Annotated in this window: 48 protein-coding genes and 1 riboswitch; of the genes, 30 read left to right on the forward strand and 18 right to left on the reverse strand. The window is 65.3% G+C overall.

Annotated elements, in window-relative coordinates; all coding sequences use genetic code 11:
- Positions 1-3: 3 nt before the first annotated feature.
- Entirely contained in the window at positions 4-1,125 is a 1,122-nt protein-coding gene (chvE, locus tag CJ028_RS02725; protein ID WP_105033745.1) for a multiple monosaccharide ABC transporter substrate-binding protein, read from the reverse strand.
- A 479-nt stretch (positions 1,126-1,604) separates the two neighbouring features.
- On the opposite strand from chvE, the gene xylA reads away from it, so the two are divergent.
- On the forward strand, positions 1,605-2,810 hold the full coding sequence (xylA, locus tag CJ028_RS02730; RefSeq protein WP_105033746.1) for a xylose isomerase: 1,206 nt from the start codon (positions 1,605-1,607) through the stop codon (positions 2,808-2,810).
- A 295-nt stretch (positions 2,811-3,105) separates the two neighbouring features.
- Positions 3,106-3,270, forward strand: coding sequence for a hypothetical protein (locus tag CJ028_RS20875; RefSeq protein ID WP_161498875.1), 165 nt, complete (start codon positions 3,106-3,108; stop codon positions 3,268-3,270).
- A gap of 190 nt (positions 3,271-3,460) precedes the next feature.
- On the opposite strand, the gene CJ028_RS02735 is transcribed toward CJ028_RS20875, so the two are convergent.
- Complete coding sequence (locus CJ028_RS02735) at positions 3,461-4,606, reverse strand: ROK family transcriptional regulator (protein WP_105033747.1); 1,146 nt, start codon at positions 4,604-4,606, stop codon at positions 3,461-3,463.
- Positions 4,607-4,754: 148 nt separating this feature from the next.
- Between CJ028_RS02735 and CJ028_RS02740 the strand changes: the two genes are divergently transcribed.
- From CJ028_RS02740 to CJ028_RS02780, 9 genes are all read left to right on the forward strand, one after another.
- Positions 4,755-5,591, forward strand: coding sequence for a sugar phosphate isomerase/epimerase family protein (locus tag CJ028_RS02740; protein WP_105033748.1), 837 nt, complete (start codon positions 4,755-4,757; stop codon positions 5,589-5,591).
- A gap of 38 nt (positions 5,592-5,629) precedes the next feature.
- Complete coding sequence (locus CJ028_RS02745; protein ID WP_105033749.1) at positions 5,630-6,790, forward strand: substrate-binding domain-containing protein; 1,161 nt, start codon at positions 5,630-5,632, stop codon at positions 6,788-6,790.
- A 109-nt stretch (positions 6,791-6,899) separates the two neighbouring features.
- The gene (locus CJ028_RS02750) at positions 6,900-8,090 is read left to right on the forward strand and encodes a levoglucosan dehydrogenase (RefSeq protein WP_105033750.1); all 1,191 of its coding nucleotides are present in this window, start codon (positions 6,900-6,902) and stop codon (positions 8,088-8,090) included.
- Positions 8,083-9,603, forward strand: coding sequence for a sugar ABC transporter ATP-binding protein (locus tag CJ028_RS02755; protein WP_205683922.1), 1,521 nt, complete (start codon positions 8,083-8,085; stop codon positions 9,601-9,603). The genes CJ028_RS02750 and CJ028_RS02755 overlap by 8 nt, the downstream gene beginning before the upstream one ends.
- Complete coding sequence (locus CJ028_RS02760; protein ID WP_105033752.1) at positions 9,600-10,571, forward strand: ABC transporter permease; 972 nt, start codon at positions 9,600-9,602, stop codon at positions 10,569-10,571. The genes CJ028_RS02755 and CJ028_RS02760 overlap by 4 nt, the downstream gene beginning before the upstream one ends.
- Positions 10,568-11,680, forward strand: coding sequence for a Gfo/Idh/MocA family protein (locus tag CJ028_RS02765; protein WP_276309362.1), 1,113 nt, complete (start codon positions 10,568-10,570; stop codon positions 11,678-11,680). The genes CJ028_RS02760 and CJ028_RS02765 overlap by 4 nt, the downstream gene beginning before the upstream one ends.
- On the forward strand, positions 11,677-12,690 hold the full coding sequence (locus tag CJ028_RS02770) for a sugar phosphate isomerase/epimerase family protein (RefSeq protein ID WP_105033753.1): 1,014 nt from the start codon (positions 11,677-11,679) through the stop codon (positions 12,688-12,690). The genes CJ028_RS02765 and CJ028_RS02770 overlap by 4 nt, the downstream gene beginning before the upstream one ends.
- Positions 12,687-13,013 (forward strand): putative quinol monooxygenase, encoded by a 327-nt coding sequence (locus CJ028_RS02775; RefSeq protein ID WP_105033754.1) that lies wholly within the window; start codon positions 12,687-12,689, stop codon positions 13,011-13,013. Before CJ028_RS02770 ends, CJ028_RS02775 begins: the two co-directional genes overlap by 4 nt.
- Positions 13,014-13,563: 550 nt before the next feature.
- Positions 13,564-14,451 carry a DsbA family protein gene (locus CJ028_RS02780; RefSeq protein ID WP_161498876.1) on the forward strand — a complete coding sequence of 296 codons (888 nt, stop codon included), beginning with the start codon at positions 13,564-13,566 and terminating at the stop codon, positions 14,449-14,451.
- 304 nt (positions 14,452-14,755) lie between these two features.
- On the opposite strand, the gene crcB is transcribed toward CJ028_RS02780, so the two are convergent.
- The 3 genes from crcB to CJ028_RS02795 form a co-directional block, all read right to left on the reverse strand.
- A complete protein-coding gene (gene crcB, locus CJ028_RS02785; protein WP_105033756.1) occupies positions 14,756-15,136 on the reverse strand; it encodes a fluoride efflux transporter CrcB in 381 nt (126 codons plus the stop codon).
- Complete coding sequence (locus CJ028_RS02790; protein ID WP_105033757.1) at positions 15,133-15,582, reverse strand: CrcB family protein; 450 nt, start codon at positions 15,580-15,582, stop codon at positions 15,133-15,135. Before CJ028_RS02790 ends, crcB begins: the two co-directional genes overlap by 4 nt.
- A 41-nt stretch (positions 15,583-15,623) precedes the next feature.
- A riboswitch (Fluoride riboswitch) is annotated at positions 15,624-15,693 on the reverse strand.
- Between the two features lie 97 nt (positions 15,694-15,790).
- The gene (locus tag CJ028_RS02795) at positions 15,791-16,150 is read right to left on the reverse strand and encodes an ArsR/SmtB family transcription factor (RefSeq protein WP_105033758.1); all 360 of its coding nucleotides are present in this window, start codon (positions 16,148-16,150) and stop codon (positions 15,791-15,793) included.
- A gap of 68 nt (positions 16,151-16,218) precedes the next feature.
- On the opposite strand from CJ028_RS02795, the gene arsB reads away from it, so the two are divergent.
- The 3 genes from arsB to CJ028_RS02810 are packed head-to-tail and all read left to right on the forward strand — an operon-like array spanning position 16,219 to position 18,411.
- A complete protein-coding gene (gene arsB / locus CJ028_RS02800) occupies positions 16,219-17,352 on the forward strand; it encodes an ACR3 family arsenite efflux transporter (protein ID WP_105033759.1) in 1,134 nt (377 codons plus the stop codon).
- Between the two features lie 13 nt (positions 17,353-17,365).
- On the forward strand, positions 17,366-17,770 hold the full coding sequence (locus CJ028_RS02805; RefSeq protein ID WP_105033760.1) for an arsenate reductase ArsC: 405 nt from the start codon (positions 17,366-17,368) through the stop codon (positions 17,768-17,770).
- Positions 17,771-17,772: 2 nt separating this feature from the next.
- Complete coding sequence (locus CJ028_RS02810) at positions 17,773-18,411, forward strand: arsenate reductase ArsC (protein WP_105033761.1); 639 nt, start codon at positions 17,773-17,775, stop codon at positions 18,409-18,411.
- 303 nt (positions 18,412-18,714) lie between these two features.
- Here CJ028_RS02810 and CJ028_RS02815 read toward each other — a convergent pair whose 3' ends face one another.
- The 5 genes from CJ028_RS02815 to CJ028_RS02835 all read right to left on the reverse strand — a co-directional run bounded on the left by CJ028_RS02815 (position 18,715) and on the right by CJ028_RS02835 (position 23,563).
- Complete coding sequence (locus CJ028_RS02815) at positions 18,715-18,981, reverse strand: metal-sensitive transcriptional regulator (RefSeq protein ID WP_105033762.1); 267 nt, start codon at positions 18,979-18,981, stop codon at positions 18,715-18,717.
- Position 18,982: 1 nt separating this feature from the next.
- A complete protein-coding gene (locus CJ028_RS02820) occupies positions 18,983-19,285 on the reverse strand; it encodes a rhodanese-like domain-containing protein (protein WP_105033763.1) in 303 nt (100 codons plus the stop codon).
- Complete coding sequence (locus CJ028_RS02825; RefSeq protein ID WP_105033764.1) at positions 19,282-20,946, reverse strand: FAD-dependent oxidoreductase; 1,665 nt, start codon at positions 20,944-20,946, stop codon at positions 19,282-19,284. Before CJ028_RS02825 ends, CJ028_RS02820 begins: the two co-directional genes overlap by 4 nt.
- A gap of 173 nt (positions 20,947-21,119) precedes the next feature.
- Positions 21,120-23,339 carry a heavy metal translocating P-type ATPase gene (locus CJ028_RS02830; protein WP_105033765.1) on the reverse strand — a complete coding sequence of 740 codons (2,220 nt, stop codon included), beginning with the start codon at positions 23,337-23,339 and terminating at the stop codon, positions 21,120-21,122.
- Positions 23,339-23,563, reverse strand: a complete 225-nt coding sequence (locus tag CJ028_RS02835) for a heavy-metal-associated domain-containing protein (protein WP_105033766.1) — start codon at positions 23,561-23,563, stop codon at positions 23,339-23,341. Before CJ028_RS02835 ends, CJ028_RS02830 begins: the two co-directional genes overlap by 1 nt.
- A gap of 103 nt (positions 23,564-23,666) precedes the next feature.
- Here CJ028_RS02835 and CJ028_RS02840 point away from each other — a divergent pair, with 103 nt between their 5' ends.
- Positions 23,667-23,975, forward strand: a complete 309-nt coding sequence (locus CJ028_RS02840) for a metal-sensitive transcriptional regulator (RefSeq protein WP_129590361.1) — start codon at positions 23,667-23,669, stop codon at positions 23,973-23,975.
- A gap of 92 nt (positions 23,976-24,067) precedes the next feature.
- Positions 24,068-24,754: a response regulator gene (locus tag CJ028_RS02845; protein ID WP_105033768.1), complete on the forward strand. Its 687-nt coding sequence runs from the start codon at positions 24,068-24,070 to the stop codon at positions 24,752-24,754.
- Here the strand turns inward: CJ028_RS02845 and CJ028_RS02850 are convergent.
- Together CJ028_RS02850 and CJ028_RS02855 are read right to left on the reverse strand one after the other, a co-directional pair.
- Positions 24,654-26,411: a GAF domain-containing sensor histidine kinase gene (locus tag CJ028_RS02850; protein WP_105033769.1), complete on the reverse strand. Its 1,758-nt coding sequence runs from the start codon at positions 26,409-26,411 to the stop codon at positions 24,654-24,656. The genes CJ028_RS02845 and CJ028_RS02850 overlap by 101 nt on opposite strands.
- Before the next feature lie 63 nt (positions 26,412-26,474).
- Positions 26,475-27,329, reverse strand: coding sequence for a universal stress protein (locus CJ028_RS02855; protein WP_105033770.1), 855 nt, complete (start codon positions 27,327-27,329; stop codon positions 26,475-26,477).
- Between the two features lie 256 nt (positions 27,330-27,585).
- Here CJ028_RS02855 and CJ028_RS02860 point away from each other — a divergent pair, with 256 nt between their 5' ends.
- From CJ028_RS02860 to CJ028_RS02870, 3 genes are all read left to right on the forward strand, one after another.
- A complete protein-coding gene (locus CJ028_RS02860) occupies positions 27,586-28,641 on the forward strand; it encodes a zinc-dependent alcohol dehydrogenase family protein (RefSeq protein ID WP_105033771.1) in 1,056 nt (351 codons plus the stop codon).
- A gap of 24 nt (positions 28,642-28,665) precedes the next feature.
- Positions 28,666-29,226 (forward strand): flavodoxin family protein, encoded by a 561-nt coding sequence (locus CJ028_RS02865; protein ID WP_105033772.1) that lies wholly within the window; start codon positions 28,666-28,668, stop codon positions 29,224-29,226.
- Between the two features lie 125 nt (positions 29,227-29,351).
- Positions 29,352-30,215, forward strand: coding sequence for a universal stress protein (locus CJ028_RS02870; RefSeq protein ID WP_105033773.1), 864 nt, complete (start codon positions 29,352-29,354; stop codon positions 30,213-30,215).
- A 114-nt stretch (positions 30,216-30,329) separates the two neighbouring features.
- Here CJ028_RS02870 and CJ028_RS21685 read toward each other — a convergent pair whose 3' ends face one another.
- Positions 30,330-30,464, reverse strand: a complete 135-nt coding sequence (locus tag CJ028_RS21685; protein WP_276309364.1) for a hypothetical protein — start codon at positions 30,462-30,464, stop codon at positions 30,330-30,332.
- Between the two features lie 400 nt (positions 30,465-30,864).
- Here CJ028_RS21685 and CJ028_RS02880 point away from each other — a divergent pair, with 400 nt between their 5' ends.
- Complete coding sequence (locus CJ028_RS02880; RefSeq protein ID WP_105033774.1) at positions 30,865-31,833, forward strand: hypothetical protein; 969 nt, start codon at positions 30,865-30,867, stop codon at positions 31,831-31,833.
- Between the two features lie 44 nt (positions 31,834-31,877).
- Positions 31,878-33,053 carry a coiled-coil domain-containing protein gene (locus CJ028_RS21130; RefSeq protein WP_205683923.1) on the forward strand — a complete coding sequence of 392 codons (1,176 nt, stop codon included), beginning with the start codon at positions 31,878-31,880 and terminating at the stop codon, positions 33,051-33,053.
- A gap of 5 nt (positions 33,054-33,058) precedes the next feature.
- Here CJ028_RS21130 and CJ028_RS02890 read toward each other — a convergent pair whose 3' ends face one another.
- The gene (locus CJ028_RS02890; protein WP_129590362.1) at positions 33,059-33,844 is read right to left on the reverse strand and encodes an NUDIX hydrolase; all 786 of its coding nucleotides are present in this window, start codon (positions 33,842-33,844) and stop codon (positions 33,059-33,061) included.
- A 154-nt stretch (positions 33,845-33,998) separates the two neighbouring features.
- On the opposite strand from CJ028_RS02890, the gene CJ028_RS02895 reads away from it, so the two are divergent.
- Both CJ028_RS02895 and CJ028_RS02900 read left to right on the forward strand, forming a co-directional pair.
- Positions 33,999-35,054, forward strand: coding sequence for a 2,3-butanediol dehydrogenase (locus CJ028_RS02895; protein ID WP_105033776.1), 1,056 nt, complete (start codon positions 33,999-34,001; stop codon positions 35,052-35,054).
- 64 nt (positions 35,055-35,118) lie between these two features.
- Entirely contained in the window at positions 35,119-35,883 is a 765-nt protein-coding gene (locus tag CJ028_RS02900; protein ID WP_105033777.1) for an MBL fold metallo-hydrolase, read from the forward strand.
- 9 nt (positions 35,884-35,892) lie between these two features.
- On the opposite strand, the gene CJ028_RS20880 is transcribed toward CJ028_RS02900, so the two are convergent.
- Entirely contained in the window at positions 35,893-36,048 is a 156-nt protein-coding gene (locus tag CJ028_RS20880; protein WP_161498877.1) for a hypothetical protein, read from the reverse strand.
- A 370-nt stretch (positions 36,049-36,418) separates the two neighbouring features.
- On the opposite strand from CJ028_RS20880, the gene CJ028_RS02905 reads away from it, so the two are divergent.
- The 6 genes from CJ028_RS02905 (at position 36,419) to CJ028_RS02930 (ending at position 43,175) form a co-directional block, all read left to right on the forward strand.
- Positions 36,419-37,375, forward strand: a complete 957-nt coding sequence (locus CJ028_RS02905) for a hypothetical protein (protein WP_105033778.1) — start codon at positions 36,419-36,421, stop codon at positions 37,373-37,375.
- Complete coding sequence (locus tag CJ028_RS02910; RefSeq protein WP_240607051.1) at positions 37,376-38,965, forward strand: hypothetical protein; 1,590 nt, start codon at positions 37,376-37,378, stop codon at positions 38,963-38,965.
- Entirely contained in the window at positions 38,962-39,642 is a 681-nt protein-coding gene (locus tag CJ028_RS02915; protein WP_105033779.1) for an ABC transporter ATP-binding protein, read from the forward strand. The genes CJ028_RS02910 and CJ028_RS02915 overlap by 4 nt, the downstream gene beginning before the upstream one ends.
- Positions 39,639-40,973: an ABC transporter permease gene (locus tag CJ028_RS02920; RefSeq protein WP_439099021.1), complete on the forward strand. Its 1,335-nt coding sequence runs from the start codon at positions 39,639-39,641 to the stop codon at positions 40,971-40,973. Before CJ028_RS02915 ends, CJ028_RS02920 begins: the two co-directional genes overlap by 4 nt.
- Positions 40,974-41,044: 71 nt before the next feature.
- Entirely contained in the window at positions 41,045-42,520 is a 1,476-nt protein-coding gene (locus tag CJ028_RS02925) for an MFS transporter (protein ID WP_105033780.1), read from the forward strand.
- 157 nt (positions 42,521-42,677) lie between these two features.
- Positions 42,678-43,175 (forward strand): universal stress protein, encoded by a 498-nt coding sequence (locus tag CJ028_RS02930; RefSeq protein ID WP_105033781.1) that lies wholly within the window; start codon positions 42,678-42,680, stop codon positions 43,173-43,175.
- A 142-nt stretch (positions 43,176-43,317) separates the two neighbouring features.
- On the opposite strand, the gene CJ028_RS02935 is transcribed toward CJ028_RS02930, so the two are convergent.
- Together CJ028_RS02935 and CJ028_RS02940 are read right to left on the reverse strand one after the other, a co-directional pair.
- Positions 43,318-44,640 (reverse strand): class I SAM-dependent methyltransferase, encoded by a 1,323-nt coding sequence (locus tag CJ028_RS02935; protein ID WP_105033782.1) that lies wholly within the window; start codon positions 44,638-44,640, stop codon positions 43,318-43,320.
- A complete protein-coding gene (locus tag CJ028_RS02940; RefSeq protein ID WP_105033783.1) occupies positions 44,637-46,025 on the reverse strand; it encodes an FAD-binding oxidoreductase in 1,389 nt (462 codons plus the stop codon). The genes CJ028_RS02935 and CJ028_RS02940 overlap by 4 nt, the downstream gene beginning before the upstream one ends.
- A gap of 119 nt (positions 46,026-46,144) precedes the next feature.
- Between CJ028_RS02940 and CJ028_RS02945 the strand changes: the two genes are divergently transcribed.
- Complete coding sequence (locus CJ028_RS02945) at positions 46,145-46,816, forward strand: YdeI/OmpD-associated family protein (RefSeq protein WP_105033784.1); 672 nt, start codon at positions 46,145-46,147, stop codon at positions 46,814-46,816.
- Between the two features lie 35 nt (positions 46,817-46,851).
- On the opposite strand, the gene CJ028_RS02950 is transcribed toward CJ028_RS02945, so the two are convergent.
- Positions 46,852-47,394: a bifunctional nuclease family protein gene (locus CJ028_RS02950; protein ID WP_240607052.1), complete on the reverse strand. Its 543-nt coding sequence runs from the start codon at positions 47,392-47,394 to the stop codon at positions 46,852-46,854.
- Between the last annotated feature and the right edge of the window lie 198 nt (positions 47,395-47,592).

Raw genomic sequence — 47,592 nt, forward strand, 5'->3', positions numbered from 1 at the left:
TCGTTAGAGTCCGACGTCCGCTGCCTTGGTGAAGCCGGAATCGATGAGCTTGGCCTGCACATCATCCTTCACGACGACCTCGGGGTCGAGCAGGAACGATGGAACGACCTTTTCGCCGTTGTCGTAGGTCTCGGTGTCGTTGACGGTTACGTCTTCGCCAGCCGCGATCTGCTGGATCATGTCGAAGACCTGCTTGCCGAGCGTGCGGGTGTCCTTCCACACGGTCATGGACTGCTCGCCGTCAAGAATGGCGAGCACGTTGGCCTTGTCGGCGTCCTGACCGCTGATGATCGGGTAGCTCTCGCCCGGCGTGTAGCCGGCGCTCTTCAGTGAAGCGATGATGCCGATGGCGAGGCTGTCATTGGGCGAAAGCACAACGTCAACCTTTTCGTCGCCGGAGTAGAACGACGACAGGCGGTTGTCCATTTCGGACTGCGCTGAGGCCGAGATCCAGCCTTGGATTCCAATGGAAGCCCAGTCGTCGTTCGAGGACGGCGACTTACCGCTCGGAACGACCAGCTGGCCGCTCTCGACGTAGGGCAGCAGAACGTCCCAGGCGCCGGAGAAGAAGAACTTGGCGTTGTTGTCGTCTGGACTACCGGCGAAGGGCTCGAGGTTGAACGGGCCGGCGCCGTCGGCGAGGCCGAGCTGCTCCTCGATGTACTGGCCCTGCAGGGTTCCCACCTTGTAGTTGTCGAACGTTGCGTAGTAATCAACGTTCTCGGTGCCGTTGATCAGGCGGTCATAGGCGATGACCTTGGCGTCCTGGCCGGCGGCCTCGGCGAGCACCGGGGCGAGTACTTTTCCATCCACTGCTGCGACGACGAGAATCTTGGCGCCGCCGGCGACCTGGTTCTGAATCTGGCTGATCTGTAGGTCGGTCTTGTTGTCGGCGTACTGCAGGTCGGCGGTGCAACCAGCTTCTTCGAGCAGAGACTTGAGCTGCTCGCCGTCGTTGATCCACCGTTCGAGGCTGCGGGTCGGCATAGAGATTCCGACGTTGCAGTCAGCGCTGGCCGCTGCGCCATCGCCGGCTGGGGAGGTCGTTCCGGAACAAGCCGCGAGCGACAAGGCCACGGCTCCGGTCGCCGCTACGGCGAGGATCCTCTTGGTCAGGGTCTTCATTGGTGCTTTCCTCTCTGAATGCTGCCAGGTGCAGGTGCGGAGATCCGCTCCTGCTGCAACGAGGTGCACTCCAGAAATTCGCCGCGCTAAACGCGTCCGAAGACCGGAAAGTTACCTCGTTGTAAGGGTGCTGTGTTGTGGGCTCACGCGGTGTGAGTCCGGCGCAGGGTCAAGCGGTGCTGCTCACTCTGCTGGGTGGTTCTAATCATCATTCTAAACAGGCCGTGGGCGACTTTGTTCACGGACAGAACATATCTAATTCCCCGGTTGTTTGCCAACTGTTTTTTTGAAAAAACCGGAAATTACGTGGGATCGAGAGGCATTCGTTACCAAGTCTCGCCTTCTATCCCTCAATCGAGGGTCGAGAAAAGACTCGATAGTTCGGGCCGCAGGCAAATCGGGTCCGCCCTACGTTTTCCGCCGCATCTGCTATATGTTTGAGTAATCAACAAATCATCGACGAAGCTGAAGGTAGCGCAATGACACCCAATGATGTGAGCCTGACCCCCACCCGCGACGACAAGTTCTCCTTTGGACTCTGGACCGTCGGCTACAACGGCAGCGACCCGTTCGGCGGCCCGACCCGACCGCACCTCGACGTCGTCGACGCCGTGACCAACCTGGCCGAGCTCGGCGCCTACGGACTCACCTTCCACGATGACGATTTGTTCGACTTCGGTTCGTCCGATGCTGCACGCCAACTCCAGATCGACCGCCTCAAGCAGGCGCTCACCGACACCGGCCTCATCGTGCCGATGGTCACCACCAACCTGTTCAGCGCCCCGGTCTTCAAGGACGGCGGCTTCACCTCCAACGACCGGGCCGTGCGCCGGTTCGCGCTCCGCAAGGTGCTGCGCAACATCGACCTCGCCGCAGAGCTCGGCGCCAAGACCTTCGTCATGTGGGGCGGCCGCGAGGGCGCCGAGTATGACGCGGCCAAGGACATCCGTTCGGCGCTCGAGCGCTACCGCGAGGCCGTGAACCTGCTCGGTGACTACGTCACCGACAAGGGCTACGACATCCGCTTCGCCATTGAGCCCAAGCCCAACGAACCGCGCGGCGACATCCTGCTGCCGACCGTTGGACACGCGATGGCCTTCATCGAAACCCTCGAGCGCCCCGAGATGGTGGGCGTCAACCCCGAGGTCGGGCACGAGCAGATGGCCGGGCTCAACTTCGCCGCCGGCATCGCGCAGGCCTTGTACCAGGGCAAGCTATTCCACATTGACCTCAACGGTCAGCGCGGCATCAAGTACGACCAGGACCTGGTGTTCGGCCATGGCGACCTGCAGAACGCGTTCGCGCTGGTGGACCTGCTCGAAAACGGCGGCCCGAACGGAGGCCAGACCTACACCGGTCCGCGCCACTTCGACTACAAGCCGAGCCGCACCGAAGACGTCGCCGGAGTGTGGACCAGCGCCGCAGCCAACATGCGCACCTACCTGCTGCTCAAGCAGCGGGCCGCGGCATTCCGCGCCGACCCCGAGGTACAGGCAGCCCTCGCCGCGTCGAAGGTACCTGACCTGTCGAACAACACCCTGGCCGTCGGCGAAAGCTACGACGATCTGCTGGCCGACCGCGGCTCCTACGAGGACTTCGACACCGACGCCTACTTCGGCGGCAAGGGCTTCGGCTTCGTGCACCTGCAGCAGCTGGCCCTCGAGCACCTGCTCGGCGCCCGCTAGCCCCTGTTGCCCTGGTGGCTAATGCAGGAATTTCGCCCGTGTTCTTGCCCTGCAATCGCGGGGCCGAGGACGAGTCCGCGCCCCCGATATCCTGAATTTGCCCCCACTACTGCGCATAACTCCTGCAAATTGTCGGCCGGCCGCATCGGTGCCCGCGTCTTTACGCCTAAGTCGGTGGCGGGCCGCACAGATTGCAGGAGTTATGCCCCGGCACTGCCTACTGGTCGCCGAGCACCGGCGAGTACGACTTCGACCTGTTCGAACTCGCCGTCGGACACTCCGCCGGGCTCCCCGCGTGCTTGGTGCCGCCGAGCGGGCCGGCATCACCGCACAACTCGTCGACAGCTCCAACCGCGCCTGGCTGCCGGCCGGTATCGTCATCGCGCTGGTGCCGGCGGCCCCCGACTTTCGGTCCGTCATTCGGGAACAGTGCGCCGCGCATACCGTGGAAGGCGTCTGACCTCGGTTGCCGAGTCACGCGAACAGAACGACGGTCTGCGCACGTGCTAGCGGATAAGTGCATGCGTTTCTGCGCCTCGGATGGTGTCGCTCAAACTGCAACTCCCGAAGTCGACAGCTGTCGCAGATGGTTAGAACTGTGGAGGCAGGCATCTCCAACGACCCCACCTGGCCTATGTATCCGACTGCATTCAGTCGAGCTGCCCGATCATCTCATCGACGGCGGCCGCGCCCAAGCGCTCGTTGAGCACCATGAGCCCAGCTCCTCGGATGCCCGCATCGGAACCGCCTCGAGCTGGCACAATACTGAGGTGCTGATTGGCCAGGGGAATCGATCGCCGGTACACCACTTCGCGTATGCCAGCGATGATCTCCTGCACGTTGACACCCAACTGACCACCAACGACAACGACAGACGGGTTCAGGACGCTCACGCACATCGCGGTAACCTCGCCGATCGCTCGCCCCGCCTCGCGCGCAGCGGCAATCGCCGTGGCGTCGCCCATTCTGATGCGGTTGGTGACGTCACCGGGTTCGATAATTGCAGCCCCATCTCGACTTAGGTACGCGGCTATCGCCGGGGCGCTGGCCGTCGCCTCAAGGTCACGGTCATCGGCCGTGCCGGGCACCAGCACATGTCCGATATCGCCTGCGGAGCCCCGGGAGCCGCGCTGCAGTACTCCGCCCAGGATGATGCCCGCGCCAATTCCCGTGGACACCTTAATGAATACCAAATCGTCGACCGCGGGCCACTGGGTGGCTCGCTCGCCGAGTGCGAGGAGGTTCACGTCGTTGTCGACCAGAACCGTGGCCATCAGGCGCTGACGCACAAAAGCGGGGATGTCAAAGCCGTCCCAGCCGGGCATAATCGGGGGACGGATGGGCCGGCCAGTGGAATGCTCTACAGGGCCTGGCACCCCCACACCTATCCCCAACAAATCTCGCTGCTGACGACCGCTGGCGGCGAGTAGGCGCTCCGCCGTAGTGACGGCCCATGTCAGGATCTCAGTCGGGCCCTTGGCGATATCAATTACCCGGCTCTCCTGACGGAGCACGCTGCCGGAAAGGTTGAGCACGCCTACAGTACCGTGGGTGGCGCCAAGGTCGATTCCTATGCAGACCCTCGAGGCTTGATCGAACATTAGGCGCGCGGCGGGACGGCCGCCGGACGCCGCCGCAGTGCCTGTCGGGGTAACCAAGCCGATCGCTGTGAGCGCAGCCAGCCTGTTTACCACGCTGGTTCTCGCCAACCCTGTCTCGTCGACAAGCTCGGATCGCGTTCGCGGCCGTCCGTCACGGAGCAGTTGGAAGAGGTCGCCGGCACCGGATGAAAACATCTCTCGTATCCCAAATCGTGAAAAGACCAATGAGTAAAAAGAACTCTACCGGACCGATTGACAGCCTAAAAAGGCTATCTATTGACTATGAGATGTCATAAGTGTTACTTTCAATCCAGCAAGGACAAACTACAAGGAGGTAGAAGTGATGAAGTTCGCCTACGAAGCCAACGCATGGGGCGGTGTAGTGGGTACGCCCGGTGCAGTGACTGATCTCGGATCGGGTTTCTATGTAACGCCCGGAGACGTGCATCACACCATCGAGGCGATCGCTGCCGCTGGCTACACCGGAATCGAGTTGTTCGACGGCAACCTCCTTCCCTTCGAGGAATCGATCGACAGCTTCGTATCTGCCGTACACGCCAACGGCCTTGAAATCGCTGGGGTCTACACCGGCGGACAGTTCATCTATTCCGATGCCCAGGAGGACGAACTCGCCCGCTTTGATCGGTCCATTCGATTAGCCGCCTTGGCGGGCGCGCGCCACTACGTAATCGGCGGCGGCGCAGTGCGCTCCACCGGCCGCCGAGCACAGGACTACGAGACGGCCGGCGCCTTCCTCGACACCGTCGCCGAACGAGCACAGGCAGCTGGCCTCATTCCCAGCTACCACCCGCACCTTGGGAGCATTGCCCAAGCGCCGGATCAGATTGATGCCCTTTTCGCCGCCACCTCAATCGGTCTCTGTGCCGACGTCGCACACATCGCGGCAGGCGGTGGCGATCCCATAGCCGTCATCCGAAAATACGCCGACCGTCTGGCATATGTACACCTGAAAGACCTCGATCACCAGACCAACGCGTTCCTTCCTCTTGGTGCTGGCGACCTGGACCTGAATGCCATCATCGCTGAGATCGTCGACGCGGGGTATCACGACTGGATCACCGTCGAACTCGACGGTTACGAGGGCGACGAGGATGAAGCCGCCAAGAGAAGTCTCACATTTCTGCAAAATATAACGTTTACCGACCCAGCACGACCCTGAACACAATCACGATATTTCCGAGCAAAGGAGCATGGAGCATGAAAGTTACGTCAACACTTGTCGCTGTAGTGGCAGCCGCGGGTTTATTTGCACTGACGGGGTGCACCCCGTCAGCGCAATCCACCGCACCCGAGGTTGCACCCGAGGTCACCGCTCAGATCGATGCGGCCCTCGCGAACATTACCGGCAAGGTTTTTAGTACCGGTCCGAACGGCGAAGAGCCCGCCGCCGTCGACACCACGACAGTGACCGACGAACAGGCAAGCCAGATCGCGAGCATGGGTCTAACTGCCGCGATCGTGATGCACTACGGCGGAAACGACTGGGCGAACGCCCAAATCGCCGGCCTGAACGCGGAGTTCGACCGCCTCGGTATCGAAGTCATCGCAACCACGGATGCTAACTTCAACCCGGCCACGCAAGTCGCCAATATCGAGACGGTTCTAGCTCAGAATCCCGATATCATCGTTTCCATTCCCACCGACCCTGTGGCAACGGCTAGCGCCTACCGCAAGGCCAGTGAACAGGGCGTCAAACTGGTCTTTATGGACAATGTGCCCCAGGACTTCGTTGCCGGTCAGGATTATGTCTCGATGGTGTCAGCCGACAACTACGGTAATGGGGTCACCTCGGCATACCTCCTCGCCCGCTCACTCGGTGGCCAAGGAACGATCGGTGTGATCTATCACGAAGCCGACTTCTTCGTCACACAGCAGCGCTACGCTGGCTTCACGAAAACGATCGCCGACGAGTTCCCCGATATCAAAATCGTTCAGGAGCAGGGAATAGCCGGGCCTGATTTCGCCGGCGATGCCCAAGGCGTGGCCAACGCCATGCTCACCAAAAACCCCAACCTCGACGGTATCTGGGCTGTTTGGGACGTACCCGCGGAGGGCGTGATGGCCGCTGCCCGAGAGACCGGTCGCACCGATATCAAGATCGCCACCGAAGACCTCGGCACGAACGTCGCCATCGCTCTGGCCAAGAATCAGATGATCGTTGGCCTCGGAGCCCAGCTTCCCTATGACCAGGGAACCGCCGAAGCCGACCTCGCCGCGCTCAGCATGCTCGGGCTGGAGGTTCCGGCTTACGTCGCTCTTAGCTCGCTGCCCGTCGACCACAAGAACGTGCTTGAGGCTTGGGAGACCGTTTACCACTCGGCTCCGCCCGCTGCCATCAAGGATGCCTACGTCGACTAGTAACCGATGATCGCCTCGTGGGGCGGCCGAAAACGGTCGCCCCACGAGGCCTATTGAAAATTGATGATCCATAGAACTGTCGAGCCCCGGTGGCTCACGAAAGGTAGTCATGCAAGAGATTAATATCGCCATGATTGGTGGCGGATTCATGGGTAAGGCCCATTCCCTCGCCTATGCGGCGATGCCCATGTTCTTCTGGCCGTCTCCGGCGCGACCAATCAAGAAGATCATCGTCGACGTCACCGACGATCTGGCGCGCACTGCCGCCGAGCGGTACTCGTGGGACGGTTATTCGTCATCGTGGCGCGACGTCGTCAATGATCCCGGGATTGATGTCATCGATATCGCCACCCCGAATAACCTGCACGCCGAGATTGCCATCGCCGCGGCCGAGGCCGGCAAACACATCATTTGCGAAAAGCCTCTGGCCCCGACGGCCAGCGAAGCCCGCCGGATGTACGAGGCGGCCCAGAAGGCCGGCGTGGTAACGGCAGTTGCCTTCAACTACCGCCGCACCCCGGCTGTAGCGCTCGCTAAGAAGTACATCGACGAGGGCGCTATCGGCACCATTCTGAACTTTCGCGGCACCTACTTGCAGGATTGGAGCGCCGATCCGAACTCGCCGCTCAGCTGGCGTTTCCAGAAAGACATCGCCGGTTCGGGCGCCGTGGGCGACATCGGCTCGCACGTGGTCGACCTCGCCCGCTATCTGGTCGGCGAGATTTCCGAAGTTACCTCGCTGGTCTCGAACTTTATCCCCGACCGTCCGCTGCAGTCCGGTGGTTTTGACGCACTCGGCGGTTCCTCCACGTCTGACGGCCCGCGTGGCGCGGTCGACGTCGACGACGAGGCGATGTCGTTGATCAAGTTCCGGAATGGCGCGGTCGGCTCCCTCGAGGCAACGCGCAACGCCTGGGGCCGCAACAACTACATCACCTTCGAAATCCATGGCACTGAAGGCTCTATTTTCTTCAATTACGAGAACCGTGACGAGCTCCAGGTAGCGTTCAAGAATGACCGCGCCGATCGTCGAGGGTTTCGAACGGTATATACCGGCCCGAACACGCCGTATGGCGAGTCGCTCTGGCCTATCCCGGCGCTGGGTATCGGCTACAGCGAAACGAAGATCATCGAAGCCCACGACTTCCTCAAGGCAGTCGCTGAAGGCGGAACTGTCGAACCCAACTTCGCCGACGGCTACCAAGCCGCGCTCGTCGACGACGCCATACTTGAATCCGGCCGAACCGGTGAATGGGTGCGGGTTCCGGATGTGACCGACCCGAATGCCACCGATGACTGAGACTGCTGGCGCCCCTCCAGCGGTAAGAATGCGGGGCATCGTCAAGAGCTTCGGCCCGGTCGAGGTCCTGAAATCCGTCGACATGGACATCGTCGCCGGTGAGGTGCACGCCCTTGCCGGAGAGAACGGCGCGGGCAAGTCCACCCTGATGAAGGTCCTGCAAGGCGTACATCCGATTACCTCTGGCACCATCGAGGTCGCGGGCCAGCCGGTCGCCATTCGAACCACCGCCGACGCCGAACGGGCCGGCATCGGCATGGTCTTCCAGGAATTCAGCCTCATTCCCTCGATGACGGTGGCGCAAAACATCTTTCTCAATCGGGAGGTTCGCGGTAAATCGGGACTGGTTGACGACCGCGCTGCGGAAAAGGCGGCGCGCGAGATCTTTGATGGTCTGGGTGTCACGATCGATCCCAAGGCGCGGGTGGAGACACTCGGCACCGCATACTGGCAGCTGGTGGAGATCGCTAAAGCTCTGGCCAAGAACGCCAGCGTGCTGGTGATGGACGAACCCACGGCCAGCCTCGCCAAACACGAGGTCGAGAACCTCTTCGAACTGATTGACAAGCTCAAGAGCCGCGGCATCGCCATCGTCTATATCTCTCATCGGATGGACGAGATCCGCCGGGTCGCCGACCGCATCACGGTGCTGCGGGACGGCCGCGTCGTGCTCGCCGCCGGGGTCGCGCAACTGACCGCGGCTGAGATCATCGAAGCGATCATCGGCCGGAGGCTCGCCTCTGACCTGGTGTATCGCGACCGGCAACTGCCGGCCGATGCTCCGATCCTGCTGGAAGCCACCAACATCGGGAGCGGCCGCGTACTCAAATCAGTAAGCCTCACGATTCGGGCCGGAGAGATCGTCGGTCTCGCCGGGCTGATGGGCAGCGGACGCACTGAGTTCGCGCGCGTGGTCGCCGGCATGGACCGTCCCACCCGGGGAACGCTGAGTATCGATGGCAAACTCGTTCGCTTTAATACCCCGATCGCGGCCCAGCAGGCGGGCATCGCGCTCATTCCCGAGGACCGTCGCGATCAGGGGCTGGTGCTTGACCACTCCGTCTCCGACAATCTCGCTCTTCCCGTGCTTGACCGCGTGAAGTCAGGAGCCTTCCTCTCCATGACCAAGTTGCGCGAGCTGACCAATCAGCTCGTCACCCGCTTCGGCGTCAAGGTCGCCGACCCCTATGCGCCGGTCAGTCGGCTGTCCGGCGGCAACCAGCAGAAGGTCGTCGTGGCGAAATGGATCAACACACGCCCCCGGTTATTAGTGATGGACGAGCCCACCTCCGGTGTCGACATTGGCACGAAGACGGAGATCCTCGACATCGTGCGTGAATTCGCCTCCGAAGGTAACGCTGTGCTGTTCATTTCATCCGAATTACCAGAACTCCTCGCGGTCGCCGACCGCATCATCGTATTCCGCGAAGGACGCTCCGACCGCGAACTCCCCCGCGACGAGGTCACGAGTGAGGAACAGCTTCAACTCATAATCCAAGGAGAGGCAGCATGAGCAGCCCCACAACGGCCACCAGGCCATCCCTCATCTCACAAGCTCTAACTCGATTTGACTGGCGTAGCAACGTCATCTACATCGCCTTCGTGGTCGTGTTCATCCTGTTCGCCATCTTCCTCAGCAGCGACGGATTCCTGTCCACTAACAACATGCTGAACATCGTGCGGCAGACAGCAACAATTTCGATAATGGCTGTCGCGATGACCTTCGTGATCGCCACAGCTGAAATCGACCTCAGCGTCGGCTCGATCGCCGGCCTCGCCTCCGTCGTCACCGCCATGGCAACGACCCAATGGGGTCTCGTTCCCGGCATAATCGCCGGGTTACTCTCCGGGGCCGCTATCGGAGCAATTAACGGCGGACTCGTAGCCCTACTGAAGGTCCCGTCCTTCCTAGTGACGCTGGGTATGCTCGGCCTTGCAGCGGGGCTCGCGCAGTGGATCACCTCCTCGGCACCCCAGCCCATCGGCAACCCTCTGTATGTGCAGATATTCGGCGGTGGCGACTTTGGTCCAATTCCCGGTCTCCTCGTCTGGACGGTCGTGGCCGTCGCGATCGGATGGATCGCGATGAACCGGACGAGTTTCGGACGCCGTGTGTTGGCGACCGGCGGAAATCCCACCGCGGCCGCCTACACCGGCATTCGCACAGCACGGATTAAATTCACCGTGCTACTCCTCTCCGGTATCGCCGCCGCTATCGCCGGGATGCTCTACGCCGGCCGGCTCGAGTCAGGCCGGTTCCAGTGGGGCCAGGGTGACGAACTCACAGTCATCGCCGCAGTAATTCTCGGCGGTACAAGCCTCTTCGGAGGCCGGGGGGCGATCATCGGTACGCTCGTCGGCTCGCTCTTCATGGGCCTCATTAACAACGGTCTCATCCTCGCCGGGCTCGACGTCGCCCAGCAGTCGGTCGTGCGTGGCGCGATCATCATCGCAGCGGTCGCTCTGTCGAGGAAGAAGTGATTGCCCGGCCGCTCCGGAGCGGCATAATAGGAACCGGCTTTATGGGACGTGTACATACGCGCGCCGTGCGTTCAGTAGGCGGCGTCGTCGTCGCCTACGCCGGCCGCGATGCCGACCGAACACGACTAGCCGCTGACGAAGAGAACGTACCGTTGGCTCTCACGCCAGAAGAGTTGATCGCCCATCCGGACATCGATCTGGTGCACATTTGCACTCCAAACGCGCAGCACGTTCCACTAGCCCTGGCCGCGATTGCCGCGGGCAAGCACGTTGTATGCGAGAAACCACTAGCCCTCACCGCCGACGATGCCCTACTGCTCCAGCGCGCGGCCGATGATGCCGGAGTCGTAAACGCCGTGCCCTTCGTCTACCGCTTCTATCCGACGGTTCGCGAAGCAAAGGCCCGAATCGCGGATTCGGGCGAACGCATCTGGCTCGCGCACGGCCACTACCTGCAGGACTGGCTCTCGGAGCAGTCGAGCTACAACTGGCGGGTGACGGACGCGGGATCCCGTGCCTTCGCCGACATAGGTGTGCACTGGTGCGACCTCTTCGAATTCACTACCGGTCATCGCATAGAAAAATTGCTCGCGCAGAGCTCTCGGCTACATGACACTCGTCTCTCGGACGCAGGCGAGGTCCCTGTCTCTACAGAAGACGGCGTGACCATGATGTTCCATACAGATCGCGGTGCCACAGGCTCTGTCGTAATCTCCCAAGCCAGCCCCGGGCGCAAGAACCAGCTGTGGATGTCGCTCGATGGCGAACACCGCTCGTATGCCTTCGACCAGGAAAATCCAAACGGTCTGTGGATCGGGTCGACTTCAGGAATCTCCATCATTCCGAAGGGCCTCGAGACTGTGAACCACGCTGCCGCCGCCCCCTACGTCACCGTACCGTCCGGACATCCGCAGGGCTACCAAGATTGCTTCGGACTATTCATGCGAGATGTGCATTCTGTGATCAAGGGCAAGGTCGTCAATGGCCTTCCCACCTTTGCTGATGGTGTGCGCGCGGCCCAGCTGACGGACGCGGTAATCGAGTCTTCGAAATCGGGTCACTGGGTCGACGTAATACCAACTCGTCAGCCGACCTCGAGGGCCGCATGAGCCAGCCGGCGCACCCCGTCACGTTATTCACGGGCCAATGGGCAGACCTCCCCTTCGAGGAGGTGGCACGGCTCGCGGCTTCGTGGGGCTATGACGGTCTCGAGATCGCCGCGTCGGGCGACCACCTAGACCTCAAGCGCGCCGATGAGGATGCCGCGTACCTCGCATCCCGCCTAGAAATTCTAGACCGGTACGGCTTGAAGGTCTTTGCTATCTCGAACCATCTCGCCGGGCAAGCTGTCTGCGACGCACCCATCGACTTTCGGCATCAGGCGATCCTGCGCCCCTACGTGTGGGGAGACGGTGAGGCTGAAGGCGTGCGGCAACGGGCGGCAGAGGATATGAAACGTGCTGCGCGCGTTGCCCGAAAGCTCGGCGTCGACACCGTTGTGGGATTCACCGGTTCGTCGATTTGGCCGTACGTCGCAATGTTTCCGCCGGTGCCAGCATCGGTCATTGAAGCCGGCTACGACGACTTCGCCGCACGATGGAATCCAATTCTCGATATCTTCGACGACGAGGGCGTTCGATTCGCGCACGAGGTACATCCCGGTGAGATCGCCTACGACTACTGGACAAGCGTGCGAACTCTTGAGGCGATCGGCCATCGCACGGCGTTCGGCTTCAACTGGGATCCGAGCCACATGATGTGGCAAAACATCGATCCTGTCGGATTCATCTGGGACTTCCGAGACCGCATTTACCACGTGGACTGCAAGGACACCCGCCTGCGCCCAGCCAACGGCCGGGCCGGCGTTCTGGGTTCCCACCTGGCCTGGGGCGACCCGCGGCGGGGCTGGGATTTCGTATCGACTGGACACGGCGACGTGCCATGGGAAGACGCATTCCGAGCCCTGGAGTCGATCGGCTACAGCGGGCCCATCTCGATCGAGTGGGAGGATGCGGGAATGGACCGGCTCCACGGTGCGGCTGAGGCAATCGAGTTCGTTCGTTCCAAGCTGTGGACCCGGCCGACCGACTCATTCGACGCGGCGTTCACGAACCAATGACGACGCCACCGGAGTCGGCGTTCGTTGTCTATGCCCAGATACGGGTGTCTGAAGCGAAGCGCGACAGGTTTCTCACGCATATCCTGAAGCTTGCCGAGCGATCCCTCGCCGATGAGACAGACTGTTTGCAGTACGACGTGATCGAACTCGATCGCGCGCCCCTGCTTTTTGGGGTCTACGAGGTTTACCGCACTCCGGCTGCTTACGACGTACACCAGGCCTCGGTTCATTTCAGGGAGTGGGAGATCGTGGCCAAGGGCGTTATCGAAGTCGATGGTCTCGACGTCCAAACCGGCCGGTTGGTAATGACGACAGTCAGATGACACACACAACACTCGGCCAAGAAGCAGACTGTCAAGCACCAGGCGTCGCGATGCTAAGAATTTTCACACCCGAAGTCGCGCGCAGTATCCCTCTCGCTTGCCGTATTGCTGGCAGGCCACCTCACGCTGTTTGATATCGGCCGGCCGCCACGGGCCTTCCATATGGTGCAGGCAATAGCGCGCGCCTGCACGTACGTGGCGACGACCCGACGAGCACAGCCACAGGGCCGGCCCGCACCGCCGCGAGCAGCCGCGCCTTGCGGGGCTCTGTTTTCGCTTCGTGAATATCCGGCGCTCCCGAAGCGCTCGCCTTCGTGCGGTCGCTCGCCTTTGACGCACCGACCGATGCGTTCGATGCGGCGTTCAGTACGCGCCGCTGACCGCTTGCGTGCGCCGGACATCCGTTTGTCACTGCCCCCCATTCGGGCCGGCAGGGCCGGCTCTCAGCGGCCTCCCAGCCGGTCTGAACCCGACCGTTAGGCGCGCGCGCTAACGTCGTAGGCAACGGCTGCTCCGGCGGCACAGCGACGAACGAATGGTGAACACCCGCATGAGCACTTCCGGCCAGTCCCGTCCGCCCAAGAAAGACCGCCGCGAGGAGGCCCGCGAACACGCCAGGCTGATGCGCGCCGAACAGGTCAAACGGGACAAACGTCGTCGCCTCTTCCTACGCGGCGGCATCGGCATCGGGCTGCTCGCCGTCGTCGCCATCGTCGCCCTGGTAATCGTGAACAACGTCACCGCGCCGGCGGCGCAGGGGCCGGCCAACATGGCCAGCGACGGAATCCTGCTCGGCAGCGACGGAACCACAGTCTCCGCGGCCACATCGCCCCCCCTCGCCGCCGACGCCGATCCGGTCGCGACCGACCAGACGGCCCTGACCGACACGGCGAACATCGTGATGTACGTCGACTATCTCTGCCCCAGCTGCGGTGCCTTCGAGACCACCAACAGTGAGCAGATCACCAGTTGGGTCACGGCTGGCAACGCCACGGTCGAGATCCACCCGATCTCGATTCTCGACCGCCTGTCGTCGGGCACCAATTACTCCACGCGTGCCGCCAACGCCGCCGCCTGTGTGGCCGAGTACGACCCCAACAACTTTCTGGCCTTCAACTCGGCAATGTTCGCCGACCAGCCCGCCGAGAACTCGACCGGTCTCCCGGACGCCGAGCTGACCGCCCTCGCCCAGGGAGCCGGGGTAGCCTCCACCGATGTCGCCAGCTGCATCACCGACCAGACCTTTGCCGGCTGGGTCGAAGCGGCGACGCGGCGCGCGCTCGATGGGCCCATCCCCAACTCCGACATTGAGCAAGTCAAGGGAACCCCCACCGTGCTGGTGAACGGCGTGAGCTACCCCGATTCCATCACCGACGCCGCCGCCTTCGAGGCGTTCGTGACCGCGCAGACGACCGCCGCGGCCGGGTCGGGCAAGTAGTCCGGGCTTCTGCACGGCGCCGCGGGAGTTGCGCCGCTGCGCGGGCGGCGCAACTCGAGCGCACTGGCGCGGCTCCCGCGTCGCGCGTGGCGACGGAGCTACGGCCAGACCCGAAGTCCCGCGCACTGGCGTACCTCCCGCATACCGTGACACACGCCAAACGGATGCTCGATCAAACTCGCGCGTACCGGCGCAGCCCCCGCGCAGCGTGGCCCGGCCGAACGGACGCCCTCCCCCGCAGCCCCCGCGCAGCGGCGCAGCCCCCGCGCACCGTGGGCCGGCCGGCCGAACGAACGGCCGAACGCTAGCCCAGAGTGAGCCCGGCCCACAGGCCGAGCGCGGCAGCGGCAACGGATGCCAGCAGCATGCCCAGTCCATTGGCCAGCGCGGCCAGATACCGATGCGCCTGCGCCAGCCGCACGGTCTCGAAACTCGCCGTGCTAAACGTCGTGTACCCGCCGAGCAGGCCGACACCCAGAACCAGGCTCCACTCCGGCGCGAGCAGGAAATTCGTGGCCAGGCCGGTGACGAGGCCGAGCAGCAGCGAGCCGCTCACATTGATGATGGTGGTGCCATACGGAAACGCGCCGCCGAGGCGAGTACGCACGAGGCCGTCCAGAAACAGGCGGGCGGACGCGCCCACGCCGCCAGCCGCAGCGACGGCCAGGAACAGGAGCGGGGTCATCCGTTCTCCCCTCGAGCGGATGCGCCCTCGCCGCGCGTGCGAAGGTGCAGCGCCGCGCCCAGCACGATTCCGAGCCAGGTAGCAAGGCCGCCGAGCAGAAGCGTGCCCAGCGCGTAGGCGATGGCCAGTCCGACGGCGCCGCCGTGAAGGAGCAGGGCGCTGTCGGTGGCGAGGGCGCTGTAGGTCGTGAATCCGCCGAGCAGGCCGGTGCCGAGCAGCAGGCGTGCGGTGCGGCGGCCTCCGGCGTCGTGTCCGCGGCGCACGAGCGCCTCGAGCAGCAGCCCGAGCAGCAGGGATCCGAGCAGGTTGATGCCGACGGTAGTCAGCGGCAGGTGGGCGCCAGCGAGATCGATGGGCGGCAGCACGAGCCCGAGGGCCTCGCGGAGGGCGGTGCCCACGGTCCCGCCGAGAAAAACGAGGCCGAGGTAGCGCCAGCTTAGATGCACTGCTCCTGGCGTGTTCGTAGCGATGGGTCACCTACCTGTTGCACTGCGTAGGAACCATCAGCGCGGGCAGTTTGAGCGGATGCTCGGGCGGGATCCATCGCCGTGGCCAGAATACACGCCCGAGTCGACGGACTTCTTGAAGACAGGCGGTCGCAAATGATCGAGACGGTCGAACGGATGCTGCGGCCCTCAGCAGACCAGACCCGGCTCAGACGGCGGCGAGCACTCCCGCGACGGCGTTCAGCGAACCGGGAACCAGACTGTAGTACGACCAGGTGCCGCGCTTGGCTCGACTAAGAAAACCCGCCTCGACCAGCACCTTCAGGTGGTGCGAAATGGTGGGCTGGCTCAGGGTGAGCTGGTCGGTCAGGTCGCAGACGCAGGCTTCCTGGTCGGTGTGCGCCGACACGATCGAGAGGATGCGCAGCCGGGCCGGGTCGGCGAGGGCCTTGAGCGAGCGGGCCAGGGCGTCGGCGTGGTCGGGGGCGATGGCCGCGCGGGCCAGCGGCGAGGAGCAGGCATCCGCTTGAGTGATGTCGGTCAGTGGCAGCGTCTGGGTGGACGTCATCTGAACACACCCTCCTTAGATTGACATTGGTCGATGCAATGTTCTAGCGTGGACATCGACAACGATCAATGTTACCGCGAATCGCTGTCGTCAATACTTGGAGATTCGTGAGCAGCACCGCACCAGCCCCCACCCGACTCGGCGCGATCGACCGGTTACTGCCGGTGTGGATTCTCGCCGCCATGGGCCTCGGCCTGCTGCTCGCCGTGTACGTGCCCGCCGTCGGCGACTTGCTGCACGCGTTCACGATCGGGTCGATCAGCGTGCCGATCGCCATCGGGCTGCTCGTCATGATGTACCCCGTGCTGGCCAAGGTGCGCTACACGGATGCCCGCGCCGTCGCCGGCGACAAGCGACTGCTGGTCTCCTCCCTGCTACTGAACTGGCTGGTCGGGCCGGCCCTCATGTTTGCCCTGGCCTGGATCTTTCTGCCCGACCTGCCGGAATACCGCACCGGGCTGATCATCGTCGGGCTCGCCCGTTGCATCGCAATGGTGCTGATCTGGAACGACCTCGCCTGCGGTGACCGCGAAGCCGCCGCCTTTCTGGTGGCTGTGAACTCGGTCTTCCAGGTCGTGGCGTTCGGCGCGCTCGGCTGGTTCTACCTGCAGGTGCTTCCCGGCTGGCTCGGCCTGCCGACGACGAGCGCGGAGTTCTCGATCTGGGCCATCACCGCGAGCGTGTTGGTGTTCCTGGGCATTCCACTGCTGGCCGGTTATTTGTCTCGCCGCATCGGCGAGGCCCGGCGCGGCCGCGACTGGTATGAGGCCAAGTTCTTGCCCCGGGTTGGACCGTTTGCACTCTGGGGCCTGCTGTTCACGATCGTCATGCTGTTCGCGCTGCAGGGCCAGCAGGTCATCGATCACCCCGGCGATGTCGCCCGCATCGCGCTGCCGATGCTGGTGTACTTCGCGGTGATGTTTTTGGTCGGCTTTGTCACCGGACGCCTCTTGCACATGACCTACGAGCGCACCACGACACTCGCCTTCACCGCCGCCGGCAACAACTTCGAGCTCGCCATCGCTGTCGCGATCGGCACGTTCGGTGCGCTCAGCGGGCAGGCCCTGGCCGGTATCGTCGGTCCGCTGATCGAGGTTCCGGCGCTCATCGCCCTGGTTTACGTTGCCCTCTGGCTGAAGCCCCGGCTTTTTCCCGTCGAACGGATGCCTGCGGCCGCGGCATCCGTTCCTACCCTCGTCTAAACGAAAGAAGACAATGAAACCCTCCGTACTGTTTGTCTGCGTACACAACGCCGGACGCTCGCAGATGGCCGCCGGCTTTCTGACCGCACTGTCGCGGGGGCGGGTCGAGGTGCTCTCGGCCGGCTCAGAACCCAAGGACCAGATCAACCCGGTGGCGATCGCCGCGATGGCCGAAGAGGGCATCGATATCGCGCACAACGTGCCGAAGATTCTCACGACCGAGGCCGTCAAGCAGTCCGACGTTGTCATCACCATGGGCTGCGGCGACGCCTGCCCGATCTTTCCGGGCAAGCGGTACGAGGACTGGAAGCTGGACGACCCGGCTGGCCAGGGCATCGAAAGCGTGCGGCCCATTCGCGACGAAATCAAAGCGCGCATCGAGGCGCTCCTCGCCGAGATTCTGCCGGTCGAGGCCTAAGCATGCTGCCCGGCCTGACCTACCCCGAAGAGTCGCTCAGGCGCCTCTCTGGGGACCTCGCCGAGCGGTTTCACGGCATTTTTGCCGCCGAGACCGTCGAGCGCTACGTGCTCGAGTCTCATACCGGGCTGCTACGCACGTCGAGCGTGAAGGCGCACCTGACGATCCGCACGGCACGCTTTGCTCGCGAGCGCCTCACCGCGCTGGCCCAGGCCAAGGGTGCCTTTGAGCGCCCGGTCCCCGAGGTTCTGTTCGTCTGCGAGCAGAATGCCGGTCGTTCGCAGATGGCAGCGGTGTTCACCAACGCCCTATCGGGTGGCGCGGTGCACGTGCGCTCGGCCGGATCGATGCCGTCGTCTGAGCTGAACCCGACCATGGTGGCGGTGATGAGCGAACTCGGCCTCTCGATGGACGAGGCATTTCCGAAGCCGCTCACCGACGACGTCGTGCAGGCCGCCGACGTCGTGATCACCATGGGCTGCGGGGACGCCTGCCCGATCTACCCCGGCAAGCGCTACGTCGACTGGGAACTCGTCGACCCGGCCGGCCAGCCGATCGACGAGGTACGCCGCATCCGCGACCAGATCAGGGCCAATGTCGTCGAGATGCTGGCCGGACTAGGCGTCACCCCCACCGTCTGAGTCCCTCGCTCGTTCTGTCCGGGGCCCGGGCCCGGAACGCGGGCCCAGTTTATAAGCTGGGCCCCGGACTACAACGTGGGCCCGGCGGTCTGATGCCCCGCCCGAGCGGGTTTGCGGGCGACCCGCGGCATCCGTCGTGCTCGAGGCGTCGAACGGGCCACATCGCGGATGCGCGCGCCCACTCCTATGGACGGGGCCCGGGCCCCGTCCGTGGGCCCAGTTTATAAGCTGGGCCCCGGACTACAAGGTGGGCCCCACAAGCGGATGCCCGCCCAGCCGGCACCCGCCCGGCCGTCGGCGTCGCTACGCGAGCGTCAGGAACAACTTCTCGAGCTCGGGCACCGTCAGCGAGTTCTCGTTGTCGGGATTCGCGATGCAGTCGCGCATCGCGGTCGACACAATGACGAAGCCGGCCTTGTCGAGCGCGCTCGACACCGCGGCGAGCTGGGTGACTACATCGCGGCAATTGCCGCCGCCCTCGACCGCGGCGATCACGGCGGTCAGCTGCCCCTGCGCTCGACGCAACCGGTTGAGGATCTTTTTCTGCTCAGCGGCCCGAACGTCGTCCATCTCAGGCCCCCTGCTCGGTGGGTAGTCCGGCCTGCTGCCAGGCCGTCGTGCCGCCGGTGATGTTCACGGCGTCATGGCCGTGGGCCGCCAGGTACTCGGCGACCTGGGCGCTTCGACCGCCGAGGGCGCAGATGACGTGCACCGGTACATCCGCTGGAATCTCGCCGATTCGTGCCACGACCTCGCCCATCGGAATGTGCACGACGCCGGGTACGTGGGCGGCTTCGTATTCCCACGGTTCACGCACGTCGATGACGACGGGCTCGGCCAGGGCATTCAGCTCGGTGACGGTGATCTCTTTCATGCGAGGACCCTTTCAGTAATGGGGGAAACAACAAGGCTAGACGTTCCGGCCAGCCAGGTGCGATGGCCGCCGTCAAGGTTCTGCACATCGAAGCCGTTCTGGGCGAGAACGCGCGCGGCGGTGTGGCCGCGCTGGCCCACCTGGCAGTGCACGATCAACGGCACCCGCGGCAACTCATCGAGCCGACCGCGCAGCTCGTCGAGCGACACGTTGAGCGCGCCCGGGATGCTGCCGGCCGCGAATTCGCCGGCCGATCGCACGTCGATCAGCACGGCGCCGTTCGCCCGCGCCGCCTCCAGTTCGTGCCATTGCAGGTTCACGCTCGTGCCCTCGGCCAGGTTCGAAGCCACATAGCCGAGCTGGTTGATCGGGTCTTTCGCCGAGGCATACTGCGGCGCGTAGGCAAGTTCGAGACGCGTCAAAGCGGATGCGCTCAGCCCGGCCGCCATCGCGACCGCCAGCACGTCGATGCGCTTGTCCACCCCGGCACCGCCCACGATCTGCGCGCCGAGAATGGCATCGGACTCGGCGTCGATGAGCAGCTTGATGGACATGCCCTCCGCGCCGGGAAAGTAGCCGGCGTGGTTGGCTGGATGGGTGTGCGCGATGCGGTGGGCGCGGCCCGCCGCGACGAGGCGCTTCTCGCTCCAGCCGACCACGGCCACGGTGAGGCCGAAGATCCCCAGGATTCCGGTGCCGAGCGCGGGGGTGGCCTGCTCGGGGGTGCCGGCGATGCTGTCGGCCACGGAGCGGCCGTGTCGGTTCGCGAGGCCCGCCATGGTGACGAGCGTGCCGGCCCCGCTGACGGCATCCGTTTTCTCGACGCCGTCGCCGACGGCGAAGATGCGCGGGTCGCTCGTAGCCTGGGTGCCGTCGACCCAGATGCCGCCGCTACCCCCGATACGGAGGCCGGCCTGCGCGGCCAGGGCCACTTCGGGGCGCACCCCGCTTGCGTCGATCACGAGGTCGGCCGGCACTGTGCTGCCGTCGCTGAGCAGGGTGCTCGGGCCCGAAGCCCCGGTGACCGTGGTATTCAGGCGCACGTCAACGCCGCGTTCGCGCAACCGATCGAGAACGGGGGCGGCCATTTCGGGGTCGAGCGGGGTGAAGATCTGCGGCCCGCGCTGTACGAGGGTCACCTGCACGCCGCGGTGCACGAGGTTTTCGACGGCTTCAAGGCCGATGAATCCACCACCGATCACCACAGCGGATGCCGCGCCCGTCTGCGCGAGCACCGCCGTGATGTGGTCGACGTCGTCGACCGTTCGGAGCGTGTGGGTGGGTACGGTGTTGTCTCCAGATGCGTTCGAGCGGGCCGAGGCGCCGGCCGCGAGCACGAGACGGTCGTAGTGTTCGACGCTTTCTACTCCGGTGAGCAGGTTGCGCACCGAGACGGTCTGGGCGTGTCGGTCGATCTGCATGACCTCGGTATCGATGCGCACATCGAGTGCAAAACGGGCCCCGAGGGAGTCGGGGGTCTGCAGCAGCAGATCACCGCGATCACGGATGATTCCCCCCACGAAATACGGCAGTCCACAGTTCGCGAACGACACGTAATGGCCGCGCTCGAACACGATGATCTCGGCCCTCTCGTCGAGCCGCCGCAACCTGGTCGCCGCTGACATTCCGCCCGCAACTCCGCCTACGATGATAATTTTCACGTGTTCCTCCGGGTCAATGATACCCCAGAGGGTATATGCACACAAGCCTGCGGGCGTGCGAGGCGGCATCCGCTCACCCGGGCCCACCTTATGAACCCAGGCCCAGTTTATATACTGGGCCCGGGGACGGGGCCCGGGCCCCGTCCCAAGAAGGAACCACTCGCACGCAGCAGTCAGGCGGGCAGCGCGCGGAAACCGCGCAGGCGCAGGCTGTTCGTCACCACAAAGATCGAGGACAGCGCCATCGCGGCCCCGGCGATGAGCGGGTTCAGCAGCCCGGCCATCGCGAGCGGAATCGCCGCGACGTTGTAGGCGAACGCCCAAAACAGGTTCGCCTTGATCGTCGTGAGCGTGCGTCGCGCCAAGCGGATGGCATCCGCTGCGGCCAGCAGATCGCTGCGCATCAGTGTGAGGTCGCTCGCCTCAATAGCCACGTCGGTGCCCGACCCCATGGCAATCCCGAGGTCGGCGGTCGCCAGAGCGACGGCATCGTTCACGCCGTCCCCGACCATGGCGACCACGTGTCCCTGAGCCTGCAACTCGGCAATCACCCGCGCCTTGCCTTCGGGCAGCACCCCGGCGGTGACGTCGGTGATGCCGACCTCGGCGGCGACACTCTGCGCGACGGCAGCATTGTCACCGGTGACGAGCATGGGAGTGAGCCCCAGGGCCCGAAACCGGGCCACCGCCAGAACGCTCGTGGGCTTGAGGGTGTCGGCGACGGTGAGCACGCCGCGCACCCTGCCCTCCCAGGCCGCCATGACGGCGGTCGTGCCGAGCGCCTCGGCCGTGGCCATCACGGCCTGCATCTCGACCGGCACCACCAGCCCCCATCGTTCGACCAGCCAGGCCGGCCGTCCAACCAGCACCAGGCGTCCGTCAACCAGCGCCTGCACGCCCAGCCCCTGCTCCGACACAAACTCCGACGACGCGGGCACCTCGCCCAGGCGCGATACAGCGCCCGCCGTGATCGCGCGGGCGATCGGATGCTCCGACCCGCTTTCCGCCGCGCCCGCCAGTCGCAGCAGCTCATCGACAGAACCGCGCTCGAGCGGCTCTACAGTCGACAGCGTCATGCGCCCGGTGGTGATCGTTCCGGTCTTGTCGAGAACGATCGTGTCGACGCGCCGCGTGGATTCCAGAACCTGCGGCCCCTTGATCAGAATGCCGAGCTGCGCTCCGCGCCCGGTTCCCACCAGCAGTGCGGTGGGTGTGGCCAGACCGAGCGCGCACGGGCAGGCAATAATCAGGGTCGCGACGGCAGCAGTAAAGGCGAAAGACGCTCCGGCGCCGACCAGCAGCCAGCCAGCCAGAGTTGCGAGCGCGAGAACGATCACGATCGGCACGAACACGCCGGAGACCCGGTCGGCCAGGCGCTGCACCTCGGCCTTGCCGGTCTGCGCCTGCTCCACGAGCCTGCCGATATGGGCGAGCTCGGTGTCAGCGCCGACCCGCGTGGCCTGCACCACGAGTCGCCCGCCGGAGTTCAGCGTGGCGCCCACAACGCTGTCGCCTGGCCCTACCTCGATCGGCACCGATTCGCCGGTGAGCAGGCTCGCATCGATGGCGCTGGAACCATCCACGACCACGCCGTCAGTCGCGACCTTCTCCCCCGGCCGCACCACAAACTGGTCGCCAACCACGAGCAGCGCGGTGCTGATGCGACTCTCCACACCATCGCGCCACAGCGTGGTCTCCTTCGCGCCGAGCTCGAGCAGCGCCTGAAGCGCCGCGCCGGAGTTGCGCTTGGCCCGCGCTTCGGCGTAGCGACCGGCCAGAATAAACACGGTGACAGCGGATGCCACCTCCAGATAAATTTCGTCGGCGCCACCACCACCGATGAAGGTGAAACTCATGGTCATTCCCGCTACACCGGCCATGCCGAAGAACAGGGCATAGAGCGACCAGCCGAGGGCGGCGAGCACGCCGACACTGACCAGGGTGTCCATGGTTGCGGCGCCGTGGCGGGCGTTCACCCAGGCGGCGCGGTGGAACGGCCAGGCGCCCCAGATGGCAACGGGGGCCGCGAGAGTCAGGGCCAGCCACTGCCAGTTCGTGAACTGCAGCACAGGAATCATTGACATGGCGGCGACCGGCAGGGTCAACGCTGCCGAGATCAGCAGTCGCTGGCGCAGGGCCGCAACCTCGAGGGAGCCCGCATCGGCGACGACAGCAGGAGCCGGCAATGCGGCCGTATAACCGGTGGCTTCGATGGTCTTGATGGCATCGTCGACACTCGTGCCGACCGGCACGAATACGCTCGCTTTTTCGGTGGCGTAGTTGACCGTGGCTTCGACTCCGGGCATCCGGTTGAGCTTCTTCTCAATGCGCGCGGCGCACGAGGTGCAGGTCATGCCCCCGACGAGCAGGTCAACCTGTTGGCCGTCGATCATCAGGCTGCGGCTACCAGCTGGTAGCCCGCCTCCTCCACGGCCGCGGCGACGAGGGCTCGGTCGAGCTCCGAGGCGCTCGTGACGGTGACCTGCGAGGTACCACCCTTGACGAGGGCGACGGTGACGGTTTCGGCGCCCGGGATAAGCCCGATCTCTTCGGTCACACTCGCGACGCAGTGGCCGCAGGTCATTCCGTCAACGCCGTAGGTGGTCGTCGTGTTCATGGTTATGCCTCACTGTCTTCTACCCCCGAATGAGTATCATTCGAGCATACCCCTTGGGGGTACCATTTCCCACTATATACCCCGAGGGGGTACAGTAATGATCATGAACGAGTCAGACACTCACGACGGCCCGCATGGCTACATCTCCAACAAGGACGCCTACTTGAAGCGTCTGCGTCGCATCGAGGGTCAGGCCCGCGGCCTGCAGGGCATGGTCACCGACGATAAGTACTGCATCGACATTCTGACCCAGATCTCGGCCATGACGAGCGCCCTCGAATCGGTCGCTCTCGGCCTGCTCGATGATCACCTCAACCACTGTGTTCTGCACGCGGCCATGGCCGGCGGCACCGAAGCCGAGGCCAAGCTGCAGGAGGCATCTGCGGCCATTGCCCGGCTGGTTCGCTCCTAAAGGACCGGACCTTTGGCCCTAGTCGCCGGGCAACATCGCGCGCGACACTGTTAATACATAGAGACCAGCGTGCCCATTCGGGAAGGACCACCATGAACCTGCCGCACAGCGCGCCCCAGACGACGGCCGAGGCGACGCCGGCCGTTCCCATTCGCGTTTTCATTCTCGACGACCACGAGCTGGTGCGTCGAGGCCTGCGTGAACTGCTCGAGGGCGAAGGGTTTGACGTCGTCGCTGACAGCGGCCTGGCGGCGGAAGCCACCGTGCTGATCCCGAAGCTGCGCCCCGACGTGGCCATTCTCGACGCCCGCCTGCCCGACGGCACCGGCATCGAGGTCTGTCGCGACGTGCGCTCGGTTAATCCGGCCTTGCAGTGCCTCATTCTCACGAGCTACGACGACGAGCAGGCACTGCGCGGCGCTGTGCTGGCGGGCGCGGCCGGCTACGTACTGAAAGAGATTCGCAGCACCGACCTGCTCGGCAAGATCCGCCGCGCTGCCGCCGGTGAATCCCTGTTCGACCCGATGCTCAAGGCGAGCATCATCGCCGGCCTGGCCGATCCACAAGACGCTCGCCTCGCGTCGCTCACCGCGCAGGAACGCAAGGTGCTCGACCTCATCGGCGAGGGACTAACCAACCGTGAAATCGGTCAGACCATGTTTCTGGCCGAGAAAACGGTCAAGAATTATGTGTCTTCGATGCTGGCGAAGCTGGATTTTCAGCGCCGAACCCAGGCTGCCGTGTACGTTGCGAAACGTGGAGACGAACACCAACGGTAATCTCCGGCACCGGCGCCGACCAGCGCAGCCGCGTCCCCTCGCCAGGAGCGCTGCGTACCGAGAATTTGCCGCCGAGCAGCGCCGCCCGCTGTTTGAGGTTGTCCAGGCCGCTGCGCCGGGTAGGTTTGCTGAAACCACAACCGTTATCGGCGATGACGAGCTTGATACGGTCGTCCTGGGCGTCGACCGAAATCTCGATCATGCTCGCCTGCGAATGCCGCGCAGCATTGCTGAGGCCCTCCGAGATCACCGCGAGCAGGCTGCTGGCGAGGTCATCGGTCAACGGCGCATCGATCGGCCCAGACAAGCGGATGCGCGGCGCAAACGGCAGACTCGCCGCCCCCTCCTTGATCACGGCCAGAATGCGACTACTGAGCGTTCCGGTGTCCTGCGCCATGCCGCGCAGCGAATAGATCGTGTCGCGCAGCTCCCGAATGGTGTCGTCAAGCTCGTTCGTGACGGCGTTGATACGGTCCAGCGCGATCGGATCATTGGTGAACCGCCGCAAACTCTGCATGCTCAGCCCGGCGGCGAACAGCCGCTGAATGACCAGGTCGTGCAGGTCGCGGGCGATACGGTCGCGGTCACCGAGCACGGCCTGCTCTTCGCGCATACGGTGCACGGAGGCCAGCTCGAGCGCGAGCGACACCTGGGTGCCGAAGACCGCGCTCATCTCCACATCGGTGAGGCTGTATCCAACGGATGCCGGTGCGCGCGACAGCAGAATCACGCCCTGCCCGTCGCCGGCCGGCCCCAGGGCGGCAATGAGGGTGGACCCCAGGTGCGACCACTCAGCAGCCGAGCCGGGCGCGGCATCCGTTATCTGAAGCGGCGGAGTGGCGAGCGTGGCGGACCGGCCGGTGGCCTGCAGCTCGGCCAGCACCCCGGGTTGCAACAGCACGGTGGTGCCGACCAGTCCCGCCGCAGTCGTGCCGTCCGGCGCAGCGGCCGCAGCTGCGCAGTACAGGCTGTCATCGGTGGGAAACCCGATCACGGCCAGTTCGGCACCGGAAGCCACGAGTACGCGCTGAACGACCAGGTCGAGGCCGTTATCGTCACCCTCAACCGGTCGCAGCAGATCCCGGCCCATCGCGGCCACCGCTTCGAGCCAGCGTGAGCGCGCACGAGACTCGTCGTAGAGGCGGGCGTTTTCGATCGTTACGCCGGCGGCCGCGGCGAGCGCCACGGCCAGCGTCTGGTCTTCGTCGGTGAAATCCCCGCCGCCCTCTTTCTCGGTGAGGTAGAGATTGCCGAAGACCGTGTCGCGCACCCGCACCGGAACCCCGAGGAACGACTTCATCGGCGGGTGGTGGGCGGGAAACCCGAACGAATCGGGATGATCGTGCAGGTCATGCAGGCGAATGGGGTGCGGCTCCCGAATCAGCAGGCCGAGCACGCCGTGCCCGACCGGCAACGCCCCGATCTGCCGAACGGTTTCCTCGTCAAAGCCAACGGTGATGAAGTGACTCAGCGCCTGACCAGTGCCGATCACGCCCAGGGCACCATACCGCGCCTGCACGAGTTCGCAGGCTGCGGTGACAACGCGTTCCAGCACGGCCTCCAAGCTGAGGTTTTCGGCAACCGAGACGACGGCGTCGAGCAGACCGCGCATGCGGTCCTGGGTGAGGGCGAGTTCGGCGGCGGTCTGATCCGTCATCGTCGTCCCCCGCCTTCATGCCATCTGGTGCTCTAACCTTTGCATGATTTGGTGGTAGTAAACCTACTTGTGGGTGGTTCTGGTGACAATTGTCGGGCAGGTGATGTGCAGCAGCACTTCGTGGCTGACCGAGCCCATCAGCAGGCGCTGCAGCGAGCCCCGACCGCGACTTCCGACGACGAGCAGTTGGGCGTGCCGGGCCGCGGCAACGAGGGCGCGGGCCGGTGATTCATCGGTCTCCAGAACCTGGTGCACCACGAGGTCGGGGTAGCGCGCGGTGAGTCCGGCGACGGACTCGGCAAGTACGACGCGCTCCTCTTCCATGCGCTCGGTCACGGCGTCGGCCGGAATGCTGCGCAGAACGCGACGGTTCGGCAGGTGTACCGCGTAGAGCGCGTACAGTTCCTGGCCGGTGCGGTCGGCCTCGGCGGCGGCGAATGCCACGGCGGTCAGCGAGTCGGCAGAGCCGTCGACGCCGACGTAGACGCCCGTTCTCTCGGTCTCGGGCAGCGAGGGAATCACGGCGACCGGGCAGGTGGCCAGCGCGGCGATCTGCAGGCTCACGCTGCCGAACAGTTCGCCCTCGACCCGGCCCTTCTGGTCGGTTCCGACGACGACGAGGTCGGCGTCTTTCGAAAGTTCGCTCAGCACGCGCGGGGCACTGCCGGTGCGCAGCTCGGTGTGGGTGGTGACGCCCGGCGCCAGGGCAGCGGCGCGGGCACCGGATTCGGTGAGCAGCTTCTTCTCGGCGTCGAGGATGGAGTCGTAGTAGCCGTAGCCGTCGGCCAGCCAGGTTTCGTACACGGTGTGCATGAGCGTCACCGGGCTCTTGACGTTCTCGGCCCGGGCCATGGCCCACGCGAGGGCGGTCTCGCCGGCGGCCGAATCGTCGATGCCAACCACAATCATCCGGTTCATTGCTCTACCTCGTTCTTGATCACAGGTCGCAGCAGTGGAGTCCCCCGCCACGAGCGAGGAGCTGATGCCCCATCGCCTCACACCCATCCTGTCAGCCACAGGTACCAACAGGTAGGGCCGGAAGTCCCGATTAGGTCCCGAATCCATGCCCCGGTCAGGGCGGGACTTTCGGCCCTAGTCGCCCGCGACAGTCGGTCATACCGTAGTTCTGACGGGCCTTTTGCCCGCTCACATTCTAAGAATCAAGGAGATATCCGTGAAGGCACTGGTTTATGGCGGTCCCGGTCGAATGAGCTGGACCGACGTTCCCGACCCGACGCTGCACAGTTCGACGGATGCCATCGTGCGCGTAGACACCACCACGATCTGCGGCACCGACCTGCACATTCTCAGGGGCGATGTTCCCGCCGTCACGGTCGGGCGTATCCTCGGCCACGAGGGCGTCGGCACGATCACCGAGGTTGGTTCAGCGGTGAGCAACCTCAAGGTCGGCGACCGGGTCATCATCTCCTGCATCAAGAGCTGCGGTCACTGCAGCAATTGCAGCAACGGGCTCTACTCGCACTGCCTCGGCGACGAGGGCGCCTCCGGCATCGGCTGGGTCTTCGGCCACCTCATCGACGGCACCCAGGCCGAGTTCGTGCGCGTGCCCTACGCCGATAACTCCCTGCACAAGCTGCCCGAAGGAGTCAGCGACGACCAGGGCGTCATGCTCAGCGACATCCTGCCGACCGGTTTTGAAATCGGCGTGCAGTACGGCCGGGTCAAGCCCGGCGATGTCGTCGCCGTGATCGGTGCGGGCCCGGTAGGGCTCGCCGCCATCGCCACCGCCGGACTCTACGGTGCCGCGAGCATCATCGCCATCGACCTCGACGAAAACCGCCTCGAGCAGGCCCGCTCCTTTGGCGCCACCGACACGGTCATCTCCGGAGCTGCTGACTGGAAGGAACAGGTCCTCGCGCTCACCGACGGCGCCGGCGTCGACGTCGCCATCGAGGCCGTCGGCATCCCGGCGACCTTCACCATGGCCACCGAGATCGTGCGCCCGGGCGGCAACGTCGCCAACGTCGGCGTGCACGGCAAGGCGGTCGACCTGCACCTCGAGAACCTGTGGATCCAGAACATCAACATCAGCATGGGCCTGGTCAACGCCAACACCACGAAGATGCTGCTGAAGCTCGTCGCGAGCAAGAAGCTGGCCGCAGAGAAACTGGCCACGCACCACTTCAGCTTCGATCAGTTTCTTGACGCTTACGACACCTTCGGCCGCGCGGCCGAGACCAAGGCCCTCAAGGTCGTCATTTCCCGTTAGTCCGCTGCACTGCCTGGAGGTTTCATGCGCGCCCTGATCGTCTACGAATCAATGTACGGCAACACCCGTCTTGTCGCCGAGGCGATCGGGCGCGGTCTGGCCCCGGCCGAGGTGATCCTCGTGCCCACGAATCAGGCAGCGGGCGTTGACCTGTCGCAGGTCGACCTTCTCGTGGTCGGCGGCCCCACCCACGTGCACGGCATGAGTCGGCCCAGCACCCGCCAGGGCGCGATCGACGCCGCCGTCACGCCCAAGCACACCCTCCACCTCGAAGCGGATGCCGCCGGCGCCGGCGTGCGCGAATGGCTCGCCTCCCGCAGTGGGCTGGCCTGCCGCGCTGCGGCGTTCGACACCCGGCAAGAGGGTCCGATCCTGCTGACCGGGCACGCCGCCAAGAGCATCAGCAAAAACCTTCTCGAAGCCGGGGCCGACGTTATCGCCGACGCGACGAGTTTTCTGGTGAACAAGAGCATTGCGCTGGTGCCGGGCGAGGTGCGCCGCGCCGAGGCGTGGGGCACCATGCTGCGGGAGCAGTCGGTGCCGGGGCCGCAGCATCCGTTTACGGGCGTAATAACCACCGCCTGAATCACTCGGGATGGGACTTAAGGCCCTACTCGGGGGTGCCGCCGATGGCTAACGTGATGAACACTCGTTGGTGACGCTCACACGACATTCCCGCTCGTGGCCCGCCCCGGAGAAGGGATTTTCTCATGACGCACACGCTCACACGGAGCCAGACCGTAATTGCCTGGGACGGGTCGGAACCCGCCAGGGCGGCCCTCGATTGGTCGCTCGCTCGCAGCAGCGACGGCGAACTCAACCTGGTGCGCATCCTCGATCGCACCGTGTCGTCGGCGGACTACTTCACGGAGGAATCCACCACGGTGCACGCCCGCGAGGTACTCAAGGACGACGCCGACCGAGTGAGCGCAAAATACCCTAATCTCACCGTGCATGCCGATCTGCGCTCCGGCGACCCAATCACCGAACTGCGCGCCCTGAGCGGGGCCGACACCCTCGTCGTGGTCGGAACGCACCGCCGACGCGGGTCGACCCTGCGCTACGAATGGTCGATGGGGGCCAGACTGGCCGGTTCAGCCAATGGACCGATCGCGATCATCCCGGAGAGCGACAGCAAACACCACGCCGGCATCGTGGTCGGCGTCGACGGTTCGGCGGCGTCGAATGCCGCCGTGGACTTCGCCGCCGAGGAGGCCGACCGCACCGGTCAAGAACTGCACGCGATCCACGCCTGGCAGGAACCGCTGGTCTGGCGCGACACGACCGAACCCGACGCCCGGTTCCTCCAGACCCTGGAGATCTCCCACCGGCGTATCCTCGACGAATCGCTGCTCACCGTCGCGCGCCGCTTTCCGGCGCTCGTCATTCGCGCCTCGCTCGTGCGGGGAGCCCCCCAATCGGCGCTGCTCGATGCGGCCCGTGGGGCTGCGCTGCTCGTCGTCGGTGACCACGGGCAGAAGGGCATCTCGAAACTGCTGCTCGGGTCGGTGAGCCACTCGATCGTGCTGAACATCCAGTCGCCCATGGTCGTCATCCCGGCTCCGTCCGCCTGACCGGTCGCTGGCCTCTCCGGCTCGAGTCGCTTCCGCCGCGCGGGACTTGCGCCGGTGCGCCCCAGTTGCGCCTCGCGCGCAGCGGCAGAGCTCCCGCGCGCCACAGAAACAGGGCTAATAGACCTCACGAAAGTGTCCGATGAAGGTGATCGTGTTGCCCTCAGGGTCGACGATGGTCGAGAGCTGCACGCCCTTGTTCGCCGGCAGGATCTCACCCGGTTGGTCGCATCGTGCGTGAGCTGCAGCCATCCGTTGTCGGTCACCCGCCATTCCACGAGCAGGCCGGCCATGGGAGCGTTGTCGGCCGGGCGCCCCAGGAGTCGTTCGTACCAGCGGTGTGCGGCCTCAAAATCGGCCACCGGCACGACGGCGAGCAGATGATTGATGGTCACGGGGGCCTCCTCGGTTCACGCTTCGTGCCGCCACCGTACCCCGGCCGCCCGCGAACGGCCCGGATCGCGTCGGCCGGAGCCGCTAGGTGAACTCGCAGCACTCGTTAGAGATGGTGGCACCACTGGCAACGAGTGCCCGCTTCGCGCAGAGGTGCCGCGAGCAACGAGTGCCCGGTTCTCGGAAGGAGTGCCACGACGAGCGGATGCCCAGCTCCTGCAGGTGCCGCGAGCCGGCCGAGCCCGGTTAGGGTTTTGATATGAGTTCCTTTGCGCTGCCCCGCCGTTCCCTGCGCATTCTGGCGACCGGAGTGGCCCTCGTCGGGCTCGCGGCGACACTCATCGCCGTCCCGGCCCCGCCAGCTACAGCAGCCGCTTCCACAGCCGCTTCCGCAGCCGCCTCAGCCGACGCAGCGACGGCCGCCACCGACCCGGACTCCTCCGACCCCGCCCGGATCGACCCCGAGACCTTTGACCCCGGCCTCATCATCAGCGACTACAACTTCTTCAACCCGGACGCCCTCACCGAGAGCGGCATCCAGGATTTTCTCGAACAGCGCTCGTGCCGGCCGAGCGACGGAGTGCCCTGCCTCTGGGAGTTCCGCGAAACGACGACCAGCCAGCCAGCCAAGGGTGACGGGCACTGCCTGCCCTACACCGGTGCCGAAAACGAAACGGCCGCCCGCATCATCGCGAAGATCGCGACGGCCTGCACGATCAGCCCCGAGGTCTTGCTGGTGTTGCTGCAGAAGGAACAGTCCCTGCTGACCCGACCGAGCGCATCCGGTTATCTGCGCGCCACCGGCTACGGCTGCCCGGATACCGCGGACTGCGACGCCCAATATTTCGGTTTCTTCAACCAGGTCTACAACGCGGCCTGGCAGTTTCGGCAGTACACCCAGGAGCCCGACCGGGCGTTCCAGATCGGCAGCGTCGACGTGGGATTCAACCCCAACGCCGAGTGCGGGGCGGCCGCCGTCGCTATCAAAAACCAGGCCACCGCCAACCTGTATAACTACACGCCGTACCAGCCCAACCCGGTCGCCGTAGCGAATGCCGGCGATGAGGGCGACGGATGCTCGACCTACGGCAACCTCAATTTCTGGCTGTTCTACAACGACTGGTTCACAGATTCGACCCTCGAACCGTTCTCGGTGCTGTTCGACGACTGCCTCAACTATGTCGGCGGCCAGGGCTGCCGTGTTCCGACGCTGATCCCCACATCGTGAGTCCGGTCGCGGTTCACCGCGGTTTGCGTGCACGCCTGGGGCGAGTGACCTGCCTCGCCGTTGTCCTCGCATCGACCGTTCTAGCGGCGCCCGTTACGGCGGCGTCGGCGGCCGACGACTACCCCACCTGGGCCGAGGTCGACGCCGCCCAGTCGAGCGCGGCCGCCACGGCGGCCGAGGTGCAACGGATCGAGTCCGCACTCGATGGCCTGCAGGCGCGCGCGGCCGAGCTCGGCGACACGGCCGTGACCGAGACCGCGCTCGCCGCCGTGGCTCAGGCCGAGCTCGTGAAGGCGACCACCCAGCAGACGGTGCTGACTACCCAAGCGGATGCGGCATCCGCTCGAGCCGGGGATAGCGCACAGCGACTCGGCGTGCTCGGTGCCCAGCTCTACCGTTCCGGCGGCAACAGTCTCGCGGTGGGCGCCGTCTTCGATGGCGGAGAGGCCGACGACCTCTTGTTTCAGCTCGGCGCAATGTCCCGGCTCACGGAGCAGGCGGGTCTGATCACCGAGCAGGCCGATACCGAGCGCAACGCGGCCGAAGCCCTCACCGCTCAGGCCGAGCTAAAGATGCGCGAGCGCGACCGCCTGCACAACGAGGCTCTGTTAGCTCTGGCGGCCACCGAGACGGCGCAGCAGGCAGCGGATGCCGAGGTTGCCCTTAAACAGGCCGCCGGCGAGGTTCTCTATGCCCAGCTGGCCTCTCTCAAGAACACGTCCGCCGCGGTAGAACGGCAGTACCGCACCGGCGTGACGGCGCAGCACGACTACGAGGAGCAGCAGCAGCAGGCCGCAGAAAACGCCGCAGCCGGAGATGTGTCATTACAACCAAACGTTCCGAGCGTTCCGAGCGCTCCGAGCGCTCCGAGCGCTCCGACCGGTCCGACCGTTCCCCCGATCAGCGGCACGGTCGACCGCCCCGGCGCCCAGCGCATTGCCGCGGCCCAGGTGGCAGCCAGGGGCTGGGGCGACGCCGAGCTGACCTGCCTGGTCTCCCTGTGGCAGCGCGAGTCCGGCTGGCGGGTGAACGCCTACAACGCCAGCAGCGGCGCGTATGGAATTCCGCAATCACTGCCCGGAAGCAAGATGGCTTCAGCCGGCGATGACTGGCAGACCAACCCGGCCACCCAAATCAGCTGGGGCCTCGGCTACATCGCCTCCCGCTACGGCACCCCCTGTGCGGCCTGGGCGCACTCCGAGACCCACAACTGGTACTAAAAAGGTCACGTCCGAACGCTGTACACCCAGGGCACCTGGCCGATCTCGAGGCGGTGACGACCGCCGGCCTGCCCTGCGAGGGCGTCATCGGCGTAGGCGACATCGCCGGCCCAAAACAGCGCAGGCCCGCGCTCGCTCGCACCGAGCCGCGTTTCGTAGTACGCCAGAGCGCGCTGCCCGGCACTCGCCACGATGTCGGCCACGGCCCCGTATCCCTGCAGCCCGTGCAGGGTGACCCAGGTCGGCGCCACGAGAGTCATTAAAGCGGATGCGTGCCGCTCCAGCGCCGCCTCCGGCCGCAGCCAGGCATAGTCGATGACCTCATCCTCAGCGAGCACGATGGTGCCGGGCGGCGCCGTCGTGAGGTAGAACCAGGTGCGCAGCCGCTTCGGGGCGCTCGACGGCGGAACCCACAGCGCCGTCGCGATGAGCGCCTCTGGCGCGACCTCGAGCCCGGTCTCTTCCCGCACCTCGCGCACAGCAGCCCGGCGGGCGGCGAGCTGTTCGACGGCCTGCGCCGCCCGCTCAAGCCCGTTAGGCAGGCCCGCCGAGCCGCGGCCGGCCGCCTGCTCACCCGCGCTGGCGGGGCCAGCCGGCGCCGCCTCATCCGCTGCCCGTCTGTCGCCCGGGTCGACGCCGCCGCCGGGAAACACCCACGCGCCGGCGAAAGACCCACGGTGACGGGGTCGTTCGAGCAGCAGCACTTCGGGGCCGGTGGCACTGTCGCGCAGCAAGACCACGGTTGCCGCAACCCCTAATAGTGGTTGCGCTGCCTCGGTATCTCGCGTCATCGCTGGTCCTTTGGGTGTCGGGTCGTGCAGTCTCCTCCACACTAACGCCGGGTATCGCTGGCTACCCGGCGAGTAGGCTGAAAGTACGCCGAAGCATATTGCCGGTGCCACGAGGGTATTGTCGCTGTTTCGGTGCAAGGAGTAGTGACGCATCATGAAGGCAGCTCGTTTTCACGGCCCGGCAGACATCCGCATCGAGGACATTCCCGCACCCGAACTTCGACCGGGAGCCGTCACCATCGACGTCGCCTGGTGCGGAATCTGCGGAACAGACCTGCACGAATACCTCGACGGGCCGATCTTCATCCCGGCCGAGGGGCACCCACACCCGCTCTCGCACGAAGAAGAGCCGGTCACGCTCGGCCACGAATTCTCGGGAACTGTCAGCGCACTTGGCGAAGGAGTGACCGACCTCGCGGTCGGCGACAACGTCGTGGTTGAACCCTATTTCGTCTGCAACGAGTGCGCTCCCTGCCTGGCTGGCAACTACCACCTGTGCACCAAGATGGGCTTCATCGGGCTGGCCGGCGGAGGCGGAGGACTCAGCGAGCAGGTCGTCGTCGAGCAACGCTGGGTACACGCCATCGGCGATATCCCCCTCGACGAAGCCGCGCTGATCGAACCACTCTCGGTGGCACACCACGCCTTCGTGCGTAGTGGGGCCAAGGCGGGCGATGTTGCCCTCATTGGCGGGGCCGGCCCGATCGGCCTGCTCGTCGCCGCCGTGCTCAAGGCCGAGGGCCTGACCGTGATCATGTCCGAACTCAGTGAGGCGCGCAAGGAGAAGGCGCGGGTCACCGGCGTGGCCGATCACGTGCTCGATCCGAGCAAGGAAGACGTTGTCGCTCGGGTTCGGGAGCTCACCGGTGGCAACGGGGCCGATGTCTGTTTCGAGTGCACGAGCGTGAACGTCGTCCTCAATCAGCTGTTCGACGCGGTGCGGCCCGCCGGCGTCATCGTCAACGTGTCCATCTGGGGCAAGCCGGCCAGCATCGACATGCAGAAGCTCGTGCTGAAGGAGATCGATTTGCGTGGAACGATCGCCTACGTGCGCGATCACCCGGCCACCATCAAGCTCGTACAGGACGGCCGGGTCAAGCTGGCGCCGTTCATCACCGGCCGCATCGCACTCGATGACCTGATCACCGAGGGCTTCGACACCCTGATCAACCACAACGAGACCGCGGTCAAGATCATCGTTCACCCCTAACCCGCGTAAACCGGCGGCACCTACAGTCGGGGGCGCCGCCGTTCGCGGCAGTAGGCTGCCTTCTATGCCCGCCATCCTGCGCACGAGCCCGCTCACCCGCAGCCTGCTCGCGCCAAATGCCGGGCCGATGACGCTCGACGGCACCAACAGCTACCTCATCGGGCCGCCCGACGCGAAAACGATCGTCGTCGTCGACCCTGGACCGCTCGACGAGGGCCACCTCGCCGCCCTGGCCGCGGCCGGCCGGGTCGAACTCGTGCTGATCACACACCGGCACGCCGATCACACGGCGGCGAGCGTTCGATTCGCGAAGCTCACCGGGGCCCCGGTGCGGGCCTTCGATCCGGCCTTCTGCGTGAATGGTGACCCGCTCAGTGACGGGGAGCTGATTGCGGCCGCCGGCACCAGCATCCGGGTATTAGCCACCCCCGGGCACACCAACGACTCGATCTGCCTGCACCTGCCGGGAGACGGCGCCGGCGGCTCCGTACTGACCGGCGACACCATTCTCGGCCGCGGAACGTCGATCATCGACGGAGCCCTCGCCGACTACCTGGCCTCCCTCGAGGCCCTGCGCGCGCTCGCTCCGGCCATAGTTCTGCCCGCGCATGGCCCGGTGCTGCCCGACCTCGCTGCCATCTGCTCGGCCTACCTCGCGCATCGCCACGAGCGTCTCGATCAGGTGCGCGCCGCGCTCGCGACGCTCGGTTCTGCGGCGACCGTGGCTCAGGTCACCGATGTGGTCTACTCGCAAACGGATGCCGCGGTGCGGTTCGCCGCCGAAGCATCCGTTCGCGCGCAGCTGGCCTACCTGCGCGACCAGCGCTGACCGAGCTCGCTACTTGCCGGGCTTCTTGTTCTCGAGGGACCGGGCTGCTGCCAGGGCGCGGGCCCTGGCACCGGCAGTGTCTGCAGCAGCGCTGAATCGGGCATTTCTGATCCCCGAGCTGGCGGTTCGGGCAACCTTGTTGCTCTGTTTGGGATTTTGGGCCATGGTGCATTTTCCAATCACGTAAAACCGGGAGATGACTCCTGGTTGAACCCTATCGGTGCCTCGCACCTCGGTCATAACTCCTGCAGTCTGCCTCAATGGTATTCAACTCTCCCGCAGCGGATCTGATCATCCGGGTTCAGAAATTGCAGGAGTTATGCGCGCAATCCTCAGATTTTCCCTGCAATTTTCCGCTCAAGCACAGGGCAGAGCCGACAAGTTGCAGGCAAAACAGACCAAGCAGTATCGTTTAGGTAGCGCTGCAACTTGGCGTCCACCCCCATTCGTTTTCGCAGTGCGCTAGCTTATGGGGAGATCGGGGGCGGCGATCGGTCAGCGGCGCCGCCCAGACAATGCTCAAAAGGGGAACTTCATGCGCTATCGCTCACTGCTCACGGCCGTTGCCGCCGCCGCTCTTCTGTCGCTGACGCTCGCGGGGTGCAGCGGCGAGAAGGCGGCCGCCAAGCTCGATCCGGCCGAGGGCCCATTACAGAAGTACATGTCGGGAATCTACGAAGGCTTCGACGAGGACTCGGCGATCGCCGGGCAGAACGACCAGGAGGAACTCGTAGCCACCTGCATGTCCGACGAGGGCTTCGACTACACTCCCGTCGACGCCTCGCAGTACAGCGGCATGATGAGCGATGACGGTGAAGAGTACGGCACTGAGAAGTGGGTGGCCGAGAACGGCTACGGAATGAGCCAGTCCCCGGAGCAGATCGCTGAGCAGGAGGCGCAGAGCGCGGAAATCGTCGACCCGAATCAGGACTACCTGGCGTCACTGTCCGAGAGCGAGCAAGCCGCCTACAACGAAGCACTCTACGGCCCACAGCCCTCGGAAGAAGAGATCGCCGACGGTTCCTACGTGGACAGCTACGAAACTATGGGCTGCTACGGCTCAGCGAGTCAGGAAGTCAACGGCGATCAGCCGTCGCAGGAAGAACACGCGGCGGTCTACGACGCGATGAGCCTCATGTATGAGGATCTGCAGGCCTCCCCCGCGATCGTGAAGCTCGACGCCGAATGGGCCGCCTGCATGGCCGATGCCGGGTATGCGACCTTCGCGAAGAAGGCTGACGCACAGGAGTCGATCATGGACGCGCAAAACGCGCTCTATGAAGACCAGTCGGGCACCGCCCCCGACGAAACGATCCTCGCCGACCTCCGCGAGAAGGAACTTGCGCTGGCCATGGCCGACTACACCTGCGCCGAAGACGTGGACTACACCGAAGCGACGACCAAGGTGCAATTCGAGCTGGAAGAACAGTTCATCACCGATCACAAGTCCGAGCTCGACGCGCTCATCGCGGACTACGAGCAAGGCAAGTAGGTGTCGCGCCTGTTCGGGCGACGAGCAGCAACAGAGCCAGATGCCACCGAGGTGATGGACCTCGACGCTGTCGCCCCGCCCACCCGCTCACGCAGCCAGGGCTGGCGTCGCCTGTTCGCCGGCAACCGCGTGATCTGGGTCATGGCCACGGTCGCCATCGTCGCGCTCGTAGCAGGCCTCGGGCTTGGCCAGCTGATCGTCTCACCCGGGCAGGCTGCAGCAGATGCCGACGCTCCCGCCGGCGGCCTCATCACCGTCCCCATCGAAAACCGGCAACTGGCCAACGACGTCACCATGCGCGGCGACGCCACCTACGCCGACTCGGTGGAGGTCTCGATTGAAACCGGCGAACTCGCCGGGGCGCCCATCGTCACCGGGCAGGTGCCCGAGGTCGCCGCAATCTTCGACACGGCCTCGATCGCGCTCGAGGTCACCGGTCGCCCGGTGATCGTGCTGCCCGGTGACCTGCCGGTCTACCGCACGCTGCGGGTCGGCGTCTCCGGCCCCGACGTGCTGCAGTTCAAGCAGGGCTTAAACGCGGCGGGAATCGATGCCGGTGCGCTCGACTCCGACGTGTTCGACGCCCAAACGGCGAGTGCCGTCACAGCGCTCTACGCCAAGGTCGGCTACCCAGCGCCCACCGGCGGCACCGACGTCACGACGGCTGTGAGCGGTGCCGAAGCCGGAGTCACGAGCGCGCAGGCATCCGTCGACAGCGCCAATGGCGCCCTCACCACCGTGCAGGGCACCGCGTCAAACGTTGACGTGGTCGAGCAGGGCAACCTGGTGCGGAGCGCAGAGCGAGCCCTTGCCCTGGCCAGAACCGAGGGAACCCCCAACGAGATAGCGGATGCCGAGGAGTCCGTCACGCTGGCCGTCGCCCGCCAGGCCCAGGCGCTCGCGCCACGCGACGCGAGCGCTGAAATAGCCGCCGTCACCGCAGCCAAGGCCGAACTGACCCGGGCAAACGAGACCCTGAGCGACGCCCGTGACGGCGCGCTCGCGTATCTGCCGGCCGGCGAAGTGCTCTACCTGCCTGGCCTCCCCCGCCGGGTCGACGAGATCAGCGTCAAACGCGGATCGAGCATCACCGGACCGGTCATGCGGGTCTCCGGCGCGACCCTCGTCATCTCCGGCTCGGCGACCGCGAGCGATGCCGCCCTGCTCGAAGTCGGTGCCCCGGCCGTTCTCGCCATGCCCGACGGCGACCAGCCCGCCACGATCAGCTCGATCCTTCCCACCGAACCGGCCAGCGGCGCAGCATCGAGTAGTGCAGCAACGAGCGGCCGCTTCACCGTATTATTCGCTCCCGACGCCCTCACCGACGAGCAGATCCAGGCCGTGCAGGGCAGCAACGTGCGCGTGCGCATCCCAGTCAGTTCAACCGAGGGCGACGTACTCGCCGTTCCGCTCGCCGCGCTGACCGCGGGTCCTGGCGGTGAATCTCGCGTTGAATTCGTTCCCGGCGACGACGGCGCCGAGACCGTGCTGGTCGAGGTCACGACCGGGCTCGCCGCCGAAGGTTTCGTCGAGATCACTGCCGTCGACGGCTCGCTGGGCGTGGGAGATCTCGTCGTGGTGGGCCGGTGATCGCGACCCCGGTCGTCGAACTGGTCAACGTCACCCGATCTTTCCCCGGCCCGCCCGAGGTGCAGGCGCTTAAATCGATCAACCTGCGAGTGGAACGCGGCGACTACCTGTCGATCGTCGGCCCGAGCGGCTCGGGCAAGTCCACAATGCTCAACCTGCTCGGCCTGCTCGACCGGCCGAGCGTCGGCGAATACCACCTTGACGGCCGCGACACGAGCCTGCTCGATGAGAAGCAGCGCGCCATCGTGCGCGGCGGCACCATCGGCTTCGTCTTTCAGGCCTTCCACCTGCTGCCGCACCGCACCGTGCTCGACAATGTGCTGCTCGCCACGCTGTACAGCGGCGTGCCCCGCGCCGAACGCGAGGACCGCGCCCGCGCCGCCCTCGACCGCGTGAAACTCAATCACCGGCTCGGCTTTCTGCCCGGCACCCTTTCCGGCGGCGAACGCCAGCGCGTCGCCGTGGCGCGCGCCGTCGTCGCCTCTCCCGAACTCCTGCTCGCCGACGAACCCACCGGAAACCTCGACGAGGCCACCGGCAGCGAGGTCATGGACCTGTTCGAAGAGCTGCACGCCGACGGCCTCACCCTCATCGTCATCACCCATGACCAGGCCGTGAGCGATCGTGCCCAGCGCCGCGTGCGCATCACCGACGGCCGCCTGAGCGAGCTGTCATGAAGGCCTTCGCCAAGCGGATGCTGCGCCGCCGTTCCCGCGCCGCCGCGGTCTCTGACGTTGAGCTGCCGGCATCCGCGGAACTGACGCCCAACATCGCTCCGGTCATTCGCCGCGCCGACCGGTTCTCGGTGCAGGACCTGATGGTCGAGGCAAGCTACGGCGTGGGTGCCCGCCCGAGCCGACTCGTGATGACGACCCTCGGCACCGTGCTCGGTATTGCCTCGCTCGTGGTCACCATTGGGTTCGCGCAGACCGCCGCCGGGCAGATTTCCAACCAGTTCGACGCCGTCGCGGCGACCCAGGTCATGATCGAGCCGGCCTCGACCCGCAATTCGAGCGGCAATGAACAGGCCACCGGGCGGCTGCCATGGGATGCCCCGGACCGGGTCAATCGCCTCGCCGGCGTGGAACGCGCGGGTCTCGTGGCCGAGGTCGACGTCGAAGGCCAGCTCGTGACCTCCGTTCCCGTCAACGACCCCTCGGCAGCGCAAACCTTGAGCCCCGCCGTCATCGCCACCTCGCCGGGCCTGCTCGCCGCAGTGCGCGGGCAGGTCGTCACCGGGCGCTACTTCGACGTCGGCCACGACGAGCGCGCCGACCGGGTGGTCGTGCTCGGCGCTCGGGCCGCGGAAGGGCTCGGCATCAACCGGGTCGACTCGCAGCCGTCGATCTTCATCGGCGAGGTGCCGTACACCGTCATCGGCATCATCGACGGTGTCGAACGCCGCGCCAACCTGCTCGACGCCGTCATTGTGCCGCTCGGCACCGCGCGCGCCGACTTCGGACTGACCGCCCCGACCGAACTTCACGTGCAGATCGATGTCGGTGCCGGCACGCTCGTGGCCCGGCAGGCACCGATCGCACTCGACCCGAACGCGCCCGAAAACTTCACGGTGCAGGCGCCCGCTGCCGCGTCGTCGCTGCAAGACGACATCCAGGCCGACATCAACATCGTCTTTCTCACGCTCGGCATTCTCGCCCTGCTCGCCGGCGGTCTCGGCATCGCCAACGTCACCCTGCTTTCGGTGATGGAACGGGTCGGTGAGATCGGTCTGCGCCGGGCGCTCGGCGCGACCAAGCGCGATATTGCCCGCCAGTTCATCGTGGAGTCGGCCGTGATCGGCCTGCTCGGCGGCCTGATCGGCTCGGCGCTCGGCGTGTTCGCGGTCGTCGTCGTGTCGCTGCTGCAGGGCTGGACGCCCATACTTGACCCGTTCGTCGCCATCGGCGCCGCGCTGCTCGGCACGGTCGTCGGCCTCGCCGCCGGCGCATATCCCGCGGTGCGCGCCTCGAACATCGAGCCGATCACCGCCCTCCGCGGCGGCACCTAGGAGCCAGGCGGGGCAGTCCGCGTGCTGAAAACCGTGCTGGCCCCTGACCCCGGACCTAGAATCAATGGACCATGCCGAACTCCACTCCTCCCTCGTCCGAACATGACGACAGGCTGAAGCGGCAAGCTTTCTGGGTGTGCGTCGGCGTTGCTTCGCTGACAATCCTCGACCTGTCCAAGATCAATGTTGGATTACCGGCCATCGAGGAGTCTCTTGGCGGCGGCACCACCGAACTCCAGCTGATCGTCGCTGGTTACGCCCTCGCGTTCGGGCTCGCGCTGGTGCCGTCCGGTCGGCTGGGCGACATTCATTCCCGGCGCCTCATGTTCATCGTCGGGCTCAGTTCGTTTACGGTCGCGAGCGTCCTGTGCGCGCTCGCGCCCACGATCGAGTTCTTGATAGTGGCGCGAATCATGCAGGGAATCGCCGCGGGAATCCAGATGCCGCAGGTACTCGGGCTGATCCAGCAGCTGTACCAGGGCGCGGCACGAGGGCGCGCCTTCGGCTTGTTTGGAGCGGTCATCGGAGTTTCGACGGCCTTCGGGCCGACGCTGGGTGGCCTCCTGATCGCCCTCGGCGGCCCAGATAACGGCTGGCGTCTATCGTTCTGGATGAACGTGCCGCTGGGTCTTCTGGCACTGTTCTTCGCGATGCGCGTGCTTCCGAAACGCCAGAGTCATGAACGAGAACGCACGGGGCTCGACCTCGTCGGCATCCTGTTGCTGGGAATTGCCACCCTCGGCCTCATGCTTCCGTTCGTGCTGACGACCGGCGCACAATCAGATGACCCCCGACGCTGGTTCTGGCTGATTGTGTTCGGTCTTTCCGGCGCCGCGTTCTTCTGGTGGGAACGGCGTTACCAGCAAATCGGCAAGTCACCCGTTATAGATTTCTCGCTCTTTCGCACGGCGTCCTATCGCAACGGGATACTGATTTCGACGGCCTATTTTGCGGCAATTCCGCCGTACTTTTTGCTGGTCACCCTTTTTCTGCAGCAAGGCCTCGGCCTTGAGCCCGTCTTCGCCGGAATGGTGAGCATCTCGTTTGCCCTCGCCTCCGCGGTTACGTCGTGGATCGGCGGTCGCCTGGTCTTTCGTTGGGGCCGCCAGCTCGTCGCACTCGGCCTGGTCACGGTCATGATCGGTTTTGTGCTCGTTCTACTGGCGGGATTGTTCGCCTCGGTAGGCCTCGCACCGTGGTTGATCGCCGCAGCCATGACGATGACCGGTGCCGGCGGTGGACTCGTCATTTCGCCGAACCAGACGCTCACCCTGAGCGAGGTTCCGGTCACTCAGGGCGGCGTCGCCGGGTCAATGGCCCAGGTGGGTCAGCGAGTGGGAACGGCCATCGGAGTCGCGGCGATAATCTCGACCTTCTACGCAACGTTGTATGCGGAGGCGAGCCAGCCTGACCGCGTGCAGGTGTTTCGTGACGGCTTTCTCAACGGAATCCTGGTCGCGCTGGCACTGGTCGCCGTTGCGCTGGTGTTCGCCCTGGTCGACCTGTTCGGACGCCGAACAGAAACGTCCGCCCTACCGAACGCCTGAACGCCTGAACGCCTGAACGCGACATTTCTTCGTCGATGAACGAAATTCTCCGCAGTGGTAAACGGCGGATCGGGGCGGAATCTGCCATGCTGGCCGTGAGCCGTGGCGACCGTCGATCCTGTCCGTCTGCCGGGCGCCGTCGACGAGGGAGTACAACATGAGCGCGTTCGTGATTGTTGGGGTGGTGCCAGGCCAGCCGGATACCGTCGTTGAGCAGGCGGCCGTGTTCGCGGCGCGTTTCAACGCGGAACTGGTGTGCGCGTCCGTGGACGCCAGCCAGTATCGGGTCTACGACCTGGGCGACGGCACGATGACGAGTTTGCCGTTCGCTGCGGACTCGCCCGAACTTGCGGAGGACAAATTTGACCCGGATCTCGCATCGCGCCTGGCCTCGCTCCTCGACGGACGCGGTCTCACCTGGAGCACCCGTGCCTTGGCCGGCAATCCCTCCCAAGCCCTCGGCGACCTGGCCGACACGCTCAATGCGGCGATGATCGTGGTCGGAACCAGGGAGGCGACGTTGCGGGCCAGCCTGCAGGAGTTCATCAACGGTTCGGTGGCGGCGCAACTGGCGCACCGGCAGCATCGTCCAGTGGTCGTGATTCCGCTCGCCCCAGTTCCGTCCGATCAGGCCTTGCCCTGGGACCACGCCTGATCGCGGCAAGGTCAAAGTCCCGCTCGCCGATCGTCATCACCACCGGCCGGTACGTACACGTGCGCCGATGGGTTCAGGTCCTCCCGATTTTCCGCCCTCGGCTCCTGAGCCGGCCCACGGCATCCGCTCTCACCGAACATAGCTACGGCGTCCACCACGGCCGCAGCGGCAGCTCGCCGACACCGTTACCCTCGTCTAGCTTGGTCATCAGCACCTGGTGCAACTGGATTCCGTTGCTCTCGAACCCGAGCCTCGAACCCGCCATGTACAGCCCCCACACCTTCGCAGTCGGGAGCCCGACCTCCGCGACCGCCTCGTCCCAATGCTCGACGAGGTTGGCGCACCAGTCGCGCAGCGTCAGCGCATAGTGCTGGCGCAGGTTCTCCTCGTGCAGCACCTCGAACCCGGCATCCTGCGCTTCGCTGATGATCCGGCCCGAGCCGGTGATCTCCCCGTCGGGAAAGACATAGCGATCGATGAAGCCGTGGGTCGCCGCTTCGCTTCGATTCTCTGGCCGGGTGATGCAGTGGTTGAGCAGCAGACCTCCGGGGCGCAGCCGGGAACGCAGAAAGCCGAAGTACGACGAATAGTTGCGCACTCCGATGTGCTCGAGCAGTCCAATGGATGACACCGCGTCAAAGCCGGTTTCTGGGATGTCGCGGTAGTCGCCGTAACGAACCTCCGCCAGATTGTTCAAGTCCTCCTCGGCGATGGCGCCCTGCGCCCACATGGTTTGCTCGCTCGACAGCGTCACTCCGGTGGCCCGCACGCCGCGGCGTGCGGCGTAACGCACCATGCCGCCCCAGCCGCACCCGACGTCGAGCAACCGGTCGCCCGGCTTTAACCGCAGCTTCTCGAACACGAGCCGATACTTATTCTCCTGCGCCTCATCGAGGGAGGCGTCGTCACCTGGATAGCAGGCGCAGGTATACGTCATCGACGGGCCGAGCACCCACTCGTAGAACCGGTTGGAGACGTCGTAGTGGTGATGTACCGCCTCGGCGTCGCGAGTCTTGCTGTGTCGCAGCCCCCCGGCGACGCGGCGCCAGCGCGGCAGTGCTTCTTCCGGCGGCGGCGCGATCGGGCGCAGCTGCCTGACACCGATAGAGCGGATGATGTCCACCATCATGCGCGCCGGTGGCCGCGTGAAGACCAGGTTGTCGGCGAGCGCCTTGAGCAGTTCATAGGGATCACCCGGGTGCACCCCGTGCAGGTCGAGGTCGCCGGCGATATAGGCGCGGGCTAGGCCGAGGTCGCCGCGCCCCGTGGCGAGGTAGGTCGTGCCGCGCGGGGTTAGCAGATTCAGTCCGAACGGCGCGTCGGGCGGTCCGGCCGAACTCCCGTCGTAGGCACCGAACCTCAGCGGGAGCCGGCCCCCGGCTAGAATCTCCAGCACCTGGGCGAGGCTGAGCTTTCCCGCCGTCGCATCCTTCACTTTCGTCGCACGATCGTTGAACGTCGTCATCGTCGTTGCACCGCCTTCGCATAGAGGTCGAGGAGCCGTGAATCGGGGTCGTACCGCTTCTTCACGGCTCTGTAGCTTTCCCCGCCATAGAGTTCGTCGAACTCCTGCCGGGAGTAGTAGGAGTCGGAGTACAGCGACTTGTGCCCGTCAAATTCGCCGACCTTGCGTTCGATCAGCCGGTTCGTCGCCCCTTCGCTGGACCCAACCGGTACCGTCGACCAGAAGCCGACGTTGACGTAGCTCTGCTGAGGCCGGATCGGGTAGAGCGGCCAGCCATCACCATCCCCGTCCTTGCGCAACCGCAACGGGCACAGCCAGATCGGTTCGATCGGCACAGTGTCCAAGAACCAGTCCAGAAACTCCGCGCACCGCTCGATCGGAACCTCGATGTCCTGTACGACCCGCTCGCGCGGCGGCCTGCCGTTCAGTTTCTCAATCCGATCGCCGATGTGGAACCGCTGTTCGAGCTTCATCAGCTTTCCGTAGAAGCTACTGCGCCGGTAGCGCCCGGGCCAGATCCTGCGGATCAGCGGATGCTGCGCACCGAACGCCTCTGAGCACCAGAACCAGTCCGTGTCCCAGCGCCACAGGTAGTCGTGGATCGTGAGGCGGTCGTCCGTTCCGCCGCGGACGTGTTGGATGGAGCGGTAGTAGATTTGTTGGCCGGTGTAGTCACTGACTGGGCCGGGCGCGCTGGTCTGCCTACCCACGCAGAGGTAGCTTTCGTCGGCGCCGAACACGACACCGTCGAGATAGTCGACGGCAACGCCGTCGAGGCTGCCGGTCGCCATGATGCCGTCCATTGCCGCGACCAGGTCGACGAGGGAGTGGAATTGCACCTGCGTGAGCGCGACGAACGGCTTGACGGGTTCGAGTTCGATGCGCAGACGCACCGCGTAGCCCAGGGTCCCGTAGGAGTTGGGGAAGGCGCGGTACAGATCGGCGTTCTCGCGACGCGATGCGGTGAGCACCTCGCCGGCGCCGGTGAGGATGTCCATCTCCAGCACGGATTCGTGCGGCAGGCCGTTGCGGAACGACGTCGATTCGATGCCGAGGCCGGTCACCGCACCGCCGAGGGTGATGGTCTTCAGCTGCGGCACGACCAGTGGCACCAACCCGTGTCGCAGCGTCGCTGCAACGAGGTCGTCGTAGGTGCACATGCCGGCCACGTCGGCCGTTCGCGCCTCCACATCAACAGCGATGACGCGGGTCAAGCCGGACGTGTCGAGGCCCTTGGCTCTGGTCTTAGTCCGTGTCCGGAACAGATTCGAGGTGGACTTGGCCAATCGAACCGGGGCCGTCGCGGGGACGGCTCGATAGCTCTGAAGAAGGCGCTGCACGCCAGCGGCGTGAGCGCTCTGCGCGTCAACGACAGCAGCGGGCACGCCTCCACGTTAGTCTCGGTCGGAGCGATCGCACCAATACTCGTCGTCATCGCCGCTGGGCATCCTTCCCTTGCCCAATGAGCGAGACCTGCTTCGCCACGTTCTGGCAGACTCATGCCATGACCACGATCATCGGTACGCCGGCCGGCACACCAGAGCGGCCAGCAATCTTCTTCGCCACGCCCGAGGAGTTCCGCACCTGGCTCGAGGCGAACCACGCCACCGCGACGGAACTCTGGATGGGCCTGTACAAGAAGCACGTGCCCGACCGCGGGCTGACCTGGGAGCAGGCCGTTCCCGAAGCGCTGTGCTTCGGCTGGATCGATTCTGTGGCCCAGCGCATCGATGAAAATGCGCGGCGCCAGCGGTGGACGCCGCGTAAGTCCGCGAGCATCTGGTCGAGCGTCAACATCGCGTTGGTCGAGAAGCTCACCACAGAGGGGCGGATGCGCGAGGCCGGCACCGCCGCGTTCGCGCGCCGGCGTGAAGACAGAACGGGTGTGTACGCCCACGAGAATCCCGACCGGGAGCTGCCTCCTGAGGCAGCGGCGCGACTGGCGGCGAACCCCGCTGCCTCCGCCTTCTGGCAGGCCGCCACAGCGACGTACCGCCGCCAGGTCACCCACTGGGCGCTCACCGCCAAGCACGAGGCCACCCGCGAACGACGGTTGGCCCAGCTCATCAACGACAGCGCGGCCGGTCGGCTGGTTCCCTTCCAGCGCTACGGCGACGTGCCGAAGTGGGCCGAGCGGGCCGCCGACGCGGCACGAGCTGCGGCATCCGGCCGATAGCACCGGCTGCCGCGCGCGGGTGACCGCGGTCGGCATCAGCCCTTGAAGTCCTCCGGGTCGACGTGCTCGAGAAAGTCCTTGAACTCGTCGAGCGATTGCTCCCCGTCAGGCGTCTCCTCCACGTTGCGTGCAGATTCCACCATTGCGGCGGGAATGCCCTCCGCCTCCAACACGTCGTCGGCGACGAAGATCGGTGCTTCGACGCGGAGCGCGAGAGCGACGGAGTCCGAGGGCCGGGCGTCGAGCACGAGCGGGCCGGCCGCAACGCCGAGAGTAATCTCGGCGTAGAAGGTTTCTTGGTCGATGCGGGTGACGTCCACTCGCTCGACGTGGGCACCAAGGGTGTCGAGCAGCGTCTTCATCAGATCGTGCGACAGCGGCCGCGGCGGCGTCTCACCACTGAGGGCGATCAGCGTGGAAGTCGCCTCCTGCTCCCCCACCACAATCGGCAGCACGAGGCCAACGGCCTGCGCCTCTCCGACCGGTTTCAGCAGGATGATGTGCCGGCCCTCGCTGTCGAGCGCAACCCCGAGAACGTGTACCTGAACCATGGTGGCTCCCGTCGAATCATCGGGCATGAGAGCGCCATCATATTCCGGTCGCCGGTCGCGCACCCTGCCGATCCCTGCGAAACGCACGACAGGGCGGATGTGAGATTCCATTGGATCTGTCGATATTTCATCGAGATGACCCCACTGCTTTCGCGAGTCTTGAATCTTTCGGACGGGTCGCCGTTCCATCCGTTCTGTCATTTAATCCCAATGCTCACTTCGACC

The sequence above is a fragment of the Cryobacterium aureum genome (assembly GCF_002954245.1).
GTDB lineage: Bacteria > Actinomycetota > Actinomycetes > Actinomycetales > Microbacteriaceae > Cryobacterium > Cryobacterium aureum.

Bases quoted from the DNA above. Each gene is read 5' to 3' on its own strand.
- chvE (WP_105033745.1), bottom strand. From the start codon at position 1,125: ATGAAGACCCTGACCAAGAGGATCCTCGCCGTAGCGGCGACCGGAGCC.
- xylA (WP_105033746.1), top strand. From the start codon at position 1,605: ATGACACCCAATGATGTGAGCCTGACCCCCACCCGCGACGACAAGTTC.
- CJ028_RS02735 (WP_105033747.1), bottom strand. From the start codon at position 4,606: ATGTTTTCATCCGGTGCCGGCGACCTCTTCCAACTGCTCCGTGACGGA.
- CJ028_RS02740 (WP_105033748.1), top strand. From the start codon at position 4,755: ATGAAGTTCGCCTACGAAGCCAACGCATGGGGCGGTGTAGTGGGTACG.
- CJ028_RS02745 (WP_105033749.1), top strand. From the start codon at position 5,630: ATGAAAGTTACGTCAACACTTGTCGCTGTAGTGGCAGCCGCGGGTTTA.
- CJ028_RS02750 (WP_105033750.1), top strand. From the start codon at position 6,900: ATGCAAGAGATTAATATCGCCATGATTGGTGGCGGATTCATGGGTAAG.
- CJ028_RS02755 (WP_205683922.1), top strand. From the start codon at position 8,083: ATGACTGAGACTGCTGGCGCCCCTCCAGCGGTAAGAATGCGGGGCATC.
- CJ028_RS02760 (WP_105033752.1), top strand. From the start codon at position 9,600: ATGAGCAGCCCCACAACGGCCACCAGGCCATCCCTCATCTCACAAGCT.
- CJ028_RS02770 (WP_105033753.1), top strand. From the start codon at position 11,677: ATGAGCCAGCCGGCGCACCCCGTCACGTTATTCACGGGCCAATGGGCA.
- CJ028_RS02775 (WP_105033754.1), top strand. From the start codon at position 12,687: ATGACGACGCCACCGGAGTCGGCGTTCGTTGTCTATGCCCAGATACGG.
- CJ028_RS02780 (WP_161498876.1), top strand. From the start codon at position 13,564: ATGAGCACTTCCGGCCAGTCCCGTCCGCCCAAGAAAGACCGCCGCGAG.
- crcB (WP_105033756.1), bottom strand. From the start codon at position 15,136: ATGACCCCGCTCCTGTTCCTGGCCGTCGCTGCGGCTGGCGGCGTGGGC.
- CJ028_RS02795 (WP_105033758.1), bottom strand. From the start codon at position 16,150: ATGACGTCCACCCAGACGCTGCCACTGACCGACATCACTCAAGCGGAT.
- arsB (WP_105033759.1), top strand. From the start codon at position 16,219: ATGTTACCGCGAATCGCTGTCGTCAATACTTGGAGATTCGTGAGCAGC.
- CJ028_RS02805 (WP_105033760.1), top strand. From the start codon at position 17,366: ATGAAACCCTCCGTACTGTTTGTCTGCGTACACAACGCCGGACGCTCG.
- CJ028_RS02810 (WP_105033761.1), top strand. From the start codon at position 17,773: ATGCTGCCCGGCCTGACCTACCCCGAAGAGTCGCTCAGGCGCCTCTCT.
- CJ028_RS02815 (WP_105033762.1), bottom strand. From the start codon at position 18,981: ATGGACGACGTTCGGGCCGCTGAGCAGAAAAAGATCCTCAACCGGTTG.
- CJ028_RS02820 (WP_105033763.1), bottom strand. From the start codon at position 19,285: ATGAAAGAGATCACCGTCACCGAGCTGAATGCCCTGGCCGAGCCCGTC.
- CJ028_RS02830 (WP_105033765.1), bottom strand. From the start codon at position 23,339: ATGATCGACGGCCAACAGGTTGACCTGCTCGTCGGGGGCATGACCTGC.
- CJ028_RS02835 (WP_105033766.1), bottom strand. From the start codon at position 23,563: ATGAACACGACGACCACCTACGGCGTTGACGGAATGACCTGCGGCCAC.
- CJ028_RS02840 (WP_129590361.1), top strand. From the start codon at position 23,667: ATGAACGAGTCAGACACTCACGACGGCCCGCATGGCTACATCTCCAAC.
- CJ028_RS02845 (WP_105033768.1), top strand. From the start codon at position 24,068: ATGAACCTGCCGCACAGCGCGCCCCAGACGACGGCCGAGGCGACGCCG.
- CJ028_RS02850 (WP_105033769.1), bottom strand. From the start codon at position 26,411: ATGACGGATCAGACCGCCGCCGAACTCGCCCTCACCCAGGACCGCATG.
- CJ028_RS02855 (WP_105033770.1), bottom strand. From the start codon at position 27,329: ATGAACCGGATGATTGTGGTTGGCATCGACGATTCGGCCGCCGGCGAG.
- CJ028_RS02865 (WP_105033772.1), top strand. From the start codon at position 28,666: ATGCGCGCCCTGATCGTCTACGAATCAATGTACGGCAACACCCGTCTT.
- CJ028_RS02870 (WP_105033773.1), top strand. From the start codon at position 29,352: ATGACGCACACGCTCACACGGAGCCAGACCGTAATTGCCTGGGACGGG.
- CJ028_RS21685 (WP_276309364.1), bottom strand. From the start codon at position 30,464: ATGGCTGCAGCTCACGCACGATGCGACCAACCGGGTGAGATCCTGCCG.
- CJ028_RS02880 (WP_105033774.1), top strand. From the start codon at position 30,865: ATGAGTTCCTTTGCGCTGCCCCGCCGTTCCCTGCGCATTCTGGCGACC.
- CJ028_RS02890 (WP_129590362.1), bottom strand. From the start codon at position 33,844: ATGACGCGAGATACCGAGGCAGCGCAACCACTATTAGGGGTTGCGGCA.
- CJ028_RS02895 (WP_105033776.1), top strand. From the start codon at position 33,999: ATGAAGGCAGCTCGTTTTCACGGCCCGGCAGACATCCGCATCGAGGAC.
- CJ028_RS02900 (WP_105033777.1), top strand. From the start codon at position 35,119: ATGCCCGCCATCCTGCGCACGAGCCCGCTCACCCGCAGCCTGCTCGCG.
- CJ028_RS20880 (WP_161498877.1), bottom strand. From the start codon at position 36,048: ATGGCCCAAAATCCCAAACAGAGCAACAAGGTTGCCCGAACCGCCAGC.
- CJ028_RS02905 (WP_105033778.1), top strand. From the start codon at position 36,419: ATGCGCTATCGCTCACTGCTCACGGCCGTTGCCGCCGCCGCTCTTCTG.
- CJ028_RS02920 (WP_439099021.1), top strand. From the start codon at position 39,639: ATGAAGGCCTTCGCCAAGCGGATGCTGCGCCGCCGTTCCCGCGCCGCC.
- CJ028_RS02925 (WP_105033780.1), top strand. From the start codon at position 41,045: ATGCCGAACTCCACTCCTCCCTCGTCCGAACATGACGACAGGCTGAAG.
- CJ028_RS02930 (WP_105033781.1), top strand. From the start codon at position 42,678: ATGAGCGCGTTCGTGATTGTTGGGGTGGTGCCAGGCCAGCCGGATACC.
- CJ028_RS02935 (WP_105033782.1), bottom strand. From the start codon at position 44,640: ATGACGACGTTCAACGATCGTGCGACGAAAGTGAAGGATGCGACGGCG.
- CJ028_RS02945 (WP_105033784.1), top strand. From the start codon at position 46,145: ATGACCACGATCATCGGTACGCCGGCCGGCACACCAGAGCGGCCAGCA.
- CJ028_RS02950 (WP_240607052.1), bottom strand. From the start codon at position 47,394: ATGCCCGATGATTCGACGGGAGCCACCATGGTTCAGGTACACGTTCTC.